This is a genomic window from Acetoanaerobium pronyense, from assembly GCF_017874355.1.
Lineage (GTDB): Bacteria > Bacillota > Clostridia > Peptostreptococcales > Filifactoraceae > Acetoanaerobium > Acetoanaerobium pronyense.
Genome location: NZ_JAGGLI010000003.1, coordinates 1 through 57,671, shown reverse-complemented (window position 1 = coordinate 57,671; position 57,671 = coordinate 1). Strand labels below are relative to the sequence as shown.

Below are 57,671 nucleotides of genomic sequence, written 5' to 3'. Positions count from 1 at the left end.
TTATTTAAGGAGTCAATATGAAACTTATAGTAGCAGGAGGAGGAACTGGAGGGCATATATATCCGGCTCTTTCCATAGCAGACAAGTTTATGGAAAAGGAAAAAAACTTGGAAGTACTTTATATAGGAACTCCAAATAGCTTGGAATCAAAAATAGTTCCTGCATATGGATATAGATTTAAAACAATAGATGTAAAAGGGTTTCCCAGAAAACTCAATATAGAAAGCATGAAAAGAACCATAAAGCTTTTAAAATCTTTAAGTGATGTAAGAAAAATTATCAAAGAAGAAAAACCAGATATGGTAATAGGGACAGGAGGATATGTATCAGGTCCAGTTGTTATGATTGCCTCATTGATGGGTATAAAAACTGCTATACATGAGCAAAATGTATTTCCTGGAGTCACAAATAAGCTTCTCTCCAAAAAGACAGATTATATTTTGACAGGCTTTGAAGAATCAATCAAAAGATTCAAATACCCTGAAAAATCATTTTTTGTAGGGAATCCAATAAGGCAAAATTACTTTAATGATTCAAGAGAAAAGGCAAAAGAAAGTTTAAATATTCCTCTAAACAAGAAGCTTATCCTTTCAGTAGGAGGGAGCGGCGGATCTACTGGTCTAAATAAGGCTATTAAAGAGATGATTTTGAATGATAAACAAAAGGATTATTTCTTGATACATGTTACTGGTAGATATCATTACAAAACATTTATAGAATCTCTTGGAAAAGAAGAGTTAAATGAAAATTTTCAAATCCTTCCCTATATAGATAAGATAGGGACTTATATGTCTGCATCTGATCTTATAATATGCAGTGCTGGAGCAATAACCTTAGCGGAGGTGAGCTTTTTAGGAAGAGCATCGATCGTTATTCCTAAGGCTAATACTGCAGAAAATCATCAGGAATATAATGCTAAGTCTGTAGAAAATTCAGGGGCAGGATTTTTCATTAAAGAGAAGGACTTAAGCTATGAAATACTTAAAGCTAAAATAAATGAAATTATATTTGACGAAGGACTTAAAGTTAAGATGGAAAAAAGTAGTAAGCTTTTATCGAAATCATGTCCTTCGGAAGAAATTTATAATATTGTAATGAGAAATAGTTGATTGAAAGCGGGAATATTGATGTATAGAAATAAGATAAAAACTATAGTCATAATAGCCATTTCCTTAATGATTTTGTCTATAGGATTTTACTTTTTATCCCCTAGATTTCACCTTAAGGATATAATTCTTTTGGGTGAAACTCAGATAACCCGAGATTCATTATTTGAAATCTCAGGTCTTCATAAAAACAAAAATATATATTTAATGGATACGGACCTTGCACGAACTAGGATACTTGAAAATCCATATATAAAAGACATAACTATAAAAAGAAGATTTCCAGCAACTCTTATTCTTTCTATAAATGAAAGAAAGGAAACTGGAGTAGTACCCTTTTCTGGAGGATTTGCAATAATAGATGAAGAAGGATATGTTCTAAGAATGGAGCAAAATCTATCAAATATACAAATCCCTATAATTAGTGGAATAAAAACCCTAGAAGTAAAAATAGGTGAAAGAGTTCCTGTAGAGGATGAAGAACAGTTTACAACTGTTTTAAGCTTTATATCAGTTTCTCAAAATGCGAGATTACTTGAAAGCATCTATGAAATAAATCTTTCGGATTTGGAAAACATAACTATGACAACCAATAATGGAATTACTGTTTTATTGGGAGATGGCAATGATATAAACTATAAAATGCTACAGCTTAATCAAATTTTGCTAGATCTTTTCACTAAAGGCATAAGACATGGTATTATAGATATGAGATTCAACAGTTATCCGGTTTATAGAGAAGGGTAGATATAGATGAAGATAGGAAAAGAAAAGATATTATTTTTGATTTTTAGCTTTATAATAGGGTTGACGCTTACTATACAGCTTAGAACAATTAACGAATTTACAGGAGGAATAGCTTCATCTCAAAAATCTAGGCAGCTTCAAGGAGACCTTAAAACCCTAAGAGAAAAAAAGACAGAGCTAGATAGAGAACTTCAGGCATTAGAGGGAACTATAAAAGAACTAAAAAATTCAGAGATACAAGAGGATGCTATAGAACAAGAACTTAAAAAAGAGATTGAAAAATATGAACTATTATCTGGATATAAGGAAGGAAGAGGGCCTGGAATAGTAGTAAGATTTCAAGAACAAGCCTCAGATAGAGATACTAGTATTCTTATTTATAACTATGAGCTTCTTCTTTCAATAATAAACAAACTAAATGCCTCAGGAGCAGAAGGTATAGCTATAAATGATGAACGGTACGTAATAAGTACGGAGTTTAGACTATCAGGAGATAGGTTATTCATAAACGGCAATCCAGTATACCCGCCTTTTGAAATTAGAGCTATTGGGAATCCTGACACTCTGGAATCAGGACTTAATCTGAGATACGGGATAATTTGGGAGATGAGAAAAAACTATAATATAAACTCTTCTATAGAAAAGAAAGAGGATGTAGTTCTTCCAAGATATAGTAAAAAAATCGAATATAAATACGCTACGCCTGTGGAAAGCGGAAGGTGAAGATATGGCTAAAAACAAAAAAATCAACACCTTGGTTTTTATGGCGTTTCTACTTGGAATTATCATAGCATTGCAGGTTAAAAGTTTTAATGGAAACAATGGACTCGTAACATTAAAATCGATTATGGAAATCGAAAATCAAATTGAATTAGAAAAGAATGACATTCAAAATCTAAATGAACTTATATATCAAAGAAAGCAAGAATTAGAAGAATATGAAACTGAACTTGAAGATAGCGGTTCTATTTTGAACTCCTTAAGCGAAAATCAGAAATCTTTAAAAATGGCAGCAGGAGTAATCTCCTTAAATGGAAAAGGAATAAAAATAGAGCTTAGGGATGGAGATAGAGAGCTTAAAGAAGGAGAAAACCCGAACAATATAATAGTACATGATCAGGATGTACTTCATATAGTAAACGACCTTAAAATTGCAGGAGCAGAAGCTATAGCAATTAATGGTCAAAGATTATCAAGTATATCTGAAATAAAATGCAGTGGTCCTACTATCACAATAAATGGTAGAACTTATGGTCAACCATTTATTTTAGAGGCAATAGGTCCAGTTGAAGATTTAATACAGATTACAACAGGTATAGGATCGTACTCTTATCTACTTACTACAATTTATGGAATTGATGTTAGGGTATATGAAGAAGAGGATATTAAAATACCTGCCTTTAAATTAAATGAGGATTTACAATACTTGGGAGAAGGTGATTAAAGTGCTTTGGGCCATATTAGGTTTAGCTCTTGGTGTGGTAGTGGGGTATTATATTCCATTTACATACTCAGACAACTACTCTCTATATATATCTGTAGCAATACTTGCTGCAATGGATTCAGTTTTTGGAGCTATTAGATCCTCTATGGAGAATCATTATAATAATATAATGTTTATAACTGGTTTTTTCACAAATGCGCTTCTTGCTGCATTTTTAGCATATCTAGGAGATAGGTTGGGAGTACCCCTTTACTACGCTCCAATAATAGTATTTGGTGGAAGACTCTTCCAGAACTTTGCAGCCATTAGAAGAAGCTTAGTTGAAAAATTTTTAATTGAAAAAAAGAGGAAAACAAGAAGTAATATAGAATAAATTACAGTATAATTATATTTTTGCTATATAAGTAAGTTTTAAAAATAGATAGGCAAAAACAAAGAGGAGGGAAACCATGTTACAATTTGATATAAGCACAAGTGATAGCAAGGAAAAGATTAGAATAATAGGAGTCGGCGGTGGCGGAGGAAATGCCGTTAATAGAATGATACATGCGGGAATAGTAGGAGTTGAGTACATAGCAGTAAATACTGACTCTCAGGCATTAAACAAATCAGAAGCTGAGACTAAACTTCAAATTGGAGAAAAGCTTACAAGAGGGCTTGGAGCAGGAGCCAACCCTGAAATAGGGCAAAAGGCTGCTGAGGAAAGTCTTGAAGATATCAAATCTACTCTTGATGGTACCGACATGATATTTATAACAGCAGGAATGGGTGGTGGAACTGGTACGGGAGCAGCTCCTGTAGTAGCTAAAGTTGCCAAAGAGCTTGGGATTCTGACAGTTGGAATAGTTACTAAACCATTCTTTTTTGAAGGTCCTCAAAAATTAAAAAAGGCAGAAAAAGGGATTGAAGAGCTTAAAAAAAATGTAGATACTTTAATAGTTATTCCAAATGATAGAATACTTGAAATATCATCAAAAGATACTAAGATGGAAGATGCGTTTGAAATGGCAAATGAAGTATTAAAGCAAGGTGTGAAGGGTATAACAGATATAATAAAAGTTCCAGGGCTTATAAATGTAGATTTTGCAGATGTAAGAACTACTATGATAGATAGAGGAATAGCTCATATGGGCACAGGAAAAGCTAAGGGAGAAAACAGAGCTATTGAAGCTGCAAAGGCTGCTATTCATAGTCCATTACTTGAGACAACTGTCAAAGGTGCAAAGGCAGTGCTTCTTAATGTAACTGCTTCTAAGGACAGCTTTACTATTCATGAATTCAATGAAGCTTCTAGGTTTATAACAGAAGCTGTTAATAGAGAAGATTCTGAAATTATAGTAGGGACGGCATATAGTGATGAAGCTGGAGATGAAATTAGCATTACAGTTATAGCTACAGGATTTGACGGAGAAATACCTAAGTTTTCCCCGAGCGATATAACAGAGACTAAAAGTCCAACAGAAGAGGTAGTTGAGGAAGAAGAAAAAGTAGAAAACTTTGAACTTCCGCCTTGGCTTGTAAGAACAAATAAAAAATAATAAATAATAAATCAAAAAAGTCTGCCTGAAACCAAATATCAGGAAGACTTTTTTTTCCTTTTAGACTTGATTTTCAAGAAAATAAATCTTAGTATAAACAAAAGGAGTTGAAAAAAATTGAATTGTCCTTATTGTAATTTTGAAATGTCTAAAGTAGTAGATTCAAGACCAACAGAAGAAGGTAACGCTATAAGGCGAAGAAGAGAATGTGAAAACTGCAAAAAAAGGTTCACAACCTATGAAAAGATAGAGCAGGTAAGCGTTATGGTTATAAAAAAAGATGGTTCAAGAGAGTATTTTGATAGAGAAAAAATATTAAAGGGTATCGTTAGGTCTTGTGAAAAAAGACCAATAACTCTTGAGCAGATGGAAAATGTAGTAAGTGAAATTGAAAAAGATATATTAAACATGATGCAAAGGGAAGTTTCAAGTGACAAAATAGGTGAACTTGTAATGGAAAGTCTCAAAGAACTAGATGAAGTGTGTTATGTTAGATTTGCCTCTGTATACAGACAATTCAAAGATATAAACAGCTTTTTAGAGGAACTTAAAAATATTATGGGAGAAAAATACAAGATTTAATAAAAATGATTAATTAACAATATCTTTACAAAACTTAAACAATTTTAATATATAATTAAAATTGAAAAACCACTATGGAGGTTAATATGAATAAAAAGATATTGATAGTTGATGATGAAGAGAATATTGTAGAACTTATAAAGTTCAATCTTGAGCTTAAAGGTTATGAGGTATATAGTGCATATGATGGTATGGAAGGTCTTAAGATGGCAAAAGATATAAAACCATCCCTTATACTTTTAGATCTCATGCTTCCTATACTTGATGGTACAAAAGTCTGTGAAAAAATAAGAGAAGATGAAGAAATTAAAGAAACTCCTATAATAATGCTCACTGCAAAAAATATGGAAAAAGACAAAATAATAGGCCTTGAGCTAGGGGCTGATGATTATATGACGAAGCCTTTTTCTGTAAAGGAGCTTATGGCTAGAATAAAAGCCGTTAGCAGAAGATATTCATCTTCAGATAAAATGCCGGAAATTAAAATAATTGATGAGGGAGATCTTAAAATAGATCTTGAAAATTATGAAGCATTTAAATTAGATGAAAAGATAGATTTAACTCTAAAAGAATTTGAACTTTTAAAGCTCTTGGCATTAAATAAAGGAAAAGTGCTTTCAAGAAACTATCTCCTAGATAAGATATGGGGGTATGAATATTTTGGAGAAACAAGAACTGTAGATGTCCACATCAGACATCTAAGAAAAAAGATAGAAGATAATGATAAAATGCCAAAATATATTGAAACAATACGCGGAGTAGGTTATAAGCTGAGATAAAAGGAGGAGCTAATATTTATAATTATTTAATTATAAGCTTGCTGTTTGGAGCACTTTTTCTGATGCTCAGATATATATTAGTTCTTAAAAATCATATAAAAGAGCTGGCTCAGGCTTATGATAAGATAGCTGAAGGGAATTATAATATAAGAATATCTTCGAATCTTTCAGGAAATCTTGGAAAAGCAGGAAAAAGCTTTAATCTTATGACTGAGGACATCAACAAGAATATTGAAACCCTTAAGGACAGAAGTGCTAAACTTAAGGCTATATTAAAAAGTATTTCCAATGGAATAATAGCGATTGACTCTGAAGAAAATATAATGCTTATGAATAGAGCATCTCAGACTATATTTGACTATAAGGATTTTGATTATGAGGGAGTACCCCTTACGAAAATAATAAAAAATAAGAGGATGCTGGATTCTATTCTTGGACTAGTATACCTTAGAAAAAGTAAAGAGACAGAGCTTGAAATAGATGGTATTTATTATAAAATAAACGTAGATCCAATAAAGATGGATGATAACAAAAAGATTATAATTGGTTCAATAATAAACATTGAAGACGTAACAGATAAAGTAAGACTTGAAAGGATGAGAAGCGATTTTGTGGCAAATGTCACCCATGAACTAAAGACTCCCCTTACATCTATAAATGGCTTTGTTGAAACATTAAAATCAAATTCAGGGATAAATAAAGCTACTAGAATGAGGTTTCTTGAAATCATAGAAATGGAGTCAAACAGGCTCCAAAGGCTAATAGATGATATACTCACACTTTCCTTTATAGAAAACAATCAGAGTTCTAAACCAAACTATGAAGTAAATATAGTAGATATAGTAAAAAATACTATAAACCTTATGGATAATATGGCAAAATCCAAAGATATATCAATAGATTTCAATTATAACAAAGAGGAGATTCTAATAAACTGCCAGCATGATATATTGACTCAGCTTGTACTCAATCTTTTGGATAATGCAGTAAAGTATTCAAATCAAGGAGGACAGATAAAAATTAATCTTCTAAAGAGTGCCGGAAAGATTCTTTTTTCTATTCATGATGATGGAATAGGTATTCCTCAAGAAGATATATCAAGAGTTTTCGAAAGATTTTATAGGGTTGATAAGGCGAGAAGTCAAAAAGCGGGCGGTACAGGTCTTGGACTAGCTATTGTAAAACATATTGTGATTTCACTTTCGGGAAAAATCAAGGTAAATAGCGAAGTTGGAAAATATACTGAATTTATAGTGGAAATTCCCCTTTCTGATCAGGATAAGGATTAAAAAGTCCTTGTCCTGGTTATTTTTTTGAGAAATATAAAGACATATAATCTTACAAATTGCCATAAGCTTTAACAAGTGATATTATATTGTAATGGATTAGTGGATAACTATAGGGTAGATAAAATAAATGGAGTTGATTTTTTGGAATTAAATGAAACAAAGTTTAAAAACATTATTACAAAAATTGAGAAGGGCTCTATTGCAGAAGAACTTGAAATAAAGCCTGGAGACATACTTGTAAGTATAAATAACGAAAAAATTGAAGATATAATAGAATATAAATATTTATGCTGTGATGAATATATAGAAATGGAAATACTCACCAAAGAAAATGAACTTATATTATTTGAAATAGAAAAAGAAATTGATGAAGATATAGGAATAGAGTTTGAAAATCCTATAATAGACTCTGTTAAATCCTGTAGAAATAAATGCGTGTTTTGTTTTATTGATCAGCTTCCACAAGGGATGAGAGATACCCTTTACTTTAAAGATGATGATTCTAGACTTTCTTTTTTACAAGGTAATTTTATTACAATGACCAATATGGGAGAAAAAGAAATTGAGAAAATGATAAGATATAAGATAAGCCCTGTAAATATATCTATTCATACTACAGACTCTGACCTTAGAATAAAAATGCTGGGAAATAGATTTGCTGGAAATATTTTGGAAAATATGACTAAGCTTGCAAAGGCAGAGATTACAATGAATGGGCAGATTGTTCTTGTAAAAAATCTCAATGATGAGGAAAACTTAGAAAAAACTATAAATGACCTTAAAACACTTCATCCTTACTTAAATAGCGTTGCAGTAGTACCCATTGGAATTACTAAATATAGAGAGAATCTTTATCCAGTAGAAATTTTCGATAAAGAAAGTTCCATAGCTGTTATAAATCAAATCCATAAATTACAAGAAGCTCTTTTAAAGGAATTAGGAACAAGATTTGTATTTTTATCGGATGAGTTTTATATGATGGCAGGCTATGAAATGCCAGAGGAAAATGAATATGAGGGTTTTGTACAGCTTGAAAATGGAGTAGGTCTTACAAAAAAGCTTGAAATTGAATTTTTAGAGTCTATAAATGATATACAAAATAAAAAAATTAGCAGACAAATTTCCATTGCAACTGGGACTTCAGCTTTTAATTTTATATCTGAGATTTCAGAAAAACTATGCAAAGTTGTAGAAGGCCTTCAGGTAAAGGTATATAAAATAAAAAATGAATTCTTTGGAGAAACAATTACAGTTAGTGGGCTTATAACAGGCTCTGACATTATAAATCAGCTCAAAGATCAAGATCTGGGAGATATATTACTAATACCTAGATCAATGATGAAGGCTGATGAAGATATATTTTTAGACAATATAACTATAAAAGATTTGGAAAAGGCCTTAAATGTAGAGGTTCAGATTTCAGAGATTGATGGAAAAAGCTTTGTAAAAAATGTAGTAGGAATATAGGAGGTAGAAAATGAAACCTATAGTAGCAATAGTTGGAAGACCTAATGTGGGAAAATCAACTCTTTTTAATAGGATGGCAGGGGAACGTATTTCAATTGTGGAAGACACTCCAGGGGTTACAAGGGATAGAATTTATGCAGAAGCAGAGTGGTTAGGGAAATATTTTACAATAATAGATACAGGTGGTATAGAGACTAAAACAGATGAGCTTATTCCTCAGAAAATGAGAGAACAAGCAGAACTCGCAATGGATACAGCAGATGTTATTCTTTTTGTGGTTGATGGAAGACTAGGAATGACTCCTCAGGACAGAGAAATAGCTATAATGCTTATGAAGACTAAAAAGCCAGTACTTCTTGTTGCAAATAAAATAGACAATAACAATATACCTGACTATTTTTATGATTTCTATGAGCTTGGACTTGGTGAGCCTATTCCAGTATCGGCATCCCTAGCTCTTGGTACTGGGGATCTTCTTGATGAGATTTTCAAAAACTTCCCAGAGGACTCTGATACAGAGATGGATGAGGATGTTATAAAAGTTGCTATAGTTGGAAAGCCAAATGCAGGAAAATCCTCAATACTAAATAAGATACTTGGAGAAGAGAGGGTTATTGTAAGTCCTATAGCAGGAACCACAAGGGATGCAATAGATACATATATAGAAATGGATGGAAAAAAATACCTTTTCATAGATACTGCAGGAATCAGAAAAAAAAGCAAGGTAAGTGACAACATAGAAAAATACTCTGTAATTAGATCTTATACTGCTGTAGAAAGAGCAGATGTGGTTCTTATTGTTGTAGATTCAGAGGAAGGTATTACTGAGCAGGATAGCAAGGTTGCTGGAATTGCTCATGACGCAGGTAAGGCAAGCATTGTTATTATGAATAAGTGGGATCTTCTGGAAAAGGACAACAGCACTGTTAAGGCATATACTAAAACAGTAAGGGAGGAGCTTCCATTTATGCTTTATGCTCCTATACTCTTTGTATCTGCACTTACAAATCAAAGACTTAATAAAATACAAGAGAATATAGATTTTGTTTTTGAAGAATCATCAAAGAGGGTATCTACTGGAGTACTAAACGATGTAATAGGTGAAGCAGTACTATTAAATCAGCCTCCATCTGATAAAGGAAAAAGACTTAAGATTTACTATGGAACGCAGGTTGGAGTCAAACCTCCTACCTTCGCACTTTTTGTTAATGAAAAGGAGCTTTTCCACTTCTCATATCAAAGATATATAGAAAACAAATTAAGAGAGAATTTTGGGTTTGAAGGTACACCGATTAAAATCTACATACGAGAAAAAGGCAGGGACTAGGAGGTGTAGTTGATGGATATGACTTTTATAGTACTTGGGATATTAATTGCTTATTTAATAGGAAATATATCCCCCTCTTATATAATTGGAAAAAAATACGGAAAAATTGATATCAGAGAGCACGGTTCTGGAAATGCTGGGGCCACTAATGCACTTAGGATTTTAGGAAAGAAGTTTGCACTTATAGTTTTTTTAGCAGATATGGGAAAAGGAATTTTAGGAGGTCTAGTTGGGTACTATCTTGGAGGACAAGACCTAGCATCTATCACTGTAATTGCTGTAGTTTTTGGTCACGTATTCCCAGTTTTTCTAGGATTTAAAGGTGGAAAAGGAGTAGCTACTTCAATAGGTGCAATGATTGTAATAGCCCCTATATTTACTATAATAGCTACATTACTTGGAGTTGCTCTAATATTTAAATTTAGATATGTATCACTAGGATCAATAACTGGTATAGCAATACTTCCCCTTTTAATATATTCTGGTAGAGGAGAATTAAGAGTTATAATTACAGCCTTGATTTTGACATGCTTTGTAATATATACCCATAGAGAAAATATATCTAGACTTTTAAAAGGGAAAGAAAGAAAAATAGGAGAAAAAGCATAGCTAGGAGGATCTATATGGAAAAAATATCTATAATAGGAGCCGGAAGCTGGGGAACTGCCCTTGCCATACTTTTATCTGATAAAGGGTACGAAGTAAGTCTTTATGCTAGAAGAAAAGAACAGATTGATGAAATGAAAAATAATAGAACGAACAAAAATTATCTTGGGGATATAAAAATACCTAATGATATCATAATTACTGATGAAATTAAGGAAGCGGTAGAAAGTGCAGATGTAGCTGTTATGGCTGTATCTTCACAGCAAGTCCGCAACGTAGCCGAGTCAATTAAAAACTATGTAAAAAAAGAAGCTGTAATTGTAAATGTTGCCAAGGGACTTGAAAAAGGAACAAATCTTAGGATATCTCAAGTAGTAAATAGCGTACTTTCTGACAATCCTTTTGTGGTTTTATCAGGACCCTCTCATGCTGAAGAAGTTGCAATGAAGATGCCCACTACTGTGGTAGCTGCCTCAAATGATATATCTAAAGCCGAATACATTCAAGATATATTTAGCAATGAATATTTTAGAGTATATACAAATCCAGATGTTCTAGGCGTAGAACTTGGAGGTGCTCTAAAAAATATTATTGCCTTCGGAGTAGGTATAATAGATGGACTTGGATATGGTGATAATACCAAGGCAGCAATAATGACTAGAGGGATTACTGAAATAACAAGGCTTGGAGCTAGCCTAGGAGGCCAGATATCTACCTTTGCAGGGCTTTCTGGTATTGGGGATTTAATAGTTACTTGCACATCATCTCACTCTAGAAACAGAAGAGCAGGAATATTAATAGGCAAAGGGTATTCTCTAGAAGAAACCTTAAAGGAAATTCATATGGTAGTGGAAGGGATTACAGCAACCGAAGTTGCATATAATCTTGCTAAAGAAAAAAATGTTGATATGCCTATAACAAAAGAAATTTACAGAGTTTTGTATGAAAACAAAGATGTAAAGGAATCAGTAAAAAGCCTTATGGGAAGAACCAAAAAACACGAAACAGAGGATATCTTTAATATAGATATAAAACAATAATAAAACTTTAAGAACCTGAATTGATTTTAATTAAAGATTCATGTAACCTCCGTTTATTAGGAGATTATATGAATCTTTTTAACTATTTTATATCTGGTTTTTTATAATTTTATTATTTTTTTTACTTAATTTGCTTAAAACCCTTCATATTATGGGCTAAAAAGGGTAAAATAGATTTATCGTTAACTAGATTTAAAAGAAAAGGCGTGACATTAAAATTATGTCGGAAAAAATTAGAAACCCAAAGAAGAAAAAAACTGTCAAAAGAAAATATATACCTTTTTTTATTGTGCTTGGAATATTACTTTATATTGTATTTCATATGTACAATACTATTAATGCATATACTATAAAAACGCATGTCCTAGATATGGGACAAATCTCTAATTTTGTAGAAAAAGAAGGCCTTATTATTCGAAATGAATATCAGGTATTTTCTCCATCAGATGGATATATTTCAGATTCTCTGTCAGAAGGAGAGCGAGTTAAAAAATCGGGAATAATAGCCAAGCTTCAAAATGAACAGCTAAAGGGAGACGAACAGTTTAAGCTTCAGATAATAAATAGAAGAATAAATGAACTCAAAAATAATACTACTCCAAAGGATCCTGAAAAAGAAATTGCGGAGTTAGATGCAAAAATAGATTTTATTTATGTAGATATTCAAAATAGAATAGTCAACAATGACTTAACCTACGTATCTGACCTAAAAGAGAATCTTATTTCATTAATGGAAAGAAGAAGATTACTCAGTGGAGCCTCAGATGTGGGGCAAATGAGTCTAGAGCAACTTGAAGCTGAAAAGCTAAACCTAGAAAATAAGATAAACTCAGACAAGTACTATATAAGAGCAGATAATCCAGGGGTTGTCTCTTTTTATAGTGACGGAGAGTATGAAAAGTTCAGCATTGCCAATATGGCTAATATATCTGTTACAGATATCACAAGTTTTAAAGATAACAATTTAATATCCATTAATGATGGAGTAAATAAAGGAGATATATTTGCTACAGTTGTCAATAATCACAAATGGTATATTGCATGTGAAGTAGATGAAAATGATATTAGAAATATTGAAAGAGGTAGACCTATAACAATTCATATAGGAGACGAAATGATACTAGGCTCTTTATATGATTTTCATAAGGGTGAAGATGAAAAGTTTTTAGGGATTTTTGAAGTGGAAAATGAAAACTTTGATTTTACTAAACAACGAAAGCATAAATTCAACCTAGAATATAATTCGGTTTCCGGAATAATTGTTCCCAAAAAGTCTGTAGTTGAAAATGAAGGTGTCTTAGGAGTATTTACTATTAATGAGGTAGGTACAGCTCATTTTAAAGAGCTTAAGGATATTAAAGGAGAAGACGAGAATAACTATATAATCTCTTTTGATCCTGATAGTTCTACAAGTCAGGAAAATATAAATCTCTATGATGAAGTAATTATTGCTCCTAGAAATATAAAATCAGGACAGAGGGTGAGATAATGCATAATATTAAGCTAAATATAAAAAACATCCAAAAAAATATAGCTGATACTTTAAATCAGGCTGGAAGGACAGATGAAGTTACTTTAATAGGAGTTACAAAAACTGTCAGTAGTGAGATGGCTGCTGAGGCTTTAGACTCAGGGGTTTTAGATTTAGGTGAGAATAAAGTCCAGGAGCTAAATAAAAAATATGAAGTTTTAGGAAAAAAAGCTCGTTGGCACCTTATTGGCACTTTACAGACCAACAAGGTAAAATATATAATTAATAAAACGACTCTTATTCATTCTCTGGATAGACTATCTTTAGCTGAGGAGATTGACAAAAGAGCTGGACAAAATAACATCGTGGTAGATTGCCTTATTCAGGTAAATATATCTCTTGAGGACACAAAACATGGACTATTAAAAGAAGATGTTCCTTTATTTATCAAAGAAGTATCAAAAAAATTCAAAAATATTAAGGTGAGGGGTCTTATGGGTATGGCTCCTTTTGAAGAAAATCCTGAAGATGCAAGACCATATTTTAGGGAGATGAAAGCTCTTTTTGAGAATATAAAATCTCTTAATCTAGAAAATGTAGATTTAAAATATCTTTCTATGGGTATGACAAATGATTATAGAGTAGCTATAGAAGAAGGCTCGAATATGGTAAGGGTGGGGACGGCAATTTTTGGAGAAAGAAATTATGATTAGGAGGGTTTGAAATGGCAGAAAAAATATCAGGGAAGATTAAGGATTTTCTTTTCGGGGGCTTAAGAGAAGACGATTATGATGAAGAGGATTTCTATGAAGAGGAAATGGTGCAGCCAAGTTTACCTATCACAAAATCAGGAACATCAAACAAGGTGGTAAACATAAACCCAAATACGCCACAGATGAAAGTAGTGATATTTGAACCAGTATCTTATGATGAGGCTCCTTCTATAGTAGATAGCTTAAAAAATAGAAGAGCTGTAGTTGTTAATCTTGAAAACATTCAGGATCCTGAAGTATCAAAAACAATATTTCATTTCCTAAATGGGGCAATTTATGCAATGGATGGAGATATAAGAAAGGTTTCTAAGGGAATCTTTATACTTGCTCCTTCAAATATAGACATAGACGGCAATATAAAAAAAGAGCTTGAAAGTAAAGGCCTATTTCGTTGGTAGACAAAAGGAGCATTTAAATGTGGGTTTTAATACAATCTATTAGTTATTTCTTTAGAGTACTTCAATTACTTATACTTGCAAGAGTACTATTATCATGGTTTCCAAATGTTGATAGATACTCTCCAGGAGTCAAATTTATATACAGTGCAACTGAACCAATAATGGGTCCTGTAAGAGATTTTATGTCAAGGCATATTAATACTGGTATGATAGATCTTTCTCCCATTGTAGTATTACTGCTGCTAAATATGGTTCAAAACTTTATATTTAGACTTTTATTAGGATTTTAAAATATGCTGGATAAAGAAAAGCTTACATCTCATATTAGAGATATTGAAATTAAATCTGTAATGATAAAAAACATATCAAAGGTAGAAGGGGTCTTAGAAAATTACGATATTAGAAGTACTGACTTTTTAGATCCCTTCCAACGTAAAATCCTTATAGATATTATAAGAGGAATAGATGGCATCTCCTTCCATGAGGAGGGTGGGGCAAGCGATGCGGAGAGAAAACTCATTCAAATCTACCCAGATTATTTTGAAAAATCTGACATTGAAGAGTCTATTCAGCCTCTAAAGGTAGAAGGAAGCTTTAAATTCAACTCCGTAAGTCACAGAGATTATTTGGGAAGTCTTTTAGGTTTAGGTATAACTAAAGAAAAGATAGGAGATATTTATGTCCATGAGGATTGTGCATATATCATAGCTGACAAAAAAATATCCGAATATATATTTTTTAATTTGACTAAAATTTCAAAAGAGAGTGTAAGATTAAAAAAAATAAATATTTCCCAAATAATAAAAAACGAAGAAAAATATAAAGAAAAGATAGTTACAATTTCTTCCCTTAGGGCGGATAATATAATAGCTGAGATATTTAATCTTTCCAGAGCCAAGGCTCAAAACCTTATATCTTCAGAAAGACTTAAAATTGACTTTGAACCTATTTTATCAAATTCAAAAGAAATTAAAGAGGGCTCATTGATATCTCTTAGGGGGTATGGAAGAGCTATTTTTTTAGAGGTTTTAAATGAAACTCGAAAGGGAAAAATAAGGGCAAAAATAAAAATAATTCTTTAGGAGGAGCCAAATGCTAACACCACTAGAATTAGAGACTAAAGAATTTAAAAAATCTTTGAGAGGCTATAGTGAAGCTGAGGTAAATAATTTTTTAGAGACATTAAAATCAGATTATGAAAATCTCTACAGAGAGAACATAGAACTCAAGGATAAGCTGAAAGCTTTAACCGATCAGCTTAGCAGGTATAAAACAATAGAGGATACCCTAAAAGAGACTCTAATTGTTGCTCAAAAGACAGCAGAAGACGTAAATATGAATGCTCAAAAAAAATCAGATATAATAATTGAAGAGGCATATTCACAGTCGAAAAAAATCATTGAAGATGCAAATAATCAAGTTGTAGAAATAAGAAAAAGTTATGAAGATATACGTAGGGAATTTATGTTTTTTAAAACCAAATTTAGAGGTCTTCTAGAAGATGAAATACAAAAGATAGAAGAAATATTTAAAAGTGATGAAAATAAGGAATCTCATACTGAACTCATAAAAGAAAAGGTTGAAGTTAGTAACAATATGGAAAAACAAGAAAAAGAGCCATTAGAAGGAATAGAAGAATAAATATATTGCTTTTTTTCACCATTTATTATAAAATCTGATAATAAACCAAATACATAGCTATGATTGGAAGAGTAGTCTTGACTTAAGCTTATAGAGAGTAGGGGACAGGTGGAAGCCCTATAGATTAATCAAAATGAAAATCATCCATGAGCTAAAAAGCTGAAATTAAATTAGGCTTTTTCGATATTTCATGCGTTAGTTGAAAGTAAGAGGCTTGTTTTTCAAGCAATTAGGGTGGTACCGCGGAAATCTTCGTCCCTGCATTTTTTATGCAGGGATTTTTTATTGTAAATAAATGATTTGAAGGGAGATATATTATGAAGTTTGAAAATCTTTATAACGACAGCATAAAACAAAATGAAAAGAAAGTTGCGGATTACTGGAAAGAAATTGATTTACTTAAAAAAAGTGTGGAATCCAGAGAGGGAGAAAAATCCTATGTATTTTTTGAGGGACCTCCTACAGCTAATGGAAAGCCTGGAATACATCATGTACTAGCAAGAACCCTAAAGGATTCTGTTTGTAGATATAAGACTATGAGTGGATATCAGGTAAAGAGAAAAGCTGGATGGGATACTCACGGACTACCAGTAGAAATAGAAGTAGAAAAAAAATTAAATCTTTCATCAAAGCAAGACATTGAAAAATATGGATTAAAGGAATTTAATGAAGAGTGCAGAAAATCTGTATTTGAATATGAAAATCTTTGGAGAGATATGACAGAAAGAATGGCATATCTTATAGATTTAGATAATCCATATATAACACTAGATAACCAGTATATTGAGTCTGTATGGTGGATACTTGACAAGTTTTTTAAAGAGGGATACATATACGAAGGGCACAAGATACTTCCATATTGCTCAAGATGTGGTACAGGACTTGCTTCCCATGAGGTTGCCCAAGGGTATAAAGAAGTAAAGACAAATACAGTCATAGCTAAGTTCAAGTTAAAAGAAAAGGAAAATGAATACTTCCTTGCATGGACGACAACTCCATGGACTCTTGCATCAAATGTAGCCCTTGCTGTATCACCAAAGGAAATATATGTAAAAGTAAAGCAAGGTGAAGATTTTTATTATCTTTCAAAAACTCTTGCTCCAAAGGTTCTTGTTGGAGAATATGAAATAGTTGAAGAAATTTCCGGGAAAGACCTTGAGTATATAGAATACGAACAGCTTATGAAATTTGTAAAACCTGATAAAAAAGCCTTCTATGTTGTGCTTGGAGATTATGTAACTACAGAAGATGGTACTGGAATAGTTCATACAGCACCAGCATTTGGAGATGATGACTATAACGTAGCAAAAATATATGACCTTCCAGTAGTTCAACCAGTAGGAGAAGACGGAAAGTATACTGCAACTGACTGGGAAGGTAGATTTGTAATGGAAGAAGGGCTTGATGTAGATATAATCAAGTGGCTTGCAGCAGAAAATAAACTTTATAAAAAAGAAAAGATGGAGCACAACTACCCACATTGCTGGAGATGCTCGACTCCACTTATGTATTATGCAAAGCCAAGCTATTATATAGAGGTTACAAAGCTTAAGGAAAAGCTTATAGAAAACAACAACTCTGTAAACTGGTTCCCAGATTATGTAGGAGAAAAGAGATTTGGAAACTGGCTTGAAAATCTAAACGACTGGGCTATATCAAGATCAAGATATTGGGGTACACCACTTAATATTTGGTCATGCGAATGTGGACACAAGGAGTCCATAGGCTCAATCGCTGAGCTTGTGGAAAAGTCTATAGAAGATATAGATTCATCAATAGAAATGCATAGACCTTATGTTGATGACGTTCATATAAACTGTCCAAAATGTCAAGGAACTATGGAAAGAGTTAAGGAAGTAATAGACGTATGGTTTGATTCTGGAGCTATGCCTTTTGCACAGCATCACTATCCATTTGAAAATAAAGAAAACTTTGATGAGCTTTTCCCAGCAGATTTCATATGTGAAGGAATAGACCAAACAAGAGGATGGTTTTACTCTTTACTTGCTATATCAACCTTTGTTACTGGAAAATCGCCATACAAGAATGTCCTTGTAAATGACCTTGTCCTTGACAAAGAAGGTAAAAAAATGAGCAAGTCAAAAGGAAATACAGTTGATCCTTTTGCATTATTTGATCAATATGGAGCGGATGTCCTTAGATGGTACCTTCTTTATGTATCACCTGCATGGTCGCCAACTAGATTTGATACAGAAGCACTTAAAGAGGTTCAAAGCAAATTCTTTGGAACTATTAAAAATGTATACAACTTTTTCTCTCTTTATGCAAATACAGATAAAGTTAATCCAAAGGAATTCTTTGTAGAATATGAAGAAAGACCAGAACTTGATAGATGGATACTTTCAAAATACAATAATCTTAAAAAATACGTAGAAGAAGAGCTGGAAAAGTTTGACATGACAAAGGTAGTTAGAGCTATACAGGACTTTGTCAATGAAGATCTTTCAAACTGGTATATAAGAAGAAGCAGAAGAAGATTCTGGGATACAGAGCTTACACTGGATAAGAAATCTGTATACAACACAACCCACGAAGTTCTTGTAGGTATTTCTCAGATGGTGGCTCCATTTGCACCATTTATGGCTGAGGAGATGTATAGAAAACTTACTGGTGAGGTTTCTGTTCATATAAGCTACTATCCAAGAGCTGATATAAAGCTAATAGACGAAAAGCTAGAGCATAAGATGGATCTTGTAAAGGACATTGTAACTCTTGGTAGAGCATCAAGAGAAGCGGCGAAGATAAAGGTAAGACAGCCTATTGGAAAAGCTATAATAGATGCAAACAACAAGGAGATAATGGAAGATCTTGTACCACTTATAGAAGAAGAGCTTAATGTTAAGGAAGTAGTGTTTTCTAAGGATATAAATCAGTATATGAACTTTAATCTTAAGCCTAACTTCTCAGTTCTTGGAAAAACTTTAGGGCCTAAGCTTAAAGAGTTTTCAGGAAAGCTTGCTGCGCTTGATTCTGCAAAGGCAGTAAGTCAGCTAGAGTCAGGAGAGAAAATAACTTTTAATCTTTCAGACGAAGAATTTAGTTTCTCAAAAGATGATGTTCTTATAAACGTATCTCCAAAAGAAGGCTTTGATGTTGCAACTGAAAACAATCTCTTTATTGTACTTGATACTAATCTTACAAAAGAACTTATAGATGAAGGGTATGCAAGAGAGTTCATATCAAAAGTTCAGCAGATGAGAAAAGCTAAGGATTTTGAGATGATGGACAAGATAAAAATACAGTTCAAATCAAGCAAAGAGATAGAAAAGGCAGTGGAAATCCATAAAGCTTATATCATGGAAGAGACACTTGCAGAGGAAATCGAAGTAAAAGAAACTAAGGATATGGAAAGTGACTCATTAAATGGTCATGAGGCTAAGATTTCTGTAGAAAAAATATAAACTACTATTAAAATGTAGATATATTAAAACTTATTTTTCTCTATAAAAGTAAAACAGAGCGTCCAAGCGGATGCTCTGTTTTAATGAAAAATATATTTATCTGTGATAATATAAAAGATATGGATTTTAGGAGGTATAGTGTATGAAACAAATAGGTATAATTGGAGCTATGGAAGAGGAAATCGTCCTTTTAAAAGAGCTTATGGAAAATGTTAATATAAAAGAGTTTGCAGGACTTATTTTTTATGAAGGAAATCTTAATAATAAAAAGCTTGTAGTAGTAAGAAGTGGAATAGGAAAAGTAAACGCTGCTATGTGCACTCAGGTCCTTATTGATAGGTTTGATATAGAGTATGTTATCAATATAGGAGTTGCAGGAGCTATATCTGATAATATAGAAATTGGAGATATAGTGCTTTCTACAAAGCTTTACGAGCATGATTTTGATGTAACGGCTTTTGGTCACAAAAAAGGTGTAATTCCTAGAATGGAAAGCAGTATATTTTTAGCTGACGAAAACCTTATATCTCTAGCACAAAAAAGCTCTAGCGTACTTGGAGAAGATATGAAAGTAGTTCAGGGAGTAGTAGTATCTGGAGATATATTTGTAAGCTCAAATGAACTTAAAGAAAGCTTAAAGGAAGAATTTGAAGCAGATTGTGCTGAAATGGAAGGAGCTGCAATTGCTCATGTGTGCGCTATAAATAAAATGCCGTTTTTAGTAATCAGGTCAATGAGTGACAAGGCTAATGGGGAAGCGCCTGAAAACTTTGATGAGTTTGTTTTAAAAGCAGCTAAAAACTCAAAAAAGCTTATTTTAAAGATGATAGAACTGATTTAATATAAAAATGACTATTTATATAATTTCAAAAGGAGGTTTTTATGGAAAAGAAAATAATATTGAGTGGGATGCAACCTTCTGGAAAGCTTACACTTGGAAACTATATAGGGGCTATGAAAAACTGGGTAGCTCTTCAAGATGAATATGATTGCCATTACTGCATAGTAGATCTTCATGCAATCACAGTTCCTCAAATCCCTAAAGATCTTCGTAGAACTACTCTTGAAGTATTGGCACAGTATATCGCAAGTGGGATAGATCCTGATAAAAATACAATATTTATTCAGTCACATGTTCCTGAGCATTTGCAGTTAGCATGGATACTAAATTCCATGACTTATATGGGAGAACTTAACAGAATGACTCAGTTTAAAGACAAATCCCAGAAAAAGGCTGAAAATTTAAATGCAGGACTTTATACTTACCCTGTACTTATGGCTGCAGATATACTCCTTTATGGTACGCATCTAGTTCCAGTTGGAGAAGACCAAAAGCAACATCTTGAGCTTGCAAGGGATTTGGCTCAAAGATTTAATTCAAGATATAGTGATACATTTGTAATTCCCGAGCCTTTCATACCTAAAGAAGGAGCTAGGATAATGAGTCTTCAAGATCCATCACAAAAGATGTCAAAATCTGATGAAAATCCAAATGGACCTATCTCGATGATAGAAGAGCCTGACATAATAATGTCAAAAGTAAAAAAATCTGTAACAGATTCACTTGGAGTAATAAGCTATAATGATGAGCAAAAGGGAATAAAAAATCTTATTAATATATATTCAAGTATTACAGGAGAGTCTGTTGGGGATATTGTAAATAGATATGAAGGAAAAGGCTACGGGGATTTTAAAAAGGATGTAGCTGAAGTTATAATCGAAGGATTAAGACCAGTAAGGGAAAAATACCATGAACTTTTAGATAATAAAGATTATCTAGAGCAGGTTTATACAAATGGGGCAGAAAAAGCAAGGAAAAAAGCGTTTAAAACAGTCAATAAAGTCTATAGAAAAGTTGGATTTGTCTTAAGGTAAGAGTAAAAGAAATTAATTTAAAAAGGAGCTTTTATGTATTATATCTTTATAATTATTTTAGTATTTATAGATCAAATAATTAAATATTTTTCCCTCACATCTTTAAAAACAATTGGCTCTTATCCTATAATTGAAGATTTTTTTCATCTTACCTATGTGGAAAATAGAGGAGCAGCTTTTGGAATACTTGAAAATAGACAATGGTTATTTATTTTTATAACTTCTATAGTGCTTATAGGGATTTTTTTATACCTAAGAAAAAACATAGATAAAAGACTTAAGCTGATTTTAAGTGTAATTGCTGCTGGAGCCATAGGAAACCTTATAGATAGAATTTATCATGGGTTTGTGGTTGATATGTTTGACTTTAGAGGGATATGGCAGTTTGTTTTTAATTTTGCGGATATTTGTGTAGTATTAGGAGGCATTGCTTTAATAGTCCTTTTAATATTAGATAATACTTTGCTTGATGAGGAGTATTAGATATGGAAGAAGTAAAGACATTTATTGTACTTGAGGATGATGAGGATACTAGACTAGATGCTTTTTTAGCTCAGGAGATACAATCAAGGTCAAGGACTTATATACAGGCTTTAATTAAAGATAAAAAAGTCACTGTAAATGAAAAAATTGAAAAAGCTAGCTATAAAGTCTCTGAAGAGGATATTGTAGAGATTTCTATCCCAGAGCCAAAGGAATTAAATATAGAGCCGGAAAATATAGATGTAGAAATAGTATATGAAGACAGTGAGCTGGCAGTGATATATAAGCCCAGAGGAATGGTAGTACATCCAGCACCAGGTAATTACACTGGAACCTTAGTAAATGCCCTTCTTTATCACATGAAGGGAAATCTATCTTCAATAAACGGAATTATAAGACCTGGAATAGTTCATAGGATTGACAAGGATACATCAGGACTTTTGCTTATTGCAAAGACAGATAACGCCCATAGACATTTATCTCATCAGCTTAAAAATCATTCTATTAAAAGGGTTTATTTCCTTATTTGTCATAATGAAGTAAAAGAAGATGAGTTTACAGTAGATGCTCCCATTGGTAGAAATCCAAAAGATAGACTTAAAATGGCAGTTGTAGTTTCTGGGAAGAATGCTGTTACCCATTTTAAAGTTTTATCAAGAGGAGAAGGCTATACATATCTTCAAGCAACCCTAGAAACAGGACGGACTCATCAGATAAGAGTTCATATGGCCTACAAGGGATATCCTCTTTTAGGAGATCCGCTTTATGGCCCTAAAAACCCTAAGATTAAAATTGATGGACAGCTATTACATGCTGGCGTGATAGGATTTGTTCATCCATTTACAAATGAGTTTATGGAATTTTCAAATGAACCTCCACAAGTTTTTAAAGAAGCTCTTAGAAAACTTTCTCTTGATTAAAACTCTAAAAGGTTATATAATCGTATAAGAATATCCTTTAATTTTGCACGAGATGCATCGAAGGAGAGCTAATTAGAAATTTGATTACTCTGGCTTTCTGCATGTGCAGGAAGCCATTTTTGATGCAAGGGGGATTTTTATGAAGGAAAAAGCCATGATAATGGATGACCAAGCTATGAAAAGAGCTATAACAAGAATAAGTCATGAAATCATAGAAAGAAATAAAGGGATTGATGACGTCGCTCTTGTGGGAATTAAAAGCAGAGGAGTTCCACTTGCTGCTATGATAGCTGCAAAGATAAAGGATATTGAAGGAAAAGACGTGATTGTTGGAGAAATAGACATAACTCTTTATAGGGATGATCTAACAGAAAAGCATCATCAGGCAATAGTGAAGGATAGTAAACTAGGCTTTGATGCTGCAGGAAAAATTATAGTACTCGTGGATGACGTCCTTTTTACGGGAAGGACAGTAAGGGCAGCCCTTGATGCTATAATCGATCAAGGAAGACCAAAGAGCATACAGCTTGCAGTGCTTATAGACAGAGGACATAGAGAGCTTCCCATAAGAGCAGATTTTGTAGGCAAAAATGTTCCAACATCAAGGTCAGAGGTCATAAAAGTCAGTGTCGAAGGTATAGACTCTGAGAATTATGTTTCTATAAATGAATAGTGCATTTAAAGACCTTTTAATCTAGTCCAGTGAGGCTGAAAAGGGAGAAGTAATTCTCCCTCCTAATTTGAAGAGGAGGAAAATCAATGTCAGAGAAAACAATTGATCAAACAACTTTAACATCTATTTCAGGAGACTCATTTTTAGAAAATGCTAAGAAGGTGGCTCTTGCATTTCAGCATCTTATCGCAATGTTTGGAGCTACAGTACTAGTTCCCCTACTTACAGGGATGAACAGCTCGGTTGCTCTTGTCTGTGCAGGTCTAGGAACACTTATTTTTCATCTGTGTACAAAAGGAAAGGTACCAGTATTTTTAGGTTCTAGTTTCGCCTTTATTCCAGTAATTATATACGTAGGAGAGCTTTACGGAGACATTACATACGCTCAAGGCGGTATTATTGTAGCAGGATTATTATATGTTCTTATGTCCTTTATAGTAAAAGCAGTAGGAGTTGAAAAAGTCAAGTCGTTTTTTCCTTCTCAGGTAATAGGTCCTATGATAGTAGTTATAGGTCTTAACCTTGTGCCAGTAGCATTTGGGATGGCATCTGCAAACTTCTTTTTAGCGATACTAACCCTTTCTGTTGCATTGATGATTACCTTCAAAGGACAGGGTTTCTTTAAGCAAATGGCTATCATAACTGCAGTGGCTATAGGTTATATAGCATCTGCGTTTACAGGAGCTCTTGATGTATCAACTATAACCACGGCAGGATGGTTTACAATGCCTGGATTTACAGCTCCAAAGTTTGATATAGGAGCTATATCAATCATCGCACCTGTGGTTCTTGCGGTATTTATGGAGCATATAGGAGATATCACTACAAATGGAGCGGTTGTAGGAAAGAACTTCATGGAAGAACCAGGACTTAATAGAAGCTTGCTTGGAGATGGACTTGCTACAATAACGGCTGGATTTTTAGGAGGACCTGCAAATACTACTTATGGAGAAAATACAGGAGTCCTTGCAATAACTAAAAACTACGATCCTTCAATCCTTAGAATAACAGCAGTAATAGCAATAGTATTAGGTTTCATAGGAAAAGTAGGAGGCTTCTTGCAATCTATACCAGTACCAGTAATGGGCGGGATATCATTGATGCTCTTTAGCATGATATCAATCGTTGGAGTAAAGACTATGAAAGATAGCAACATAAAAATGGATGTAAAAAACCTAATTATAATAGGTGCGATTCTTATAATAGGATTAGGAGGAAACTTTGGAATAAATCTTTCAATACCTATAAATTCAACTGTAAGTATATCAGGACTTAGCCTTGCTGCAATAGTTGGAGTAGTTCTAAATAAAATCCTTCATGGATTCAAATAAAAAATATCTGATATTAATAACTAGAAATTTAATATAAAATAAAAAATCACCTAACCGGAGTTGGGTGATTTTTTATTGTGAATAGAATAAGTTGAAATAACCTATTAATAGAATCAAAGATTACTAATTGTGGAGTTTTTATATAAACTAATTTACTTCAAGGTCTTCTTTTAGTTTTTTAAACTTTGTATCTATAGAATCCTTTGGATTTTCATCAGGTTCATCCTTTGATTTTGATGAAGTATAAAGGATATGATTGAGTTCTCCACCTATTATAAGAATTATGCCGCTGATGTAAAGCCATATCATAAGGACGATAATGGCCCCTAAAGAACCGTAAACAGCACTATAGTTTCCAAAATTGTTAACATATAGTGCAAAACCATAAGATACAAGTATCCATCCTAAAGTTGAAAAAATTGTTCCAGGTATTGCCCATTTGAATCCGAGATTATTATAAGGAACTATTACATATAATAGAGCTAAAGTAATAAAAAGTATAGAAAAAACTATAATCCATCTAACATAGACCCACAGAGTAATGAAAAAATCTGAAACTCCAAAAAAATCCACAATAGGCATCATCATATCTTTACCAAGAGGAGGGACAATAAGGGTTATTGCGATAGATAGTCCTAAAAGAAATGTAAAGAAAATAGATATGGATTTTTTCTTTATAAAGCTCCTTTTATTCTGTACATTATAGGCAGTATTTAGAGCAAAAATCAGAGAATCTACTGCTTTGGAGGCAGAAAAAAGAGCTGCAAGCAATCCAATAGAAAGAAGACTAGTACTTCTTTCCATAACCACCGAATCAATATATCCTTCTAAAAGACTCACTACTTCATTTGGCACAATCTGATAAAGTTCAGACATTATTTGATCTATAGGTAGATTTAAAAACCCCATTAGTGCATTTAGGAATATTAAAAAAGGAAAAATTGATAATAAAAAAAAGTAAGCTAGCATTCCACCAGTTGGACCAATATTATGACCTGAAAATCTTGCCATTAATTCTTTAGCTATCAGTTTTATTTTCTCCATTTATGCACCTCATCCTAATAATATCCTCCTCTTTTGGAGTAATATATACAGTATGCTGATTTTCATAAATTACCATACCAGGCTTTGCTCCTGAAGGTTTTTTAACATTTTTTCTTGATGTATAGTCCACTGGTACATTTGATGACAGCCTTCCTTTACTGTGATATGCAGCAAGGATTGCGCCTTCTTTAAGAGTTGATTCTGAAACTAAGTCAAGAGAAGTCTTTATTATTACGTGAGAGCCAGCTATATCTTTAGTATGGAGCCATATATCATCAGGAGACGAAATTTTAAAGGTGAGCTGATCATTTTGCCTGTTATTTCTTCCAACAAGTATTTTCGTTCCATCTGTAGATTTGAATTCAAGAGGCTCTAGAGCCAATGAGGCATCTCTTTTTTTATTTTTTTTGTTAATTCCCTTTGATTTTATATAGCCTTCCTTTGCAAGTTCATCTCTTATATCTTCAATTTCTTGGTAGCTTTCACAGTTTTCTATAGAAAGCAAAACATTTTGAAGATAAGAAAGCTCTTCTTGAGATTGATTTATTTGGATAGTAAGCTCGGATTTTCTCTTCTTAAGCTTATTATATTTTTTATAGAGTTTTTGAATATTTTCAGAAGGTGAAAGATTCTCATCAAGTCCAATTGTAATTTCAGGAGAATTTGCGTTATAAAAATCAGGGACATTAATGAATTTCATACCTTTTTCAAGCATATATATATATGCAGTTAAAAGATCACCTTTTTTCTTTAATTCTTCCATAACTAAAGTTTCGTGAAGTTCGTTTTTCTGTTTTGAGATTTTGTTTTCAAGTCTATCTATTTTTTGGGCTACAAGTTTTTTCAAGCTAGAGTTTTTCTGGGACATTCTTTCCTTTAGGTCTCTTAAAAGATAAAATTCTTCAGTAGCCTTGCTAATAGACTCGTATTCCTTTATCTTTAAGGAATCGTATATTGTAAGTCTTATTATACTAAAGTCAATTATCTTGTCTAAAGCTAAGTCACTGACAATACAAGGATAAAAAATATGATTTTTTATTTGATTAATCATTCTTTCAAATGAATTGAAAAGTCTCTCAAGCTGAAAATTTGATATAGATGCAGTTGATGAATCTAAATCCAAAGAAGCTCTATAACACACTTCTTTTGCAATTAAAGGACTTATTCCGCTATAGCTTTCATATATAGCTTTATAAAGCAAAAGGTCCTTAGAAGTGATTTTTGATACAAAAGATGAAAAATCCAGATTTGATATAGGGTTGAGTTTTCCCTGAGAAGGAGGGAGAAAATAATCCTTTCCAGGTAATACTTCTCTTACAGAGCTAGTTGTTATAGGAATTCTTTTTATAGAGTCTAGTATTTTATTTGAATCTTTATCGACAAGTATAATATTGCTATGTCTACCCATGATTTCTATAATAAGGCTCCTTACTTTAGGAGTCTTAAGATCGTCATATGCCTCTATATCAAATTTGATTATTCTTTCCAATCCTTCTTGAGATATTTTTAATATCCTTCCGCTTTGAATATATTTTCTTAAAATCATTAGAAACATAGGAGCTTTTAAGGGGTTTTCCTTTTTATATTTTTCTACAAAATATATTCTTGGATTAGAACTGTTAGCACTTATTAATAATTTAAAGGTTTTTCCATCTCCCCTTATACTTAATAATACTTCATCGTTTTCAGCCTGGCTTATCTTATCTATTTTAGCACCAGTTATGCTATTTTGAAGTTCTTTGGTTATTCCATATAATGTCAATCCATCTAAAGCCATTTAATCACCTTCGTCTTTCAATTTTTTAATTATATACCCATATGAATGTTTTACCCTACTATTGATTTAAAATCAACGCAAATATATTTTTTTCTTATTATCATTTATTTTTTTGTATTTCCTCTATATAATATACTCTAATGGATTTTAACAAAATAGATTATATTTTTTTATAAAGTTGATTTTAAAATTCATGTCTATAAAATTTATATTTAAAATATATATTAGGCAAGACTGTAGTATATTACTTTATTTGAAGGCATTATAACTTATATAGACTCTATATTAATGGTTGATAAAATATAGCTCTAAGAGGTATACTACTATGGTGAATTTTTTAAGAGGGGTGAATGCATTATGGTTATGAGTATGACAGGTTTTGGCCGTGGAGAAAGCAAAACAGAAAAATACAGCTTTACAGTGGAAATAAAAACCATAAATCATAGATATTTAGATATAAACATAAAATTGCCTAGAAGAATATCCTTTTTAGAAGAGTGGATAAGACAAATTATAAAAAAAGACATATTAAGAGGAAGAGTAGAGGTTTTTATTAAAATGGATATGCATGGGCAATCAGAGTCCAAGCTTTCATTAGATACAGAGCTTGTAAAAAATTACAATGAGATTTTACATACAATAAAAAAAGAACTGAATATAGAAGAAGAAATATCTCTATCAACTATAACAAGGTTTCCAGATATAATAAAAACAACTGAAAATGAGATAGATAGTGACGAAATAAAAATTGAACTGCTTAGCGGTTTAAATAGTGCTCTTAGATCTCTAAAGGATATGAGAGAGCTAGAAGGAAGAGAACTGGTAAACGACATAAACAACAGGCTAAAAATTCTCTCTGGAAATATTGACATTATAGAGAGGCTTTCCAGTACAGTGGAAGAAGATTATAGACAAAGGTTAAAGTTGAAAATGGAGGATATTTTAAAGTCTTTTAACGTTCAGCCTGATGAACAAAGACTTCTTCAAGAGGCAGCTATATACGCAGACAAAAGTAGCATAACAGAGGAAATTGTGAGATTTAGAAGTCATATTCTTCAGCTAGAAGGTATAACATTAAACTCAGGTGAAGCCATTGGAAGAAAGCTGGATTTTTTAATACAGGAAATGAATAGAGAGGCCAATACAATAGGTTCTAAATCATCTAATATAGAAATAACTTCAAAAGTTGTAGACATTAAAAGCGAGCTTGAGAAAATAAGAGAACAGATTCAAAATATAGAGTAGGAGATGCTTATGAGACTTATCAATATTGGTTTTGGAAATATTGTATCGTCAAGCAAGGTTGTTGCGATAGTCAGTCCGGAATCTGCCCCTATAAAAAGGGTTATTCAAGATGCTAGAGAATCACAAAAGCTTATAGATGCAACTTATGGAAGAAGGACTAGAGCTGTTATAATTACAGATAGTGATCATATTATATTATCAGCGGTGCAGCCAGAAACTGTAGCCCATAGATTTGTTGGAAAAGACGATCATTCTCATGAAGAGTAGATAGGAGATACAAATGAAAAGAAAGGGACTATTAATTGTAGTTTCTGGCCCATCTGGCGCAGGTAAAGGAACTATATGCAAAGATTTTCTTGAGCTGAACAAAGATGTTTTGATATCCATATCCACAACTACAAGAAAGCCAAGAGAAGGTGAGCAGGAAGGGATAAGTTATCACTTTACAACTAAAGACCATTTTGAGTCTTTAGTAAGAGAAAATGCTCTACTTGAATATGTACATGTATTTGATAACTACTACGGAACACCAAAGGACTGGGTCCTAAGCAGACTTGAAGAAGGAAAGGATGTTCTTTTAGAAATAGAGATAGTAGGAGCGATGAAGGTTAAGGAAAAATATAGTGATGCTGTTTTAGTATTTGTACTCCCGCCTTCTATAAAGGAATTAAAAAATCGCATTGTAAACAGAGGTACAGAAAACCTTGACCAAATAGAAAAACGCATGGAAAGAGCTCTTGAAGAGATAAGAACAATAGAAAAATATGATTATTTTATTTTAAATGATAATTTAGCCAAAGCAGTAAATGATCTTGAAGCTATAGTAGCAGCTGAGAAAAGCAAGGTTAGTAGATACAGCATGGAAATTGTCAAAAGTTATGAGGAGGAAAAGTAAATGTTATACCCATCAATAAATGATTTATTAAAGATAGCAGATAGCAGATATGCACTAGTGAATGAGGTATCGAAAAGAGCAAGACAGATTGTAGATGGAAGTGATATGCTCATTGATACAGATGACATAAAACCTGTTTCAATTGCAACAACTGAAGTGTTTGAAGAAAAAGTTACTTATAAAGTGACGTTTTTTGAGGAATTTGATTTGAACTTTGAGGAAAATCAAAAATAAGAGGTGATTTCAATGCCAAAAACGGTCGTGCTAGGAGTTACTGGAGGAATAGCGGCCTATAAAGCCTGTGATATAGTCTCTAGACTAAAAAAAGAAAATATAGATGTAAATGTTATAATGACAAAACATGCAACAGAGTTTGTATCTCCACTGACATTTCAAAGTCTTAGTCAAAACTATGTTACTGTAGATATGTTTGAACCTCCAAAAAATTGGGATATTGAGCATATAGCTCTTGCAAAAAAAGCTGATTTATTCCTGATAGCCCCAGCTACAGCTAATCTCATCGGAAAAATATCATCAGGAATTGCAGACGATATGCTAACAACTACATTGATGGCTACAAAAGCTCCTGTTGTAATAGCCCCTGCTATGAATACAAACATGTATGAAAATCCTATAACCCAAAGAAATATAAAAGACTTAGAAGCCTTGGGATATCATTTTATTGAACCTGGTTGCGGTAGACTAGCTTGCGCTGATATAGGAAGAGGAAAACTTGCAGATGTTGACACAATAGTTGATTATACACTCTTTATGCTAAATAAAACTGATGAACTAAAGGGAAAAAAAGTTGTCGTAACAGCAGGTCCAACAGTAGAAGCCATAGATCCTATAAGATATATCACCAATAGATCCACAGGAAAAATGGGTTATGCCATAGCTTATGAGGCAGCTCTTAGAGGGGCTGATGTAACCCTTGTAACTGGTCCGACGAACTTAAAGGTACCCTTTGGAATTAAAGAAGCTGTTGAGATTAAAAGCTCAAGAGATATGTATGAAGCTGTATATTCAAACTTTAAAGATGCTGACATTCTTATCAAATCAGCAGCGGTTGCAGACTATAGACCCAAAAATATATACTCTTCAAAGATAAAGAAAAAAGATGATGATTTAAAGCTTGAACTTGAAAGAACAGACGATATACTAAAGTCTATGGGTGAGTTAAAGGAAAATCAAATCATTGTAGGATTTGCTGCAGAAACAGATGACTTAATAGAAAATGCAAAGGGTAAAATCGAAAAAAAGAATCTGGATTTTATTGTTGCAAATGATGTAAAGCAAGAAGGTGCTGGATTTGCAAATGAAACAAATATAGTGAAAATAATTTCTAGAGACTCAAATATAGAAAGTCTTCCTATTATGTCAAAAAAAGAATTATCCAAGGTAATTTGTGATAAAATAATAGATATAATCCATAAGAGATAAGCACACTGTGCTTATTTTTTATGGATTAAACTCATAAAAAGCTAGGAGAATATATATGGCTTTTATAAAATGCAAGGTTATGCTTGATCAGAAATCTAGGTATATTGACAAATTATTTACCTATAAGACCGACCTTGAAATTAAAGTGGGTATGCAGGTAAGTGTTCCTTTTGGTAAAGGAAATAAAACCTTCAAGGGACTAATAATAGAATTAGAGCCTATGAATGAAGATGAAGAGAATATAAAAGAAATAATAAGTGTATATTATGATGAACCTATAGTTTCTTTAGAAAATATTAAATTAGCTCTTTGGATTAGAGAAAACTACATGTGTAGCTATAGAGACAGCTTATCTTTATTTTCCTTTAAAAGCTTGAAAAAAATAAAGGAAAATTTTGAAGAGGATATTTTTCTTATAGATGAAATAACCCTCAAAGAAACTCTAAATAAAACTAGAAAAAATGCATATGTGAAGCTAGAGCTATTTGAAAAAATTTTAAAGGAAAGAAACTTCAGTTTGTCGGATTTCAACGACCATCCCTCCAAAACTATACTTATTAGGTATATTAGAGAGCTTGAAAAGGAAAATATTATTTGTATAGACAAAAAAAGAAAATATAGGGAAATAAAAAATGAATACAGCCATCACTCTCAATCAAAAAATATACTTTCTGATGAACAGCTAATTTCATATAAAAAAATCATTGAAGAAATAGAAGGAAAAAATAGACCGGTATTGCTTAAAGGGATAACAGGCTCAGGAAAAACAGAAATATATTTAGAACTTATTGAAACAATACTATCTAAAAGCAAAGGTGCCATTGTTTTAGTCCCTGAAATATCATTGACTCCTCAGACCATATCAAGATTCAAATCCAGGTTTGGAGAACTTGTAGCTGTAATTCATAGCCACCTTTCTCAAGGGGAAAAGGCAGATGAGCTTTCTAGAATAAGGGAGATGAAAACACCTATAGTAGTAGGAGCAAGATCTGCACTCTTTGCGCCTGTAGAAAACCTTGGTATGATTATTATTGATGAAGCTCATGATGATGCATATAGATCAGAGCAAAATCCAAAATACAATGCTATTGAAGTAGCTCTTAAGATAAATAGCGAATTTCATGTTCCAGTACTTCTTGGTACTGCAACTCCTAAGATAGAACATTTTTATATGGCAGAAAATAAAGAGCTTTTTCTGGTAAATATGAATCTTAGGGCAAATAAAAAACCTCTTCCTCAGGTAGAAGTCATAGATATGCGTGAGGATGGAAAGATGGGAAATACTTCCCCCCTCTCCCTAACACTTCAAGAAGCAATATCTAAGGAAATAAAAAGAGAAGGCCAGGTTATTCTTTTTCTCAACAGAAGAGGATATGCAAGCTTTTTAAGCTGTAAATCCTGTGGTTATGTTCCTAAGTGTGAAAGATGCGATATATCACTGACTTATCATAAAGGCAAAAAAACTCTAAAATGCCATTACTGTAATTATCAAGAAAAGATTTCCAAGGAATGTCCCTCTTGCAAAGAATCGAATCTTGACGATATTGGAATAGGAACTGAGATGATAGAAGAGGAAGTGAAATCCCTTTATAAGGATGCTACTATCTTTAGGATGGATAGAGATACTGTATCGAAAAAAGGGGATCATAGCAGGATATTGTCAGCTTTCAAAGATTCGAAAGGGAGTATATTAATTGGTACTCAGATGATAGGTAAAGGTCTTGATTTTCCAAACGTAAACCTTGTGGGAGTAATTAATGCAGATCAGGGACTTAATATCCCCGATTTTAGAAGCCAAGAAAGAACATTTAGCATAATAGAGCAAGTTGGAGGAAGAGCAGGAAGAGGAAAAGAACAAGGGAAGGTAATTGTTCAGTCATTTTCTCCAGGAAACTTCACTTTGAAGTATATTGAAAAACATGACTATGAAGGCTTTTATAATGAAGAAATTAAGCTTAGAGAGTGCTTTTCCTACCTACCTTTTGGTAATATTATAAGAGTGCTTGTAACAGGATTAGATGATAAAAAAACTGGTGATGCAATAATGAGAATCAAAGATGCACTAGAATTTTATTTAGAGAAGAAGGGGGCTAAAACAAAAGATATTTTTGGCCCATATCCATGTCTTATTACTAAAATTGACAATAAATACAGATGGCAGCTTCTGATTAAAGATACTGATATTGAAATTCAACTAATAAAGAGTATAATTAATTATATACTAACTGAAAAAAGAACCGTGGTACTTAGAGATGGTATTTATGCAACTATTGATATAAACCCTGTTAACATGATTTAATAAAATATATTTGGAGGAATTATAATGGCTATTAGACTAATTAGAAAAGATGGAGACGAAGTATTAAGAAAAAAAGCAAGAGAAGTAGAAAAAATGAATGATAAAATTAAAGAGCTGATTGATGATATGATAGATACAATGTATGATGCAGATGGTATAGGGCTTGCCGCTCCTCAGGTAGGAGTTCTTAAAAGAATAATAGTAGTAGATATTGGCGATGGACCTCTTGTTCTTTTAAATCCTGAAATTGTGGATTATTCGGGTGAGCAAACAGACGATGAAGGATGCCTTAGTATACCTGGAAGATATGGAGCAGTGACAAGGCCTTATTATATAAAAGTAAAGGGTCAAGATGAAAACATGAGCAGTTTAGAGATAGAGGCTGAGGAGCTTCTTGCTAGAGTCTTGTGTCATGAAATTGATCACCTCAACGGAGTCCTTTTCAAGGACAAAGTCGAAGGAGAACTTTCAGAAAGAGGGTAGATATTTGTGAAAGCTATATTTATGGGAACGCCGCAGTTTGCGATAGCTTCTTTGGAAGCTCTTTATGAAAGTAAATTTGATATAAAGCTTGTAATAACTCAGCCAGATAGACCAAAGGGCAGAGGGAAGAAACTTCAGAGTCCTCCTGTGAAAGAAAAAGCAATTGAGCTCAATCTTGATGTCTTTCAGCCTGAAAGCATAAAGGACAAAAAGGCTATAGATATTATAAGAGATATTAATCCAGATATCATAGTTGTAGTTGCATTTGGACAGATACTTCCAAAAGAGGTTCTTGAAATACCAAGATTTGGATGTATCAATGTCCATGCTTCCCTTCTTCCTAGGTATAGAGGCGCAGCCCCTATTAATTTTGCTATAATTAATGGAGAAAAAAAATCAGGAATTACCACTATGTTTATGGACGAAGGTCTCGATACTGGAGATATGATACTGAAAGATGAGGTAGAAATACTAGAAACAGATACTTTTCTAGACCTTCATGATAAGCTTTCTTCCTTAGGGAAAAAAACACTATCAAAAACTTTAAATCTAATTATTGAAGAAAAAGCTCCTAGAGAAAAACAAAACAATGAAAAGTCAAGCTATGCCCCAATAATGAAAAAAAGTCTTGGACTTATAGATTGGTCAAAGAGTTCAAGGGAAATAGTCAATCTTGTAAGAGGAACATATCCATGGCCTTCAGCTTTTACGTATTACAACAACCTAGTGATGAAGGTTCTAAGAGCTGAATATGATGAAGAAGCTTCATTAACTGTACCGGGAACTATCTTAAGAGTAGATAATGAGGGAATAAAGGTAGCGGCAGGAGAGGGAACTGTAATTATAAAAGAGATTCAAATGCCTGGCAAGAAGCAAATGATGGTATCGGAGTATATTAAGGGTAATAAAATAAAGGAACACATGGTGCTTAAAAATGAGTAATCAGAAATCAAAATTCATAAAAAAGGTTTATCCTGTGGTTGAGTCTATTGCAGGTAGTCTAGGTATTGAAAAGGACAAAATGAGAAGAAGCCTCATAGAAAAAAATAACTTGGAAGTTAAAAAAAATAAATACAATCTAAAGCCTGAAGAGATTCTTATACTACTTCCACACTGCCTTCAATTAATGGATTGTGATATAAGAGTTACAAATGATATAAATAACTGTAAAAGGTGTGGAAGATGTCCTATAATGAATTTTTTAGAAATTATAGAAAAATTCAAAGTAAATGTCTTTATTGCTACAGGAGGAACTCTTGCACGTAAGGCTATAAAGGATTTAAAGCCCAAGGCTATAATTGCTGTAGCCTGTGAAAGGGATTTGAGCAGCGGAATAGTAGATATAGGAAGTCTTCCTGTCATTGGAGTATTAAATGATAGACCTAAAGGTCCGTGTATAGATACTTTAGTGGATATTGATAAAATAGAACAAGCTATAAAATTTTTCTTAGGTGAAGAATAGGAGGTAAGGTGAATGTATCCATTTTTCTACGATTCTACGATGATAATTTTAATACCAGCAATTATTTTGGCTATGTATGCTCAAAGTAAAGTTAAATCAACATATGCTAAATATGTAAGAATACCAAGCAAAAAAGGCTATACAGGAGCGGATGCAGCAAGGGCTATCCTTGATAAAAACGGTCTTTCCGATGTGAATATACAACATATAGGAGGAGTTCTTTCAGACCATTATGATCCAAGAACTAGAGTCCTTAGACTTTCAGATCAAGTTTATAGAGGGACGTCCATAGCATCTTCGGCAATAGCAGCCCACGAGGTAGGTCATGCGATACAGCATGCAAAAAGCTATGCGCCACTCATCTTTAGAAACGCAATAGTACCAGTTGTAAATTTTGCATCTAATCTATCATGGTTTTTTATAATGGCAGGACTGATATTTGCAGGTATGCAAAGTCTTTTGGATATAGGGATAATTTTATTCACTGGAGCTGTTATTTTTCAGATTGTAACTCTACCAGTAGAATTTAATGCTAGTAGCAGAGCTTTATCGGAGCTTGAATCTGTAGGTGTTTTAACTAGAGAGGAAATTCCTCAAAGTAAAAAAGTTTTAAATGCTGCGGCACTGACATATGTGGCGGCTACAGCTACTGCAGTAGCACAGCTTATAAGACTCCTTTTAATTAGAGACAGAAGAAGATAAAAAAGGATAATCAGATAGAAAAGGAACCTGCTCTTCAAAATGAGTGGGTTCCTTTTTTTAACAAAAACATCATCAAATATGATAAACTACTAGATGATAAAATATTTATGAATATAGACATATAATAGGAAGGAATAAAATAATGAATGCAAGTAATACTAGAAAAATAGCTTATGATATTATATATGATGTAAAGTATAACAAGGCTTACTCCAACATAGCTATAAATAAAAGATTAAAGAAATCCGACTTGGATTACAGGGACAGAGGCTTTATAACGGAACTGGTTTATGGAACCCTTAGCAAGCTCATACTTTTAGATTATATAATAGATGTAAACTCATCTATTAGCTTAAATAAGATTTCAAAATCAGCCTTAACTGTTATTGAGCTTTCTATATATCAGATTATGTTTATGGATTCTGTTTCGGAATTTGCTGCTGTAAATGAAGGCGTTAAGCTGATTAAAAAGGTGGACAAGAGGGCAAGTGGGTATGCTAATGCTCTTCTTAGAAATATATCTTCAAATAAGGGGCATGTAAATCTTGAAAATATCAGGGATAAGGCAGAGAAACTTTCTGTAGAGTATTCTGTGTCAAAATATATAGTATCGAGATTTTTAAGGATATATAAAGAAGAATTCACTATAGAATTATTAAAAAAACTTTCCGAAAGACCAAAGCTTACTATAAGAACAAATACTTTGAAAATATCTTCAATGGAATTGGAAATTTTATTAACAAAAGAAGGTATTGAAGTAGAAAAATCTAGCATGATAGAAGATGCTTTTTATATTAAAAATCTAAAAAATATAGGAAGTAACGAGCTTTTTCAAAAAGGGTACTTTGTGATTCAGGATATATCTTCTATGCTTGCAGCAAGAGAGCTAGGAGCTGAGGAAGGAGAGGAGGTACTGGATATGTGCAGTGCCCCTGGAGGGAAGACCTTTTATATGGCTCAAATGATGAACAATAAAGGGAAAATAGATGCAATGGATATATCAGAGCATAAGTTAAAGCTTTTATCTGGCAGAGCCTCTGAGCTTGGAGTAGAGATAATAAATATACATAAAAAAGATGCAACTGTATTTGATGAAAAAATGCTGGCTAAATATGACAAAATACTTATAGATGCACCTTGCTCAGGATTTGGAATTATAAGGAGAAAACCAGAAATAAGATATAAGGAATATCTAGATGTCAAAGATCTTCCTCTCATTCAGGCTCAAATAATTGCAAATGCAGGAAGATATCTAAAGCCAGGAGGCACAATGGTCTATAGCACCTGCACATTAGAAAAGAAAGAAAATAAAGATATAATAATGTCTTTTTTAGAGAATAATAAGGGATTTATATTAGAAAACATGAAAGAATTGTACCCAAACGTAGATGAAACAGACGGATTTTTTATTGCGAAAATAAAGAAGGAAAGGTAATTTATGAAAAAAGATCTAAAAGAATTGACTTTTGACGAACTTAAGGAATTAATAGAATCTATAGGAGAAAAAACCTTTAGAGCAAAACAGATTTATCCATTTATATTTAAAGGGATTGATTCTATAGATGAAATAGGAAATATACCCAAAACTCTTAAAGAAAAGCTAAAAGAAATATCCTATATCTCTTCATCAAAGATTTTTCAAAAATTTGAATCTAAAATAGATTCCACAAAAAAATATCTTATTGAGCTTGATGACAAAAATATAGTAGAAACTGTATTAATGGAGTATAGACATGGATTATCCATATGCATATCATCACAAGTAGGCTGTAGAATGGGATGCAAGTTCTGTGCATCTACCATTGATGGACTTGTAAGAAATCTTCTTCCCGGAGAGATGATCGGTCAAATTCTTGCGGTGCAAAAGGATATTGGCAAAAGAATATCAAATATTGTTATTATGGGAAGTGGAGAACCCTTTGACAATTACGACAATTTTGTCAAATTTCTTAAAGTAGTACATGAAGAGGAAGGACTAAATGTAGGCTATAGACATATTACAGTGTCAACTTGCGGAATAGTTCCGAAAATATATGATTTTGCTGACTTAAATCTTCCTGTAAATCTAGCTATTTCACTGCATGAAACAAATCAAGCTAAAAGAGAAGAACTCATGCCAGTTGGAAAAGCTTATTCTATTAAAGAAATAATAGATTCTGCAAAATATTACACAAAAAAAACCAAGCGTAGAATTACATTTGAATATTCTCTGATTAAAGGAGTGAATGATTCAAGAAAGGATGCAGAAGACTTAAGCAATCTTCTAAAAGGAATGCTTTGTCATGTTAATCTTATTCCTGTAAATAATATAAAAGAAAGAGATTTTAAGAAGCCTGATATGAAATCATCTCAGGAGTTTAATAGCATACTAAAAAATAAAAATATAGAATCCACAATCAGAAGAGAAATGGGAAAAGATATTAATGGGGCTTGTGGACAGCTAAGGCAAAGCGCAGTAAAATGATGGAGGTGAAATTATGGAGTATTCAACTATAAGCGACTGTGGACTTAAAAGGTCAATGAATGAGGACTATTGTCATGCTCAAACAATTGAAAACAACGGAGCAAAAACAGGATTTTTTATAGTTGCAGATGGAATGGGCGGACATAACAGGGGAGAGATTGCCAGTAAAACCGCAGTACAGGAGATGAAAAAATATATAGAGGACCATTTAAAGGAATCCAATATAGATACAGAAAATATCAAGCTTCTTATATCAAGAGCTTTTTATGAAGCGAATAACAAAGTATATTCTCTGGCTGTATCCAATAAGGAATATATAGGAATGGGAACAACTCTTATAGCTTCAGTAATTGCTGAAAAGGAAATAATAATTGGAAATGTAGGGGACAGTAGAGCTTACATATATTCAAATGGAGATTTAAGACAAATAACAACTGATAATTCCTATGTTGAGGAGTTATTAAGCAGAGGTTTTATAAATAGGGAACAAGCAAAAAATCATCCTAAAAGAAATATGATAACAAGAGCCATAGGGACTGATGAAACTGTAAAAGTAGACTTTTATCACGAAGAAATTTCATGTGGAGATTACATGCTTTTATGTACAGATGGACTCACAAACATGGTTTCAGATTTTGAGATTAAGAATATTTTAGAAAAGTCCTCAAATACAACAGATTGCTGCAAACAGCTAGTAAAAAGAGCAAACGAAAAAGGTGGAACAGACAATATAACCGCTATATGTATTGCTCTTTCGGAAAATAAAAAAGCTTAAAAAATATACTATATTGATTTATACTATAATCTAGCTCTTATAACTATACAAAAAATGGACATAATAACCTCTAGAATATTTAGTTGAGAGCATCGATTTAGAAAGATGGTGAAAAAGTGATAGGTAAATTATTAGGAAATAGATATGAGCTGCTTGAGAAAATAGGAGAGGGTGGTATGGCTGAGGTTTATAAAGCCAGATGCAAAATCCTCAACAGAATAGTAGCAATTAAAGTCCTGAAAAATGAATTTATAGAAGATGAAGAATTTTTAATGAAGTTTAAAAATGAAGCTCAAGCGGCTGCTAGTTTGAATCATCCTAATATAGTTAATGTTTATGATGTAGGTCAAGAAGATAATGTTTCTTATATCGTAATGGAATATATAGAAGGTGAAAATTTAAAGGATTTAATAAAAAAAGAAGGAAAAATGCCTGAAAAAAGAGCTCTTAAAATTATAAAGCAAATTGCGATGGCACTATCAGAAGCACATAGTAAAAAAATAATTCATAGGGACATAAAGCCCCATAATATAATGGTTACAAAGGATAGTCTTGTAAAGGTTGCGGACTTTGGTATAGCAAAGGCAGCTACATCCTCAACCATAACAACTGTAGGAGATGCAATAGGTTCAGTACATTATTTTTCTCCAGAGCAGGCAAGGGGGGGATACATGGATGAGAGGAGTGATATATATTCTCTTGGAATAGTACTTTATGAACTTCTATTTGGGACTCTTCCTTTCAATGGGGATACTCCAGTAAACATAGCTTTAAAGCATTTACATTCACGAGTAGAAATTCCCAAGGAAATGGAAGGGGAAATATCTGAAGGAACTAAAGCTCTAATACTTAAAATGACTCAAAGAAGTCTCGATAAAAGATACTTAGATGTTTTGAGTATAGTTATGGATATAAATAATATAGAAAAAGATAGACCAATAAACAATTTTCAAAACAATGAAGAAGAAAAGGAATTTGAAACTAAAAAAATACTATTTGGAAGAGACCAGATTCAAAGTTTTAAAGATGATCAATATGAAGAAGATGAATATGAGGAAGATGACCTTGAAGAGTATATCGCTGAGGAGAATAAGGTATTGAAAAAAAATAAAAAAGTCTCTACACCGAAAAAAAGAAAAAAAGTATCAAAGTCGATGACTATATTTGCAATAGTTTCGGCATTAATAGCTTCACTAGTGTTTCTAGGGGTATTTTTTGTATTTGCAGGTCCAGACTTTTTCCCTTCAAATATATTTAGCTTTAGATCAAGCTCTATAGAGACCCCTTCTCTTCTTGGTCTTACTGAAGATCAGGCAAAGGAAAAAGCAGAAAATCTAGGCCTTATAGTGAAGTTTGTAGGAGAGGAAGAAAACTCAAGATATGCTCCTGGAACTGTAATGAGACAAGATCCTGGAGAAGGAATTAAGGTAAAAGAAGGACATGAAATTGAAATATTTATATCAAAAGAAAGAGAAGAGCTTGTAGAAATTCCAAATTTAATAGGAGGGACTCTAGCTGAAGCAATAGAGGTACTTGAGGCTCTAGGACTTGAAGAAATAGTTGAATATAGGAACTCAAGTGACTCTGAGGAGACAGTTTTAGAGCAAAGACCATCTAGAGGGGAAGAGGTATCTGAGGGAAGCCAAGTGAGACTAGTTGTAAGCAAAGGTCCTGAGGAGATACTGGAAGTAGTTCCAGAACTTATAGGCAAAAATCTTGATGAGGCAAAAGGCAGTCTTGGAAACTTTGTACTTGGTGATGTGGGTTACAATGAAGATAAGGACAAACCTGATGGTACAGTCTTATCTCAAACACCAAGGGCGAATACTCAGGCAAAGCAAGGAAGCGAGATTAGTCTTATCATCAATAGAATCGAAAGGATTGAGGAGCCTGCTACAAGAAATATGAGGCTTACAATTGTTCTTCCTGAAAAGGATTCTGTAGCAATACAAATTAAGGACTTAACTACAGGTGCAATAGTATATGATCAAGTCATAGTACCAGCAGACCTAAACGGAGTTCTTGCAGTGGATCTTATAGGAAAAGCTGGGGAAAGCAAAGAATATGAGATATTTGCGGACTCAGTTTCTTATGCAAGGCAAAGAGTTGATTTTTAATGATTGGGGGATTTAATGATACCGGGAAAGATAATAAGAGCGCTATCTGGTTTTTATTATGTAAAAGATGATAAAAACTTAAAAGTATACGAATGTAAGGGACGTGGAATCTTAAGAAAAGAAAATATTACTCCGGTAGTTGGAGACAATGTTTATATCTCTATAACAGATGAAAAATCCCAAAAGGGAATGATCGAGGAAGTTTTAGAAAGAAAAAACTTCCTCATTAGACCTCCTATTTCTAATGTAACTAAAGCAGTGCTTGTATTTGCAGTAAAAACCCCTGACCCTAATTTTTCATTAATAGATAGGTTTATTGTTTTGGCTGAGAGGGAAGGTCTTGAAATAATAATATGTTTTAATAAAATAGACCTATTAGACGAAGCTGATTACAGGGATAAAATGGCTATATATCAAAGAGCGGGCTATAAGGTTATTCCAGTTAGCTCAAAGCTTGGAACAGGCATTGAAGAGCTAAAAATTGAGCTTAAAGGAAATGTAACTGTAGTTGCTGGACCTTCTGGGGCAGGAAAATCAAGTTTAATAAACCAAATAGATGAAAATTTAAAGCTGAAAACCTCTGATATAAGTCAAAAATCTGGTCAAGGAAGACATACTACAAGATTTGCTCAGCTCATAGAAATAGATAAGGACTCTCTTGTTGCAGATACTCCTGGATTTAGTTCCCTTACACTTGAAATACTTGAAGATACTGAGCTAAAAGAATATTTTATAGAATTTCACGAATATGACCATGACTGTAAATTTGGATTCAAGTGTATTCATGAAAACGAACCTGGCTGCATGGTGAAAGATGCTGTTTCAAAAAATGAAATTTCCTTGGAGCGATATGAAAGTTATATTCAGCTTCTAGGGGAAATAAAAGAATCAAAAAAAAGGAGATACTAGAATGATAAAGTTAGCACCATCAATCCTCTCAGCAGATTTTGCAGCACTGCTTGAAGATGTAAAAAAAGTAGAAGCTGCAGGATGTGAATATCTTCATATAGATGTTATGGATGGACATTTTGTACCTAATATCACAATAGGTCCACTTGTTGTAAAAAGCCTAAGAAATAGATGTAATATGACATTTGATGTCCATTTGATGATAGAAGATCCGGACAAATATATTGAAGACTTTGCAAATGCTGGAGCAGACATAATCACCGTACATCAAGAAGCCGCTGTTCATCTTCATAGAACTATTCAGGCTATAAAGGCATTAGGTAAAAAAGCAGGAGTCTCTCTCAATCCTTCTACACCTGTAGAAACACTGAAACATGTTATAAAAGATATAGATATGGTGCTTATTATGACTGTGAATCCAGGTTTTGGAGGACAAAAGTTTATAGATACTATGATTCCTAAAATAAAAGAAATCAAAGCTATGGCAGATCAAGAAAATAAAAATCTTGAAATTCAAGTAGATGGAGGAATAACTCCTGATAATGTAAAACTTGTAGTAGATGCAGGAGCAAATGTTGTGGTAGCAGGATCGGCAATATTTGGAACCAATGATATAGAAAATACCGTGAAGCTATTTAGAAAAAACTCTGAGGGTTAAATAAATATGGAAAATACAGCCTGCATTTTTGCAAACGGACAATTTAATGACATAGATTTTTATAAAGAGTTAGCTCTTAGCTGCTCATTATCTATTGGGGTAGATGGGGGATGCAACTCTCTATATGATATGGAAATATCTCCAGATTATATTGTAGGTGATATGGATTCGATTAAAGATGAGGTTCTTTTATATTTTAAGAATAAAGGCAAACATGTCTTGCTTCATCCTAAGGAAAAAAATCAGACAGATACTGAAATTGCTATAGATTTCGCAAAAGAAAAGGGTTTTACAAAAATGATACTTCTTGGAGCCTTTGGAGATAGAATTGATCATATGCTTGGAAATATAGGACTTCTTTTCTATGCAAGGGATAATTTGGTAGATCTTACTATACTGGATGAGAAAAACAAGATGTATCTCCTAAAGGAAGGGATAAATGAACTTAGAGTAGAACCTGAGGAAACTCTTTCCTTTATAGCATTTGGAGGAGAGGTTAGTGGAATCACCCTTGAAGGGTTCAAATATCCTTTAAATAACTATACATTAAAAGTAGGATCATCTAGATGCATATCTAATGTAGTAGTATCTAAATCACCTAGAGTAATCGCAAAAAAAGGGATTTTAATAGCTATTGAATCAAGGGACTAAATATAAAAATAGACAAAAAATAAAAATGGCTTGAAACTATGTATAATATTACGAGTTTCAAGCTATTTTTCTGTAATTAAATTGCTCTTTCTACTTTTCCAGAACGTAAACATCTTGTGCATACTTTTATTCTCTTTGGAGATCCCGCTACTATAGCTTTTACGCTTCTAAGGTTAGGAGCCCAAGTTCTTTTTGTATGACGATTTGAATGGCTTACTTGGTTACCGCTTATTCTTCCTTTATTGCATACCTCGCAAACTCTTGCCAATTCAAACACCTCCTCATAAATGAAATCGTATAATAAAAACAAATATTATATTACCACACAGACATTACGATTGCAATAGGAAGGTCAAATTTACTTGAATAAAATCGCTATATAATATAGAATATTATAAGAGAAAAAGAGGCTTTGAAATATTTTAGAAAATTATTATTGTCTCTATACTAACCGTGAGGAGGATAAAAATGTCGGCTATAATATCTAATGAAAACGGAAACATAGTTATAGATAAAGAAGTTGTGGCAAAAATAGCAAGTCAGGCAGCGATGGAATGTTATGGTCTTGTGGGTATGGCTTCCAAAAATAAATCTACTGGAATCGTGGAGCTTCTTCATGGAACTAATACAACTAAGGGAGTAAAAGTTGATATAGAAGAAGATTCAATCAAGGTAGAGCTCTTCGTTATCATACAATATGGAACAAAAATCTCTGTAGTTGCAGATAATATCATAGATAGAGTAAAATATTATATTGAAACTCAAACGGGCTTAAAAGTAAGCAGAGTAGACATAAACGTTCAAGGCGTAAGAGTTCAAAAGTAGCAGGAGGTCTTTGGAAAAAATGAATAGTATAGATGCGATTTTATTAAAAGATATGATTATTTCGGGTGCAAATAATCTAATTAAAGAAAAAAATCTTATAGATAAATTAAATGTGTTCCCTGTTCCAGACGGTGATACAGGGACAAATATGTCTCTTACCATAGAATCGGCAGTAAAAGAGCTTGAAAAATCAGAGGTATCAGACATATCTTCCGTTGGAAAAGCAATAACAAAAGGCTCTCTTATGGGAGCTAGAGGAAACTCTGGGGTAATACTTTCACAACTTCTAAGGGGATTTGCAAAATCAATAGAAGGAAAAAAAGAAATAAATATAGAAGACCTGGCTTTAGCTCTTGATTCAGCGAGAGAGGTGGCTTACAAGGCAGTTATCAAGCCTGTAGAGGGAACCATTTTAACTGTAGTAAGAGAAACTGCAGAATATGCCATGAAAACCTATAAAAATGAAGTGGATATGAAGATTTTTTTAGAAAAACTTATAGATAAGTCAAATCACTCTCTAAATAACACTCCAGAGCTTTTAAAGGCTCTTAAGGATGCTAATGTAGTTGATTCAGGAGGGAAGGGCTTTGTGGTGTTCTTTGAAGGCATGTATATGGCCTTTATAGGAGAACCTGTAAGCATAGATAAAGATAAGATACAAAAGGAGAGCTTATTCGCTGAGGAAGATATCCATATATTTGAAGGAGAGTTAGAATTTGGATACTGTACTGAATTTATGGTGAACACCGATTTAGTGTCTCCAGATGATTTTAAAGATGAAATTGAAGGCTTTGGAGATTCTCTTATAGTTGTAGGAGATGACGGTCTGATAAAGGTTCACATCCATACAAATAATCCTGGTGAAGTAATGGAAAAAGGAATCAAGTATGGAAATTTAGATAGAATAAAAATTGAAAACATGAGAATGCAGCACGAAGAAAGACTAACTCAAAATCAATCTTCGAAGGAACAGCCTAAAATAGAGAATGTTATAGAAAAGAATTTTGGAATTATATCTGTAGCCATGGGGAGCGGAATCAGCCAAATAATGAAGGACTTTGGAGTTGACCACATTATAGAAGGTGGTCAAACTATGAATCCAAGTACAAAAGATTTCCTTGAAGCCATAGAAAAGATAGATGCTGACAAAATCTTTATTCTTCCAAACAACAGTAATATTATAATGGCAGCTAATCAAGCAAAAGAAATCAGTGAAAAAACCATAGCTGTAATACCTACTAAAACCATTCCTCAGGGTTTTCAGGCTCTTATGAACATGAGCCTTCAGGGAGATTTTTTAGAAAATGAAAATTCGATGAAAGAATCTATAGAACTTGTTAAAACTGGACAGGTGACATATGCAGTAAGAGATACTGTATCTAACGGCAGAGATATTAAAAAAGATGACATAATAGGAATTGGAGAAAAGGAAATAGTTGCATCAGGAAGCATTGTTTCTGAAGTTACAAAAGAGCTGTTAGAAGCATTAATTGATGAAGACTCTGAAATAGTAAGTCTATTTTATGGAAGCGATGTAGACAAAAAAGAGGCAGAAGAGTTACTTGAGACTCTCCAAGACGAATACTCAGATATAGATGTGGAATTATATGAAGGTGGCCAGCCGCTATATTATTATATAATATCAGTAGAATAAATTTGTGCTGGGAAAACCCAAATTGGTAATGTAAAAATGGAAACCTAGGTTTCCTTTTTTTCTGTAAAAGAGAGGTACAAATGGACATTAAGCTAGATTCATATATAGATGTGATTCCAGGAATTGGAGAGCGTAAAAAGCTTATATATAATAGGCTTAATATTTTCACAATAAGAGATATATTAAATCATTATCCTTTAAGATATGAAGATAGAAGGATGTTCAAAAGGCTCTCAGAGATTCGTCAAGAAGAAATGGTTTCCATAAAAGGAATAATTCAATCCTTTGAAATAAAAAAACCTAAACAGGGGATGACTCTAATAAAAGTAACCATTAGAGATGGCTATGATATTGGGGAATTAACCTTCTTTAACAATAAATATATTTCTAATAAACTAATTACTGGAAGAACTATAAAGGCTTATGGTAAAGCTAAAAGAGAGTTTGGAAAGGTAAGGATGACATCTCCTGACTTTGAGTTTGATAGTTCAAGATTAAAAACAGGTTGTATTTATCCAGTCTATCCACTTACAAGAGGGCTTTCAAATGATGAGATTTTGAAAGTTCTAAAATTGATTATAAACGAAATAAATATGGAAAGCCTTGAATACTTAGATGGAGAATTAAGGGAAAAACTTAAATTATGCGGACTTGGAGATGCTATAAAAAATATACATTTTCCAAAGGATCCAATATTGATTAAAATAGCTAAATATAGACTTGTATTTGATGAATTTTTTATTTTGCATTTAGGTCTTAAAGTAGTTAAAGGAATCACAGAAATAGAAAAAGGGATATCCTTTAAAAATCAGTCCAAGCTTTTAGATTTTATTAAAAACCTACCTTTTAAACTAACAGATGCCCAGGAAAAAGTAGTGAAGGAAATATTAAGTGATATGAAAAGACCAGTTCCTATGCAAAGATTAGTTCAAGGGGATGTAGGATCTGGAAAAACTATAGTAGCTTTTATTTCTCTCTATAATTCTTACCTCAATGGATATCAAGGAGCTATGATGGCTCCTACAGAAATTCTTGCCAAGCAGCATTATGAGAGTGCGAAGGAGATCTTTTGTGAATTAGGGTTAACTATACACCTGCTTACAGGAAGCACCACGAAAAAACAAAAGGAACTAATATACAAAAGTATCAGAGATGGAGAGTGTGATATTCTTATAGGGACTCATGCACTTATAGAGGACAAAGTTGATTTTAAAAACCTTGGAATTGTAATCACAGATGAGCAACATAGGTTTGGAGTGAGGCAAAGAGGAAAGCTTCTAGGGAAATCTGACTTTACACCAGATATGATTGTTATGACTGCAACACCTATTCCAAGGACTCTAGCTTTAATAGTTCATGGAGATTTAGATATATCCATAATCGATCAAATGCCATCAGGCAGAAAACCTATAAAAACCTATGCAGTAGAAAAGAAAAAAAGAAATGATGTCTATTCCTTTGCAGCAAAAGAAATTGATAAAGGCAGACAGATTTATGTAGTATGTCCTCTTATAGAAGAAAATGAAAAAATGGACCTAAAGTCTGCTCAGGACCTTTATGAATCACTTAAAAGCAATTATCTTAAAGATTATGAAATTGGACTTCTTCATGGGAAAATGAAAGCAAAAGAAAAACAAGAAATTATGGATAGCTTTTTAGAAGGTTCCATAGATGTACTTGTATCCACAACTGTTATTGAAGTTGGTATTAATGTTCCAAATGCATCTGTTATGATAATTGAGGATTCTCAAAGGTTTGGGCTTTCTCAGCTGCATCAGCTTAGGGGAAGAGTAGGAAGAGGAGAGTATCAATCTTATTGTGTCCTTGTATATGTAGGGAAGAATGAAGTAACTAAAGAAAGAATAAAAACCATGGTTTCTACGAATGATGGATTTGAAATATCTCAAAAGGATTTGATTCTAAGAGGTCAAGGAGAGCTTTTTGGTACAAGGCAACATGGAATACCTGAGTTTAAGCTTGCAGACATCTCAAAGCATCAATCTGTTTTAAAACTTGCCCAACAAATTGGAGATGAAATCATAGAAAATGATCCAAAGCTTGAAAGAAAAGAAAATTCTACAATGAAAACTGAATTAAAATTAAGAATGACTCAAATAAATGGTATAATTATTAACTAAAAGAGGTATTTATAGAAAGGAATATAGATGAGGATAATTGCAGGTAAAGGAAGAGGAAAAAAACTTAAAGCTCCTAAAGATAATAAAATTCGACCAACACTTGATAGAGTGAAGGAATCTCTTTTTAATATACTAGGTCCTGAGATTATGGATTCTACCTTTTTAGATATATTCTGTGGAAGTGGAGCAATAGGGATAGAAGCCTACTCTAGAGGGGCTGAAAAAGTAGTATTTGTAGACAAAGACAAGGACTCAATTAATCTTACTAGAGAAAATTTAGCAAGCTGTAATTTCTCTGGAGGAACCTATAAGATACTTGAAGAAGATGCTTATTCTTCTATAAATAAGCTTGCTAATTCAGAAGGCGAATTTGACTATATTTTTATGGATCCGCCATATGATATGAGTCAAATAACTGACTTGCTTAAATTAATATCAAAAAAATCCTTATTAAAATCTAAGGGGATACTAATTATAGAAACTGATATCAAAGAAGAATTAGATGAAAATATAGGAAATTTAAAAAAATATAGAGAGAAGACTTATTCTATATCAAAGCTTAGTTTTTATGAGAGGATTGGTTAAATTGGGGAAAATAGCTGTATACCCGGGAAGTTTTGATCCAGTTACAAATGGACATATAGATGTGATTAAAAGAGCTTCAAAGGTATTTGATCATCTTATTGTAGCAGTTCTTGTAAATGATAGAAAAAAGTCTATGTTCACCTTAGAAGAGAGAATCGATATATTGGAGCAAAGTGTACAAGGCCTAAATAATATAAGTTTTGATAGTTTTTCTGGACTCCTTGTAGATTATTGTGATGATAAGGGTATAGATGCTATAGTAAGAGGACTAAGAGCAGTTTCTGACTTTGAGTTTGAGATGCAAATGGCTCAAATGAACAGAAAGCTTAGTGAAAAAGTTGAAACTGTATTTCTAACTACTAGTGCAGAGCATTCTTATTTAAGTTCTAGCATAGTTAAAGAAGTTGCAAGATTTGATGGAAAAATAGAAGGATTGGTTCCTGAATATGCTATAATTAAGATGAAAGAAAAGTTAAGGGGGGAATAAAATGGAAGTACTAAATCTTTTAGAAATATTAGAAGATATGATAGAAGAAAGTTCTAAAATGCCTCTTGGAAATAAAGTTCTTGTAGATAAAGGAAAAGCCTTGGAACTAATAAGGGATATTAGGATAGGACTTCCTGATGAGCTCAAGCAAGCCGAATGGATTAATGTAGAAAGACAAAGAATAATAGATGATGCACAACGTGAAGCGGAAAAAGCAATAAAGGACTCCGAAGAGTATATCAAAGAAAAAGTTTCTGACCATGAAATTACAAAAAAAGCAGAGGAAAATGCAAAAGAAATTATACGAGCTGCTAAAGAACAAGGAAAAGAAATAAAAGAAGGAGCTAAAGAATATGCCCTTGAAATTCTCAAAAAAGTAGAATCTGATATAGGGAAACTAAATTCTAGAGTTCAGAAAAATATGCAGGAATTAAGAGACTTTGAAATGTAATTAAACGTCCCTTTGATAAATTGTTTAGTGAGGCTAATACCTTGCTTGTAATTTATCAAAGGGATGTTTTTCTATAAAAGCTAAAATCCTAAAAAGAGAATAAGAAAAGGTAACATAGTTCTTAAGAATTAAAAAAAATAGGGAATAGGATTTAACTTTTCTAAAATAAGATTTTTTTTAAAAAACAAAGAAGGGAAAACAAAAAATTCATAGAATACTTGTAAAATAGACTCTTGTAAAGGGTTTAAAATTTACGAAAATTGGGGTGATGAGTTTGGGAATGGTTATAAGCTGGATGTGTGTATTTTCTATAGTGATATTATGCTCTAATTTTTTTAAATTTATTTACATAGAGCTATTTCATGACAACAAAGCTTCCCAAGTACTTGTCAGAGAAAAAGTTGGTATGCCTGTACAAAAAACTAAGAGAACTGTTAGTGAGTCCAGTTCAAATAGTCAAGTTAGATATAAAAAGGCAGCCGGGGAAAGTTTTTCATATCAATCATATGAAGATTATAGAAGAAGCAATAGAATATCAAGATAATAAAAATTCTAAAAATACAAATCCTACAATAACTAAAGTAGGATTTTTGTTTGCATAAAAATATAAATATAAGGAGAGTTTTATGAATAAAAAAATTGGATTTATAGGCTGTGGAAATATGTCTAAAGCTATAATTGGAGGAATTAAGTCCTCTAATATATCTCATGAATTAGATATAATAGCCAGTGCAAGAGATATAAAGAAATTAGAACAAACAAAAGCTGAATATAAAATAGATATTACCTTAGATAATAAAGAGATTGCAGAAAAAAGTGACATAATATTTCTTGGAGTAAAACCAGATATGTATGAAAAAATCATTGAAGAAATAAGAGATGTTATATCACTTGAGTCTATTATAGTTACTATGGCTCCTGGGAAAACTCTATCAAAGATAGAGGAATGCTTTAAAAAAGGTGTTAAAATTTTAAGGACAATGCCTAATACCCCATCTCTTGTCAGTTCAGGAGTAACAGCTATATGTCCGAATTCTAAAATAGATGTAGATGAGTTAAATCTCCTGAAAAAAATATTAGGGACATTTAGCCTGGTTGAAGAAATAGAAGAGAAGCATTTTGATGCGGTAGTTGCAGTTAGTGGATCATCTCCTGCATATGTATTTATGTTTATTGAAGCTATGGCAGATGCCGCTGTAATGCAAGGTTTACCAAGAGATAAAGCATATAAGTTTGCGGCTCAGTCAGTAATGGGAAGTGCAAAAATGGTATTAGAAACAGGAAAGCATCCAGGAGAGCTTAAAGATATGGTATGCTCACCAGGAGGAACTACAATTGAGGCCGTAGCAACATTAGAAAAAAATGGCTTAAGAAATGCAGTAATAGAAGCTATGAAAACTTGCGCAGAAAAAGCTGGAAAAATGTAGTTTTGCATATCTCCCTTAAATTAATTTGTATATTTGATTTTGATTTTAATTGGGTATAAACCTACTATTATTTTAAAGGGGGAAGAGTATGCTTAAAAGAATGAATAAAATAATGGATCCAACAAGATTTCAAGGAACTAAAAATAAAGAGTATTTTGAAGGCTGGTACTTTAAGCTAGTATCTAAAGACAGAAAAACTGTAATGGCAATAATACCAGGAATTTCTAAAGGTGAAAATGAAGAATGCAGTTTTATTCAGGTTTTCATATCAAATGATGATAAAAACTATTATATAAAATATGAAACAGAGGATTTCAGCTATAAAGAGGGTCCTTTTAATGTACAAATAAAGAACAATTTCTTTCAAAAAGATAAGATAGAGATAGATATAGATGAAAAGGAATTGAAAGCAAAAGGAAGTCTTCGATTTAAAAATTTAAGAGAATATCCATCAAATTTAGTAAGGCCTAATATAATGGGTCCTTATTCATTTGCTCCGTTTATGGAGTGCTCTCATGCTGTAGTGTCAATGATTCATACTATTGAAGGAAAACTCGAAATAAATGGGGAGGTATTGGATTTTAATGAAGGGACTGGCTACATCGAAAAGGACTGGGGTACATCATTTCCTTCAGAGTGGATCTGGATGCAGTCAAACTCTTTTAAAAGAAAAGATGCCGCATTTATGCTATCTGTTGCTAAAATACCATGGCTTACAGGAGAGTTTGTAGGACTGATAGGTTTTTTTTCCATAAAGGATAGTAATTTATTATTTTCCACATATAATAAAAACACCATAAAAAATCTTAAATATGAAAACAACATTCTTTCTCTTGATGTCATTGACAAAGATTATACTATAAAAATAGAAGCTAAAAATAAGGGAGGTACACCCCTAAAAGCGCCTCAAAAAGGTGGTATGGAAAGAACTATAAAAGAAAGTCTTGACTCAGAGATTAAAATTAGAGTAATTGGAAATAAAGAAGGACTTTTATATGAAGATATTGGTTTTTGTGCAGGTCTTGAGATATCTCCAAATTACTATATTTTAGGAGATATTGATTGAAGTTGATTTTAGTTATATACTAAATACAACTTAATATTTGTTTGGAGGACTGTAAATGGCTAAGTCAATAATGTTTCAAGGTACTGCATCAGGCGTTGGAAAAAGTATTATAACCGCAGCTTTTTGTAGGATATTTTCAAATGATAGACATATAGTTTCACCCTTTAAATCTCAAAATATGGCCCTAAATTCATTTATAACAAAAGATGGAAAAGAAATGGGAAGAGCTCAAGTAGTACAGGCTGAAGCTGCAAAAGTTGAGCCAGATGTCAGAATGAATCCAGTGCTTTTAAAACCCACTACTGACAAAAAATCACAAGTTATAGTAATGGGGAAAGTAAAAGATAATTTAGATGCATCAACTTACCATAAAGAAAAATCATCCCTAAGAAATACAGTGATAGATGCATATGAATCCCTTTCAAGTGAAAACGATATAATAGTAATAGAAGGAGCTGGCAGCCCAGCTGAGATAAACCTTAGAGAAAATGATTTTGTGAATATGGGAATGGCTGAAATTGCCCAGAGTCCCGTAGTTTTAATCGGAGATATAGATAGAGGCGGAGTATTTGCATCTCTTTATGGCACATATATGCTTCTTACAGACCAAGAAAAGAAATTTGTAAAAGGGGTTGTAATTAATAAATTTAGAGGAGATTTGGAGATATTAAAGCCAGGTCTTAAGATGCTAGAAGAGCTGATAGATCTACCAGTTCTTGGAGTAATACCATATTGTGATATAAATATAGAGGATGAAGATTCTCTTACGGATAGGTTCAATTTAAAGGCTCAAAGTGATAAATCTGTAAATATAAAAGTGATAAAGCTTCCTCATATATCTAATTTTACAGATTTTGATGTATTTAATACCTTCGAGGATTTAAGTCTTAAATATGTAGGTTTAAATGAATCCATTGGGGATGCAGATCTTATTATAATACCTGGAACAAAAAATACTATAGAAGATTTGATAGCTCTTAGAGAGTCTGGATTAGAAGAACAAATTATCAGAAAGCACAAAAGTGGTGTTCCTGTATTTGGGATATGTGGAGGATATCAAATGCTTGGGAAAAAGATAATGGATCCAGAAGGCATAGAGTGTGGAATCAAAGAAATAGCTGGAATGTCAATTCTTGACATAGAAACTGTCTTTGAAGAGGAAAAAGAAACTACAAGAGTTAAAGGAAATATAAATTTTGATATCAAGAGTGGAGTATTTAAAGGCCTAAATGACGTAAAAATAGAAGGATATGAGATACACTGCGGTAGAAGTAAAAATGAATCTGGAGCTATATCTATTAATGAAAAATTAGGACAGGAAGTTAATTACTGTGAAGGAAGTATAAACGAGCAAGGAAATGTCATAGGTACATATCTTCATGGAATATTTGATTCACGAGAATTTACAAATATTATTTTAAATAATATTAAAGAATCAAAAGGAATTGATAAAAAAGAAGATGCGGATATATCATATAAAGAATTTAAAGAAAAAGAATACGACAAATTAGCAGAGCATGTAAAAAAACATGTTGATATAGAAAAAATATATGAAATTTTAGAAAAAGGAGTATAGGGCAGAAATGCCCTTCTTTTTATTTGAAAAAGGCACCTCATACATGAAAAATCCAAAATATCAAGAGTTGACTACATACATAGAAATTGCTACTCTAATAGTTATGAATACCATATGTAGTGTCCGGTTAGAAACAACATACAACATCATGTGGAAAGGGGAAAGGTATGATAGATAAGGTAAAAAAGCGAGATGGAAGGCTTATATCCTTTAATGAAGAAAAAATAACAAGAGCAATATTTTTAGCGGCATCTGAAGTTGCAAGAAATGAAGGTGTAGTTCCAGATTATCAAGTAGCATCCGAGCTTACTCAAGAAGTAATCAAGCACATTAATAGAAAATATGCAGGAACGGTTCCTTCAGTTGAAGATATTCAAGACTCAGTAGTTAAGGTACTTATAGAAACAGGGCATGCAAAAACCTCTCAAACCTACATACTTTATAGGGCAGAGCGAAGCAGGATAAGAGATTCAAAATCGAGGCTTATGAAAACTATAGAAGATATTACATTCCTTGATGCAAAGGATTCTGATATAAAAAGAGAAAATGCAAATATAAACGGAAATACTGCTATGGGTACTATGCTTCAGTATGGGAGTGCAGTATCTAAAGAGTTTTGCAAAAACTTTATAATAAAAAACAATCATTCATTAGCACATGAAAGTGGAGAAATCCATATCCATGATATGGATTTTTTAAATATGGGAACATTAACCTGCTGTCAAATAGATTTAGAAAATATTTTTAAAGATGGATTTTCTACAGGACATGGTTTTTTAAGAGAACCTCAAGATATAATGAGCTATGCAGCACTTGCTGCAATTGCTATACAGTCTAATCAAAATGATCAGCATGGAGGACAGTCCATACCTACATTTGATTATGGTTTAGCAGATGGAGTTAGAAAGACATTTAAAAAATTATACGCAGAGAATTTATACAAATCATTATCCATAATTTCTGATCAGGAACAAAAAAGAGAAGATGCCATAAAGGTTTTAAAATCAGTAATTGAAGATTCAGATTCAGGGAAAATTTCAAGAAATGAGGCTGAGGCTGAGAAAGAATGTTCTATGATTTCAGACATTTATTCTATCTCAAAGGAACAAGTCAAGAAAATTCAAGATTTTGTTTATGAAGAAACTGTTTATGAAACAGATAAAAAAACCTATCAAGCCATGGAAGCATTTATCCATAACCTCAACACTATGCATTCAAGAGCTGGAGCTCAAGTTCCATTTTCAAGTGTAAACTTTGGGACAGATACATCAGAAGAAGGAAGAATGGTTTCAAAAAATCTTATGCTTTCTCAAGAAAGAGGACTTGGAAATGGGGAAACCCCAATTTTCCCGATTCTTATTTTTAAAGTCAAAGAAGGGATAAACTTAAACAAAGAAGATAAGAACTATGATTTATTTAAATTAGCAATGAGAGTTTCTTCTAAAAGATTATTCCCGAATTTTAGCTTTCTTGACGCTCCTTTCAACAAAAAATATTATGTGGAAGGAAAGCCTGAAACAGAGGCTGTTTATATGGGTTGCAGAACTAGAGTTATGGGAAACGTATGTGGAGAAGAGCAGGTATATGGAAGAGGAAATCTATCTTTTACAACACTTAATTTACCAAGGTTAGGTATAAAATATGGTATATGCACAGGAGAAAGGGAAGAGGCTGACATGCAAGGCTTCTTTAAAGAATTAAAAGAAAAGCTTGATTTAATAAGTGAACAGCTTTTAGAACGATTTGAAATCCAAGCATCCAAGAAGGTTAAAAATTTCCCATTTCTTATGGGACAAGGAGTATGGAAGCATTCAGATGAATTAGGGTGGGATGATGAACTTAGAGAAGTTATTAAAGGGGGTACATTAACCCTTGGTTTTATAGGACTTGCAGAGTGCCTTATTGCCCTTACTGGTAGTCATCATGGAGAAAATGAAGATTCTAGAAGGCTAGGTTTTGAAATAATAAAATATATAAGAAGTGAAATTGATAAAAAAAGCGAAGAATATAATCTTAATTTTTCTCTTATAGCAACTCCAGCAGAAGGGCTTTCCGGGAGATTTACAAGAATAGATAGAAAAAACTTTGGAATAATTGAAAAAATAACTGATAAAGATTATTATACAAATTCTTTTCATGTTCCTGTATACCACAGCTTAAGTGCATTTGAGAAAATACAAATAGAAGCTCCATATCATGAACTGACAAATGCAGGACACATAAGTTATATAGAGCTAGATGGAAATCCATCAGCGAATCTTGAAGCCTTTGAAACTATAATAAAGGCTATGAAAAATTCTGGTATGGGATATGGGAGTATCAATCATCCACTAGATAGAGATCCTGTCTGTGGATTTAGTGGTGTAATAGGAGATACTTGTCCAAACTGTGGAAGAGAAGAAAAAGATATTCCTTTTGAAAGAATAAGAAGAATAACAGGTTATCTTGTAGGGACATTAGATAGATTTAATGATGCTAAAAAATCGGAAGTAAATGATAGAATCAAACATATGTAAAGGATGATTATATTGAAAACCTTTAGATTAAGTGGCTTAGCAAAAGAAAGTATTGTTGATGGTTTAGGGCTGAGGTACGTTGTCTTTGCTCAAGGATGCAGTCATAAATGTGATGGGTGTCATAATCCTCAAACTCATAATTATTTTGCAGGAGAGGAATATACAGTAATGACTGTTTTTCAAGATATAAAAAGAAATCCTCTTCTCAAAGGGGTCACTTTTTCTGGCGGCGAACCCATGGATCAAAGTCAGGCTTTTCTTGAACTAGCAAAGCTAGTTAAGGACATAGGCCTTGATATATGGTGTTTTACAGGATATACATTAGAAGAAATATTAGAATCTAAGGATCAATATAAGATAGAACTTGTAAAATATATAGATGTTCTTGTAGATGGAAAATTTATAAAAGATAAGAAAACAATTGAAAAACCCTTCGTAGGGTCTTCAAATCAAAGAATAATAGACATCAAAGCTTCAATGAATGGAATTGTTTCAGAAATAAATTATAGAAGTCCTCAGGAAATCACTCTACTATAATATTATTATACTAAAATAGCTATCAGTTAAAAAATGAAACTTTTACAGGGTAACATTTTTCTGATAGCTATTTTTATTTTCGCTTAAACTAGACTTAAGATATATAGATAATCTATGATTTTATGAATGGATAAATTTCTTAATTATTCTAGAATTGAATTGTTTTAAAAAAACTTTAGGAATAGTGTTGACTTTTTTTTTTCTGCATGATATATTAATATATGTCCTCAGCGAGAGGGCAAAACAAAACGGCCAAGTGGCCAACACATGAACCTTGAAAACTGGATAGTAAACCATAAATAGCTTCTTAATTGAAGCAACACCATTTATGAAATAAGTCAGTTAATTTTAACTGAGTTTTAGGATTATATTTGAGAGTTTGATCCTGGCTCAGGATGAACGCTGGCGGCGTGCTTAACACATGCAAGTCGAGCGGAGAAATAGGAAGGAATCCCTTCGGGGAGGAATTCCTATTTCTTAGCGGCGGACGGGTGCGTAACACGTGGGTAACCTGCCCTTATCACCGGGATAACACACTGAAAAGTGTGCTAATACCGGATAACATCAACTTAT

Annotated in this window: 58 protein-coding genes, 1 rRNA gene and 1 other annotated feature; of the genes, 56 read left to right on the top strand and 3 right to left on the bottom strand. The window is 32.7% G+C overall.

Translation table 11 applies throughout. From position 1 onward, the window contains the following. The first annotated feature begins 17 nt into the window (after window positions 1-17). From murG to J2Z35_RS02155, 26 genes are all read left to right on the top strand, one after another. Window positions 18-1,109, top strand: a complete 1,092-nt coding sequence (gene murG, locus J2Z35_RS02280; RefSeq protein WP_209658943.1) for an undecaprenyldiphospho-muramoylpentapeptide beta-N-acetylglucosaminyltransferase — start codon at window positions 18-20, stop codon at window positions 1,107-1,109. An 18-nt stretch (window positions 1,110-1,127) separates the two neighbouring features. Further along, window positions 1,128-1,853 (top strand): cell division protein FtsQ/DivIB, encoded by a 726-nt coding sequence (locus tag J2Z35_RS02275; RefSeq protein ID WP_209658941.1) that lies wholly within the window; start codon window positions 1,128-1,130, stop codon window positions 1,851-1,853. Between the two features lie 6 nt (window positions 1,854-1,859). Beyond that, window positions 1,860-2,576, top strand: a complete 717-nt coding sequence (locus J2Z35_RS02270) for a DUF881 domain-containing protein (RefSeq protein ID WP_209658939.1) — start codon at window positions 1,860-1,862, stop codon at window positions 2,574-2,576. A 4-nt stretch (window positions 2,577-2,580) separates the two neighbouring features. After that, window positions 2,581-3,297, top strand: coding sequence for a DUF881 domain-containing protein (locus J2Z35_RS02265; RefSeq protein WP_209658937.1), 717 nt, complete (start codon window positions 2,581-2,583; stop codon window positions 3,295-3,297). Window position 3,298: 1 nt separating this feature from the next. After that, complete coding sequence (locus J2Z35_RS02260; protein ID WP_209658935.1) at window positions 3,299-3,670, top strand: small basic family protein; 372 nt, start codon at window positions 3,299-3,301, stop codon at window positions 3,668-3,670. 76 nt (window positions 3,671-3,746) lie between these two features. After that, window positions 3,747-4,835 (top strand): cell division protein FtsZ, encoded by a 1,089-nt coding sequence (gene ftsZ, locus J2Z35_RS02255; protein ID WP_209658934.1) that lies wholly within the window; start codon window positions 3,747-3,749, stop codon window positions 4,833-4,835. A gap of 117 nt (window positions 4,836-4,952) precedes the next feature. Beyond that, complete coding sequence (gene nrdR, locus J2Z35_RS02250) at window positions 4,953-5,417, top strand: transcriptional regulator NrdR (protein ID WP_209658932.1); 465 nt, start codon at window positions 4,953-4,955, stop codon at window positions 5,415-5,417. 86 nt (window positions 5,418-5,503) lie between these two features. Beyond that, window positions 5,504-6,196, top strand: a complete 693-nt coding sequence (locus J2Z35_RS02245; RefSeq protein ID WP_209658930.1) for a response regulator transcription factor — start codon at window positions 5,504-5,506, stop codon at window positions 6,194-6,196. A gap of 62 nt (window positions 6,197-6,258) precedes the next feature. Next, on the top strand, window positions 6,259-7,485 hold the full coding sequence (locus J2Z35_RS02240; RefSeq protein WP_209658928.1) for a HAMP domain-containing sensor histidine kinase: 1,227 nt from the start codon (window positions 6,259-6,261) through the stop codon (window positions 7,483-7,485). 141 nt (window positions 7,486-7,626) lie between these two features. After that, window positions 7,627-8,952, top strand: a complete 1,326-nt coding sequence (locus J2Z35_RS02235) for a DUF512 domain-containing protein (protein ID WP_209658926.1) — start codon at window positions 7,627-7,629, stop codon at window positions 8,950-8,952. Window positions 8,953-8,962: 10 nt separating this feature from the next. Then, complete coding sequence (der, locus tag J2Z35_RS02230; protein ID WP_209658924.1) at window positions 8,963-10,279, top strand: ribosome biogenesis GTPase Der; 1,317 nt, start codon at window positions 8,963-8,965, stop codon at window positions 10,277-10,279. 12 nt (window positions 10,280-10,291) lie between these two features. Beyond that, a complete protein-coding gene (gene plsY, locus J2Z35_RS02225) occupies window positions 10,292-10,888 on the top strand; it encodes a glycerol-3-phosphate 1-O-acyltransferase PlsY (protein WP_245330718.1) in 597 nt (198 codons plus the stop codon). A 14-nt stretch (window positions 10,889-10,902) separates the two neighbouring features. Next, entirely contained in the window at window positions 10,903-11,925 is a 1,023-nt protein-coding gene (locus J2Z35_RS02220) for an NAD(P)H-dependent glycerol-3-phosphate dehydrogenase (RefSeq protein ID WP_209658922.1), read from the top strand. 220 nt (window positions 11,926-12,145) lie between these two features. Then, window positions 12,146-13,414, top strand: a complete 1,269-nt coding sequence (locus tag J2Z35_RS02215; RefSeq protein ID WP_209658920.1) for an HlyD family efflux transporter periplasmic adaptor subunit — start codon at window positions 12,146-12,148, stop codon at window positions 13,412-13,414. Continuing rightward, window positions 13,414-14,109 (top strand): YggS family pyridoxal phosphate-dependent enzyme, encoded by a 696-nt coding sequence (locus J2Z35_RS02210; protein ID WP_209658918.1) that lies wholly within the window; start codon window positions 13,414-13,416, stop codon window positions 14,107-14,109. Before J2Z35_RS02215 ends, J2Z35_RS02210 begins: the two co-directional genes overlap by 1 nt. Before the next feature lie 11 nt (window positions 14,110-14,120). Further along, window positions 14,121-14,567: a cell division protein SepF gene (locus tag J2Z35_RS02205; RefSeq protein ID WP_209658916.1), complete on the top strand. Its 447-nt coding sequence runs from the start codon at window positions 14,121-14,123 to the stop codon at window positions 14,565-14,567. Window positions 14,568-14,584: 17 nt separating this feature from the next. Then, complete coding sequence (locus tag J2Z35_RS02200; protein ID WP_209658914.1) at window positions 14,585-14,857, top strand: YggT family protein; 273 nt, start codon at window positions 14,585-14,587, stop codon at window positions 14,855-14,857. Between the two features lie 3 nt (window positions 14,858-14,860). Continuing rightward, window positions 14,861-15,649, top strand: a complete 789-nt coding sequence (locus J2Z35_RS02195; RefSeq protein WP_209658913.1) for a YlmH family RNA-binding protein — start codon at window positions 14,861-14,863, stop codon at window positions 15,647-15,649. A gap of 10 nt (window positions 15,650-15,659) precedes the next feature. Beyond that, window positions 15,660-16,208, top strand: coding sequence for a DivIVA domain-containing protein (locus J2Z35_RS02190; protein ID WP_209658911.1), 549 nt, complete (start codon window positions 15,660-15,662; stop codon window positions 16,206-16,208). A 50-nt stretch (window positions 16,209-16,258) separates the two neighbouring features. Then, window positions 16,259-16,471 (top strand) — a binding site (T-box leader). A 54-nt stretch (window positions 16,472-16,525) separates the two neighbouring features. Next, a complete protein-coding gene (ileS, locus tag J2Z35_RS02185) occupies window positions 16,526-19,630 on the top strand; it encodes an isoleucine--tRNA ligase (RefSeq protein ID WP_209658909.1) in 3,105 nt (1,034 codons plus the stop codon). 142 nt (window positions 19,631-19,772) lie between these two features. Continuing rightward, window positions 19,773-20,471 carry a 5'-methylthioadenosine/adenosylhomocysteine nucleosidase gene (locus J2Z35_RS02180; protein ID WP_209658907.1) on the top strand — a complete coding sequence of 233 codons (699 nt, stop codon included), beginning with the start codon at window positions 19,773-19,775 and terminating at the stop codon, window positions 20,469-20,471. A 41-nt stretch (window positions 20,472-20,512) separates the two neighbouring features. Continuing rightward, window positions 20,513-21,505 (top strand): tryptophan--tRNA ligase, encoded by a 993-nt coding sequence (trpS, locus tag J2Z35_RS02175; RefSeq protein WP_209658904.1) that lies wholly within the window; start codon window positions 20,513-20,515, stop codon window positions 21,503-21,505. Window positions 21,506-21,538: 33 nt separating this feature from the next. Beyond that, a complete protein-coding gene (gene lspA, locus J2Z35_RS02170; protein WP_209658902.1) occupies window positions 21,539-21,988 on the top strand; it encodes a signal peptidase II in 450 nt (149 codons plus the stop codon). Window positions 21,989-21,990: 2 nt separating this feature from the next. Next, window positions 21,991-22,908, top strand: coding sequence for an RluA family pseudouridine synthase (locus tag J2Z35_RS02165; protein WP_209658900.1), 918 nt, complete (start codon window positions 21,991-21,993; stop codon window positions 22,906-22,908). 139 nt (window positions 22,909-23,047) lie between these two features. Beyond that, entirely contained in the window at window positions 23,048-23,581 is a 534-nt protein-coding gene (gene pyrR / locus J2Z35_RS02160) for a bifunctional pyr operon transcriptional regulator/uracil phosphoribosyltransferase PyrR (RefSeq protein ID WP_209658898.1), read from the top strand. A gap of 86 nt (window positions 23,582-23,667) precedes the next feature. After that, window positions 23,668-24,912: a uracil-xanthine permease family protein gene (locus tag J2Z35_RS02155; RefSeq protein ID WP_209658896.1), complete on the top strand. Its 1,245-nt coding sequence runs from the start codon at window positions 23,668-23,670 to the stop codon at window positions 24,910-24,912. A gap of 147 nt (window positions 24,913-25,059) precedes the next feature. Here the strand turns inward: J2Z35_RS02155 and J2Z35_RS02150 are convergent, their stop codons facing one another. Next, window positions 25,060-25,956, bottom strand: a complete 897-nt coding sequence (locus J2Z35_RS02150; RefSeq protein ID WP_209658894.1) for a YihY/virulence factor BrkB family protein — start codon at window positions 25,954-25,956, stop codon at window positions 25,060-25,062. After that, a complete protein-coding gene (locus tag J2Z35_RS02145) occupies window positions 25,931-27,733 on the bottom strand; it encodes an Rqc2 family fibronectin-binding protein (protein WP_209658892.1) in 1,803 nt (600 codons plus the stop codon). Before J2Z35_RS02145 ends, J2Z35_RS02150 begins: the two co-directional genes overlap by 26 nt. A gap of 357 nt (window positions 27,734-28,090) precedes the next feature. Here J2Z35_RS02145 and J2Z35_RS02140 point away from each other — a divergent pair, with 357 nt between their 5' ends. The 17 genes from J2Z35_RS02140 to J2Z35_RS02060 all read left to right on the top strand — a co-directional run bounded on the left by J2Z35_RS02140 (window position 28,091) and on the right by J2Z35_RS02060 (window position 43,836). Further along, the gene (locus J2Z35_RS02140; RefSeq protein WP_209658890.1) at window positions 28,091-28,978 is read left to right on the top strand and encodes a YicC/YloC family endoribonuclease; all 888 of its coding nucleotides are present in this window, start codon (window positions 28,091-28,093) and stop codon (window positions 28,976-28,978) included. 9 nt (window positions 28,979-28,987) lie between these two features. Beyond that, entirely contained in the window at window positions 28,988-29,245 is a 258-nt protein-coding gene (gene remA, locus J2Z35_RS02135) for an extracellular matrix/biofilm regulator RemA (RefSeq protein ID WP_456298336.1), read from the top strand. Between the two features lie 13 nt (window positions 29,246-29,258). Beyond that, window positions 29,259-29,873 carry a guanylate kinase gene (gmk, locus tag J2Z35_RS02130; RefSeq protein ID WP_209658886.1) on the top strand — a complete coding sequence of 205 codons (615 nt, stop codon included), beginning with the start codon at window positions 29,259-29,261 and terminating at the stop codon, window positions 29,871-29,873. After that, complete coding sequence (rpoZ, locus tag J2Z35_RS02125) at window positions 29,874-30,107, top strand: DNA-directed RNA polymerase subunit omega (protein ID WP_209658884.1); 234 nt, start codon at window positions 29,874-29,876, stop codon at window positions 30,105-30,107. A 12-nt stretch (window positions 30,108-30,119) separates the two neighbouring features. Then, window positions 30,120-31,316: a bifunctional phosphopantothenoylcysteine decarboxylase/phosphopantothenate--cysteine ligase CoaBC gene (gene coaBC, locus J2Z35_RS02120; protein WP_209658882.1), complete on the top strand. Its 1,197-nt coding sequence runs from the start codon at window positions 30,120-30,122 to the stop codon at window positions 31,314-31,316. A 55-nt stretch (window positions 31,317-31,371) separates the two neighbouring features. Further along, entirely contained in the window at window positions 31,372-33,615 is a 2,244-nt protein-coding gene (priA, locus tag J2Z35_RS02115) for a replication restart helicase PriA (RefSeq protein WP_209658880.1), read from the top strand. A 24-nt stretch (window positions 33,616-33,639) separates the two neighbouring features. Next, window positions 33,640-34,098, top strand: coding sequence for a peptide deformylase (gene def, locus J2Z35_RS02110; RefSeq protein ID WP_209658879.1), 459 nt, complete (start codon window positions 33,640-33,642; stop codon window positions 34,096-34,098). Between the two features lie 6 nt (window positions 34,099-34,104). Next, window positions 34,105-35,040, top strand: a complete 936-nt coding sequence (gene fmt, locus J2Z35_RS02105; protein ID WP_209658877.1) for a methionyl-tRNA formyltransferase — start codon at window positions 34,105-34,107, stop codon at window positions 35,038-35,040. Continuing rightward, window positions 35,033-35,560: a DUF116 domain-containing protein gene (locus J2Z35_RS02100; RefSeq protein ID WP_209658875.1), complete on the top strand. Its 528-nt coding sequence runs from the start codon at window positions 35,033-35,035 to the stop codon at window positions 35,558-35,560. Before fmt ends, J2Z35_RS02100 begins: the two co-directional genes overlap by 8 nt. 12 nt (window positions 35,561-35,572) lie before the next feature. Continuing rightward, on the top strand, window positions 35,573-36,262 hold the full coding sequence (locus J2Z35_RS02095) for a zinc metallopeptidase (protein ID WP_209658874.1): 690 nt from the start codon (window positions 35,573-35,575) through the stop codon (window positions 36,260-36,262). A gap of 142 nt (window positions 36,263-36,404) precedes the next feature. Then, window positions 36,405-37,697: a 16S rRNA (cytosine(967)-C(5))-methyltransferase RsmB gene (gene rsmB, locus J2Z35_RS02090; RefSeq protein ID WP_209658872.1), complete on the top strand. Its 1,293-nt coding sequence runs from the start codon at window positions 36,405-36,407 to the stop codon at window positions 37,695-37,697. Window positions 37,698-37,700: 3 nt separating this feature from the next. Further along, the gene (gene rlmN / locus J2Z35_RS02085) at window positions 37,701-38,726 is read left to right on the top strand and encodes a 23S rRNA (adenine(2503)-C(2))-methyltransferase RlmN (protein WP_209658870.1); all 1,026 of its coding nucleotides are present in this window, start codon (window positions 37,701-37,703) and stop codon (window positions 38,724-38,726) included. A 13-nt stretch (window positions 38,727-38,739) separates the two neighbouring features. Then, window positions 38,740-39,501, top strand: coding sequence for a Stp1/IreP family PP2C-type Ser/Thr phosphatase (locus tag J2Z35_RS02080; protein ID WP_209658868.1), 762 nt, complete (start codon window positions 38,740-38,742; stop codon window positions 39,499-39,501). A 116-nt stretch (window positions 39,502-39,617) separates the two neighbouring features. Beyond that, a complete protein-coding gene (gene pknB / locus J2Z35_RS02075) occupies window positions 39,618-41,618 on the top strand; it encodes a Stk1 family PASTA domain-containing Ser/Thr kinase (protein ID WP_209658865.1) in 2,001 nt (666 codons plus the stop codon). Window positions 41,619-41,633: 15 nt separating this feature from the next. Next, window positions 41,634-42,527 (top strand): ribosome small subunit-dependent GTPase A, encoded by an 894-nt coding sequence (gene rsgA, locus J2Z35_RS02070; protein ID WP_209658863.1) that lies wholly within the window; start codon window positions 41,634-41,636, stop codon window positions 42,525-42,527. 1 nt (window position 42,528) lies between these two features. Then, complete coding sequence (gene rpe, locus J2Z35_RS02065) at window positions 42,529-43,185, top strand: ribulose-phosphate 3-epimerase (protein ID WP_209658862.1); 657 nt, start codon at window positions 42,529-42,531, stop codon at window positions 43,183-43,185. A 6-nt stretch (window positions 43,186-43,191) separates the two neighbouring features. After that, window positions 43,192-43,836: a thiamine diphosphokinase gene (locus J2Z35_RS02060; RefSeq protein ID WP_209658861.1), complete on the top strand. Its 645-nt coding sequence runs from the start codon at window positions 43,192-43,194 to the stop codon at window positions 43,834-43,836. A gap of 76 nt (window positions 43,837-43,912) precedes the next feature. Here the strand turns inward: J2Z35_RS02060 and rpmB are convergent, their stop codons facing one another. Then, window positions 43,913-44,104: a 50S ribosomal protein L28 gene (gene rpmB / locus J2Z35_RS02055; RefSeq protein WP_209658860.1), complete on the bottom strand. Its 192-nt coding sequence runs from the start codon at window positions 44,102-44,104 to the stop codon at window positions 43,913-43,915. Between the two features lie 200 nt (window positions 44,105-44,304). On the opposite strand from rpmB, the gene J2Z35_RS02050 reads away from it, so the two are divergent. The 13 genes from J2Z35_RS02050 to J2Z35_RS01990 all read left to right on the top strand — a co-directional run. Beyond that, window positions 44,305-44,661 (top strand): Asp23/Gls24 family envelope stress response protein, encoded by a 357-nt coding sequence (locus J2Z35_RS02050; RefSeq protein ID WP_209658859.1) that lies wholly within the window; start codon window positions 44,305-44,307, stop codon window positions 44,659-44,661. Between the two features lie 19 nt (window positions 44,662-44,680). Further along, window positions 44,681-46,315, top strand: a complete 1,635-nt coding sequence (locus tag J2Z35_RS02045) for a DAK2 domain-containing protein (protein WP_209658858.1) — start codon at window positions 44,681-44,683, stop codon at window positions 46,313-46,315. An 80-nt stretch (window positions 46,316-46,395) separates the two neighbouring features. Continuing rightward, window positions 46,396-48,453, top strand: a complete 2,058-nt coding sequence (gene recG / locus J2Z35_RS02040) for an ATP-dependent DNA helicase RecG (protein ID WP_209658857.1) — start codon at window positions 46,396-46,398, stop codon at window positions 48,451-48,453. Window positions 48,454-48,480: 27 nt separating this feature from the next. Continuing rightward, window positions 48,481-49,038, top strand: coding sequence for a 16S rRNA (guanine(966)-N(2))-methyltransferase RsmD (gene rsmD, locus J2Z35_RS02035; protein WP_209658856.1), 558 nt, complete (start codon window positions 48,481-48,483; stop codon window positions 49,036-49,038). Further along, the gene (gene coaD / locus J2Z35_RS02030) at window positions 49,022-49,525 is read left to right on the top strand and encodes a pantetheine-phosphate adenylyltransferase (RefSeq protein ID WP_209658854.1); all 504 of its coding nucleotides are present in this window, start codon (window positions 49,022-49,024) and stop codon (window positions 49,523-49,525) included. Before rsmD ends, coaD begins: the two co-directional genes overlap by 17 nt. Before the next feature lies 1 nt (window position 49,526). After that, window positions 49,527-49,976, top strand: coding sequence for an ATPase (locus tag J2Z35_RS02025; RefSeq protein ID WP_209658852.1), 450 nt, complete (start codon window positions 49,527-49,529; stop codon window positions 49,974-49,976). 274 nt (window positions 49,977-50,250) lie between these two features. Then, window positions 50,251-50,520, top strand: coding sequence for a hypothetical protein (locus tag J2Z35_RS02020; RefSeq protein ID WP_209658850.1), 270 nt, complete (start codon window positions 50,251-50,253; stop codon window positions 50,518-50,520). 82 nt (window positions 50,521-50,602) lie between these two features. Further along, window positions 50,603-51,403: a pyrroline-5-carboxylate reductase gene (gene proC / locus J2Z35_RS02015; RefSeq protein ID WP_209658848.1), complete on the top strand. Its 801-nt coding sequence runs from the start codon at window positions 50,603-50,605 to the stop codon at window positions 51,401-51,403. A gap of 88 nt (window positions 51,404-51,491) precedes the next feature. Next, window positions 51,492-52,469, top strand: a complete 978-nt coding sequence (locus tag J2Z35_RS02010; protein WP_209658845.1) for a tocopherol cyclase family protein — start codon at window positions 51,492-51,494, stop codon at window positions 52,467-52,469. A 55-nt stretch (window positions 52,470-52,524) separates the two neighbouring features. Beyond that, complete coding sequence (locus J2Z35_RS02005; protein WP_209658844.1) at window positions 52,525-54,045, top strand: cobyric acid synthase; 1,521 nt, start codon at window positions 52,525-52,527, stop codon at window positions 54,043-54,045. A 167-nt stretch (window positions 54,046-54,212) separates the two neighbouring features. After that, a complete protein-coding gene (locus J2Z35_RS02000) occupies window positions 54,213-56,561 on the top strand; it encodes an anaerobic ribonucleoside triphosphate reductase (protein ID WP_209658842.1) in 2,349 nt (782 codons plus the stop codon). A gap of 12 nt (window positions 56,562-56,573) precedes the next feature. After that, on the top strand, window positions 56,574-57,098 hold the full coding sequence (nrdG, locus tag J2Z35_RS01995; RefSeq protein ID WP_330623328.1) for an anaerobic ribonucleoside-triphosphate reductase activating protein: 525 nt from the start codon (window positions 56,574-56,576) through the stop codon (window positions 57,096-57,098). A gap of 367 nt (window positions 57,099-57,465) precedes the next feature. Beyond that, window positions 57,466-57,671, top strand: a 16S ribosomal RNA gene (locus J2Z35_RS01990); the annotation flags it as partial.

Excerpts from the sequence above, each read along its gene's own strand:
- murG (WP_209658943.1), top strand. The coding sequence starts at position 18 with ATGAAACTTATAGTAGCAGGAGGAGGAACTGGAGGGCATATATATCCG.
- J2Z35_RS02275 (WP_209658941.1), top strand. The coding sequence starts at position 1,128 with ATGTATAGAAATAAGATAAAAACTATAGTCATAATAGCCATTTCCTTA.
- J2Z35_RS02270 (WP_209658939.1), top strand. The coding sequence starts at position 1,860 with ATGAAGATAGGAAAAGAAAAGATATTATTTTTGATTTTTAGCTTTATA.
- J2Z35_RS02265 (WP_209658937.1), top strand. The coding sequence starts at position 2,581 with ATGGCTAAAAACAAAAAAATCAACACCTTGGTTTTTATGGCGTTTCTA.
- ftsZ (WP_209658934.1), top strand. The coding sequence starts at position 3,747 with ATGTTACAATTTGATATAAGCACAAGTGATAGCAAGGAAAAGATTAGA.
- J2Z35_RS02245 (WP_209658930.1), top strand. The coding sequence starts at position 5,504 with ATGAATAAAAAGATATTGATAGTTGATGATGAAGAGAATATTGTAGAA.
- J2Z35_RS02240 (WP_209658928.1), top strand. The coding sequence starts at position 6,259 with ATGCTCAGATATATATTAGTTCTTAAAAATCATATAAAAGAGCTGGCT.
- der (WP_209658924.1), top strand. The coding sequence starts at position 8,963 with ATGAAACCTATAGTAGCAATAGTTGGAAGACCTAATGTGGGAAAATCA.
- plsY (WP_245330718.1), top strand. The coding sequence starts at position 10,292 with ATGGATATGACTTTTATAGTACTTGGGATATTAATTGCTTATTTAATA.
- J2Z35_RS02220 (WP_209658922.1), top strand. The coding sequence starts at position 10,903 with ATGGAAAAAATATCTATAATAGGAGCCGGAAGCTGGGGAACTGCCCTT.
- J2Z35_RS02215 (WP_209658920.1), top strand. The coding sequence starts at position 12,146 with ATGTCGGAAAAAATTAGAAACCCAAAGAAGAAAAAAACTGTCAAAAGA.
- J2Z35_RS02210 (WP_209658918.1), top strand. The coding sequence starts at position 13,414 with ATGCATAATATTAAGCTAAATATAAAAAACATCCAAAAAAATATAGCT.
- J2Z35_RS02205 (WP_209658916.1), top strand. The coding sequence starts at position 14,121 with ATGGCAGAAAAAATATCAGGGAAGATTAAGGATTTTCTTTTCGGGGGC.
- J2Z35_RS02200 (WP_209658914.1), top strand. The coding sequence starts at position 14,585 with ATGTGGGTTTTAATACAATCTATTAGTTATTTCTTTAGAGTACTTCAA.
- J2Z35_RS02195 (WP_209658913.1), top strand. The coding sequence starts at position 14,861 with ATGCTGGATAAAGAAAAGCTTACATCTCATATTAGAGATATTGAAATT.
- J2Z35_RS02190 (WP_209658911.1), top strand. The coding sequence starts at position 15,660 with ATGCTAACACCACTAGAATTAGAGACTAAAGAATTTAAAAAATCTTTG.
- ileS (WP_209658909.1), top strand. The coding sequence starts at position 16,526 with ATGAAGTTTGAAAATCTTTATAACGACAGCATAAAACAAAATGAAAAG.
- J2Z35_RS02180 (WP_209658907.1), top strand. The coding sequence starts at position 19,773 with ATGAAACAAATAGGTATAATTGGAGCTATGGAAGAGGAAATCGTCCTT.
- trpS (WP_209658904.1), top strand. The coding sequence starts at position 20,513 with ATGGAAAAGAAAATAATATTGAGTGGGATGCAACCTTCTGGAAAGCTT.
- lspA (WP_209658902.1), top strand. The coding sequence starts at position 21,539 with ATGTATTATATCTTTATAATTATTTTAGTATTTATAGATCAAATAATT.
- J2Z35_RS02165 (WP_209658900.1), top strand. The coding sequence starts at position 21,991 with ATGGAAGAAGTAAAGACATTTATTGTACTTGAGGATGATGAGGATACT.
- pyrR (WP_209658898.1), top strand. The coding sequence starts at position 23,048 with ATGAAGGAAAAAGCCATGATAATGGATGACCAAGCTATGAAAAGAGCT.
- J2Z35_RS02155 (WP_209658896.1), top strand. The coding sequence starts at position 23,668 with ATGTCAGAGAAAACAATTGATCAAACAACTTTAACATCTATTTCAGGA.
- J2Z35_RS02150 (WP_209658894.1), bottom strand. The coding sequence starts at position 25,956 with ATGGAGAAAATAAAACTGATAGCTAAAGAATTAATGGCAAGATTTTCA.
- J2Z35_RS02145 (WP_209658892.1), bottom strand. The coding sequence starts at position 27,733 with ATGGCTTTAGATGGATTGACATTATATGGAATAACCAAAGAACTTCAA.
- J2Z35_RS02140 (WP_209658890.1), top strand. The coding sequence starts at position 28,091 with ATGGTTATGAGTATGACAGGTTTTGGCCGTGGAGAAAGCAAAACAGAA.
- remA (WP_456298336.1), top strand. The coding sequence starts at position 28,988 with ATGAGACTTATCAATATTGGTTTTGGAAATATTGTATCGTCAAGCAAG.
- gmk (WP_209658886.1), top strand. The coding sequence starts at position 29,259 with ATGAAAAGAAAGGGACTATTAATTGTAGTTTCTGGCCCATCTGGCGCA.
- rpoZ (WP_209658884.1), top strand. The coding sequence starts at position 29,874 with ATGTTATACCCATCAATAAATGATTTATTAAAGATAGCAGATAGCAGA.
- coaBC (WP_209658882.1), top strand. The coding sequence starts at position 30,120 with ATGCCAAAAACGGTCGTGCTAGGAGTTACTGGAGGAATAGCGGCCTAT.
- priA (WP_209658880.1), top strand. The coding sequence starts at position 31,372 with ATGGCTTTTATAAAATGCAAGGTTATGCTTGATCAGAAATCTAGGTAT.
- def (WP_209658879.1), top strand. The coding sequence starts at position 33,640 with ATGGCTATTAGACTAATTAGAAAAGATGGAGACGAAGTATTAAGAAAA.
- J2Z35_RS02100 (WP_209658875.1), top strand. The coding sequence starts at position 35,033 with ATGAGTAATCAGAAATCAAAATTCATAAAAAAGGTTTATCCTGTGGTT.
- J2Z35_RS02095 (WP_209658874.1), top strand. The coding sequence starts at position 35,573 with ATGTATCCATTTTTCTACGATTCTACGATGATAATTTTAATACCAGCA.
- rsmB (WP_209658872.1), top strand. The coding sequence starts at position 36,405 with ATGAATGCAAGTAATACTAGAAAAATAGCTTATGATATTATATATGAT.
- rlmN (WP_209658870.1), top strand. The coding sequence starts at position 37,701 with ATGAAAAAAGATCTAAAAGAATTGACTTTTGACGAACTTAAGGAATTA.
- J2Z35_RS02080 (WP_209658868.1), top strand. The coding sequence starts at position 38,740 with ATGGAGTATTCAACTATAAGCGACTGTGGACTTAAAAGGTCAATGAAT.
- rsgA (WP_209658863.1), top strand. The coding sequence starts at position 41,634 with ATGATACCGGGAAAGATAATAAGAGCGCTATCTGGTTTTTATTATGTA.
- rpe (WP_209658862.1), top strand. The coding sequence starts at position 42,529 with ATGATAAAGTTAGCACCATCAATCCTCTCAGCAGATTTTGCAGCACTG.
- J2Z35_RS02060 (WP_209658861.1), top strand. The coding sequence starts at position 43,192 with ATGGAAAATACAGCCTGCATTTTTGCAAACGGACAATTTAATGACATA.
- J2Z35_RS02050 (WP_209658859.1), top strand. The coding sequence starts at position 44,305 with ATGTCGGCTATAATATCTAATGAAAACGGAAACATAGTTATAGATAAA.
- J2Z35_RS02045 (WP_209658858.1), top strand. The coding sequence starts at position 44,681 with ATGAATAGTATAGATGCGATTTTATTAAAAGATATGATTATTTCGGGT.
- recG (WP_209658857.1), top strand. The coding sequence starts at position 46,396 with ATGGACATTAAGCTAGATTCATATATAGATGTGATTCCAGGAATTGGA.
- rsmD (WP_209658856.1), top strand. The coding sequence starts at position 48,481 with ATGAGGATAATTGCAGGTAAAGGAAGAGGAAAAAAACTTAAAGCTCCT.
- coaD (WP_209658854.1), top strand. The coding sequence starts at position 49,022 with ATGAGAGGATTGGTTAAATTGGGGAAAATAGCTGTATACCCGGGAAGT.
- J2Z35_RS02025 (WP_209658852.1), top strand. The coding sequence starts at position 49,527 with ATGGAAGTACTAAATCTTTTAGAAATATTAGAAGATATGATAGAAGAA.
- proC (WP_209658848.1), top strand. The coding sequence starts at position 50,603 with ATGAATAAAAAAATTGGATTTATAGGCTGTGGAAATATGTCTAAAGCT.
- J2Z35_RS02010 (WP_209658845.1), top strand. The coding sequence starts at position 51,492 with ATGCTTAAAAGAATGAATAAAATAATGGATCCAACAAGATTTCAAGGA.
- J2Z35_RS02005 (WP_209658844.1), top strand. The coding sequence starts at position 52,525 with ATGGCTAAGTCAATAATGTTTCAAGGTACTGCATCAGGCGTTGGAAAA.
- J2Z35_RS02000 (WP_209658842.1), top strand. The coding sequence starts at position 54,213 with ATGATAGATAAGGTAAAAAAGCGAGATGGAAGGCTTATATCCTTTAAT.